Below are 54,856 nucleotides of genomic sequence, written 5' to 3'. Positions count from 1 at the left end.
GAGCGGCTAATTCCAATTTTTTTTACAAGTGCGCTGATGCGCAGAATTTTTACCGATGGGGCAATACAGGTCATTACGTCACCTCATTGTTTTCAATGATTAATATTTTGTTTTCTTACCTAACACCGGTGTTTTTTGTGTACGGAGGGGATTGTAATGAAGTTCTTTAGTGTCTAAAATTTCAAGTTATGAGCTCCTTTTTTTGACACTAAAAATGCCAGCGACGACACCTATCCAAAAAGCAGCTTTTGATGTGATCGATACCCTTCACTTCACTCAGGTTGTGATGAGTGAGGTATGTAAAGATCCCATTGCAGAGTGGTATCCCCGCATTATCCTTAAAATCAACAATATGCTGCGAGAAGTCGGAATGACGGGAAAGCAGGCTGCGATAGCTAAGCACTATCTGCTGGGGGCACTGGAAATTTATCTATCTGTAGATGGCAAACTTTCTTCAGCCATTGCTGAGTATTCTGAACAGTCCGATACAAATACGCTTTTTGAAGAAGGGACTATTTATGACAAGAGTACTCAAACGGCGAGTAATTTTAGTCTTACAATGTTATACGCTGCTGCGGAGAACAATGGTGTGCAGGGTGAGTTCATTGATAGATCTGTTGAAGAGTTGGTAAATGATCAAGATCTAAAATTATCAGCAACACCCTATCTCATTAGATATCGTCTTGTCGAATGCTGCTATGCATTGGAATATACAGAGGCCCCTCTTGCGTTTTATCGGGAGCTGGTAAGTCTTGGTATTATTTCATGTGGGAAATATTCTCTAAATATTGACACATATGCGGAAAAAAATGATTCAGGGGTGTCGTTGTTGTTTCTCAGAGCATGTTTGCTTTTCGAGTTTAAGATGCTTCAACGAGCGGTAGCGGTAATATTATCGCTAAAAAACAACAATACGATTACGTTACCATCTCCTGACCCAAGAATGTCTGCCTTAGAGCAAAAGCATATTTCTGATTACTATAAAAGGTTTGTTGATGATTGGTTTATGGGGGAGGGGAGGCGATCTTTTGTGAGTTTTCAATGCAAAGGCGATATTAATATTAGGGATGTGGAGGTTTTTCTTGAGAATATGAATAAATATTATCTTCATAAACGTATGTTTAGCGGAACCCAAGGAAGTTGGCTGGGAACTCTGGGGGCATTTGATATTGTATGCGAACATGATGAGGAACCTGAGATGGCCATTTATTATGAGGAAGATAATAGTCGGACTATTTCAGAAAAAATAAGATTGAAGTATTTTGGGTATGGTTTTAGTGTATCAGCTCGGAGCATTTATCTCCGATATAAATCTATAAAAAAAGAACGTTACTCTCAAATTAAATATTATTGCTTTCTTTTGTTGAATCAAAAGTTCATTACTCCGTGGTATCTTGATAATAATAACTATTACAATATGGCTCTGAGTTTCGATAGTACGAAAATTAATAAAAATGAACATTAATGAAATAGTTTATATAATGCTGCGGTTTATTCCTCATTCATTCAATGATCATGTGTCTAGTTAGTTCAGTATTTATTCTCTAATTAAACTGTTAATATTGCCATCATACTGAACAATTAGGTAAAGTCAGTTTCTGTTTTAGGACCTTTAGATAGTTTGCTTAGTCCAAAGGCCATAAGTTTGCATTCCATAATTTGTCTATATTTTTTTAAGTGTAATATTAAAAAAATATACTTTGACTATAGCTCATCAAGATATGTTTTTAATTTATCTTCTTTGATATTTAAATTAGTTTCAAGAACTTTAATCTCTCCTTGTCCAGTTCCTCTGGTTTTTTTACCATATCGATGATTAAATCATAAGGAATTGGAAATCTGGGGATTTCTTTTCTGTCTTTTGATTCAATGTCTCTTAATGTTTTCTCAAGTTGAATATCTTTAATATGATGTAAATATTCTTTTGTAGTTGCCATTAATTCATCGGTCAGCTGACGGTTAGATATTCTTTCATGCTTGAGAATAACAGAGCATACATCATCATATCTAGGTGGGAATGTTACAATAATAGCACCGTCATGATACTTTGCGTAATTTAAATTAATTCTATACCGCTGGGCTACTTGTAATTTAAAATATTCATAAGTTATTCGGCTGAGTGTCACTGGTTTAGGATTTTGATTGGTGTGGAAATGTTTAAAGTAGCGTTTTAAATAAAATGTAAAGGAAGTGAAAATATCAGTTGAAAAGTATTTTAATGTGTCTTTTACATAATAAATGTAATGCTCGTTAGGATATGATTCACATAAAAAATTTTTCCTTTCGTCATCATTAAAATGAAGTGAATACGATTCACCTAAATTTTCCGAGAAATAATGAAGGAAGTTAGAATATAAAACTGGTAGGTTTTGATGAGAAAGGCTTATAATTCCAAATAAGTTCCCAATATCTTCTAAATTAGTGGCGCTTCGAAAATTATTTTTCTTTTCATGGCTTTCATAAAAATACTCAGAAAAAAGTTCTCTGCGCGTAGGTGAGGTTGCAAGCATATCTAAGTATTTTGCTGGGAAACTAAGATCATGATAGTCTAAAGTAAGGCTAATTAGAATGTGATGTATTCTTTTTTTTACCCACATATCAATCAATGGAGATGTGAACATATTAGATACTAAAGTAGATGCAGTTTCAGAATAAAAATTTGTACTGTATTTTTGATCGAAAAAAAACAAAATATAAATACTTTCAAAAATATTCTGGTTTAAGCATATTGAATTATAAAAGACAACCGATGATTGAATATTTGGGTAATAGTGCTCATAAGCATGCTGGGTTATCTTATCATGGTACTTACATATTGCTTCATCATTAACATACTTATAAATTTCTTCTATATCGTTGGTAGTACAATTATCAACATAATCTTTTAGTATCTGGATTCTTTTGGATTCCCAACTTCTTGAAGTTAAATTAGAATTGTTTCTATCTAAAAAAACATTGGGAGTGCGTGTTGGCAAGTCTAAAAAACGGGACAGTGAGGAAAATAAACCAATAGTCGCTAAGTTAAGTTGTTCAGTAGTGTCTATTAATGATGACTCGGAAACAACATGACCAATATTATCAAAAAAAGAAAAAGGTTTCCCATTATTACCTGTATTCGGTTGAGACCATGTTGGGTAAAATGAATTGATCTCTCCGTTGCGATATAAAACTGAAATCCTCATACATTCCAGAGGCACTTCTACCTTATAATAGCATATTAGTTCACCATCACGACATTCAAGTTGACTAATATTAGATAATGCTTCATCAAGTATATCTATAATACTATTTTCATCTATGTGTTTAGGGAAGATAGTTTTCCATAAATAACCTGACTTATAATTATTTTCTGGATACAAGGTCATCTTTGCTGCTTTGGAAGTAAAGACCGATTCAGGTAATTTTAAAAGTATTGTTCCATTTTGGAGTTCCCGTTCATAATACCATTCGCTATCTTTATTGAAATCAAAAAATGAGACCTTTTTCAATCCAGGTCTTCGCAATAAGAAATTGCGCCATCCCGTATAAGAATGTAACCCACCTGTTATAACTTTCTCCGCAATTCTTTTACCGTTTATTTGAAAGACCTTGTCTGTAATGTCACCATTAAGTACATGGTCTAAACAATTTTTGGATAAGTTTAAAACTAAATCAGCGTTGATTTGATATTGTCGAAGTATCATATGAGGATCTCTGTAGTATTCACTTAGCAATTATTTTTAAATAAGGCACTTAAAAAGTGCCTCTAATTAATTAGTAAAGATACATTAGCTGTTTAGGTCCAGGATGAGTAGGATTCCACTCTTTATCTGAACTATCTCCTGTATAATGATAACCTGTCGTAGAAAAAATAATCTGGAGTTCATACTTAATAGATAATGACTTTAATTTTAGCATGAAGCTATTAAGATCATGGTTATCTATATCGTGTTGTTTAGGAGTATCTAAGACCAGTAATTTTAATCGACAACTATTTCTTCTCAGCAAAAGCTCAATAAGTGCTGCATGATATGCTAAAACAGCCCTAATCCGAGTGCTCCCGCTTAATTGAGTAATTTTTTCGTTCCCTAGTTCTGGAATAAAATCATCAGAAAATTTTATATCTTTGCTTATGTTCAATGTATTCAAACAGTCTAGCCATTCTATAAACAAATCTTTTAACTCAATTCTTGATCTAAGTATTTCTAAAGGAATATTGTTAGCGCTCTTCAAGCTTGCTATTGTTTCGATAACTACATCCCTATCACTTTGCAATGAAATTATTTTGCTTTCCAGTTGTGATAGTTTGTCTAGATCTTTTATTTTTGATTGAATTTCAAATACTTTATCTTTTATTATAGATATTGACTCTATAAGAGAATTTACATCATTGTTTTCATCATTGTTAGCATTGACCTTTATAAGTTCTTGCAAAGAATTGTCTAATCTAGCTCTATTAATATTTAACTGCGTTAAGCGTGACTCATCAAGAGTTTTATTCCTCTCTAAATCCTTTATTTGATCTTTAAGATAGAGTAAGTTCTTTGCATAATGTTCAGAGCTCGACGAGAATAATCTGCAATTTCCAGATCCACAAATTTCGTCAAAAGATAAAAATATTCTTTTGGCGCTCTCATTTAATGATAATGTTTCAATCTCAACATTAATATCTGAAATTATTTTTTCAAATGCACTGTGTCTTTTTACTATTTCTAAAATTTGTTGATCAATATCAAATATATCATTTTGTATGTTTCTTTTTACGTTTCTATAAACGAAATCAGCTTGGCTAACATTATCCTTGCTTGTTTTAATTCTTTCAAATTCTGTTGTGAGAAATTTGAGCTCATGCTCAAGTTCTTTTCGTGATTTTGTTGTTATTTCTGTAGATTCAGTTTTGATTTCTTTGTAAATGCTAGTTGTGTTATTTATTAACTCATCAAGGATGGAGAGCTTTTGTTTCTCTATCTTTAACGTTTTTTGCTGATAGGGGGAGTTTTTGGGCGGTACACCTAGCGCATACCTGACCATTTCAACATATTGATCTTTAATAAAATTATTTTTAGCACTGTATATCTTATTATATCCATCATCTTGCCCAAGGTAAAATAATGGGAGAAAAGTGGATATATATGGTTGTGTTAATTCCTTATTATTTGTTACTAAATTTAGATGTGGAAGGCCTAATAGCTCAAACATATATTCACTATGAGTACGTTCATCATAGAATGTTTGAGTACTGCCTAGTGGTTCAGTGATTTCTAAATGAAATTGACTATGATCGTAGTAACGTTTGAATTGATATTCAAGGTTATTTATCTCGACTTTTAGAATTGAGTGACTACATCTTTCATAAATATCATTCCTAAATAATTCAGGATAACCAAGACAATAAGTTATGGATTTAATTAGTGGAGTCTTACCACTTCCATTAGGTCCATATAACAAAGTAACATGCTCACCTAACATATAATCATTAGAAGAAAGGCCATTGTTACCTTTAGAATAAATCTTTATGCTCTTAAATTTCACATTAACTCCAGATCTAGTTGTCGTGAAACACGAATATTCCTATAGGATCTCGCAATTAATTTTAAATTATATTCTAGATTATGATCCCACTTAAAAGCTCTATCCACTACTTTTTTACCAAGATCAGTGATAGTAACTTTTTCTTTTCTGTTATTAATTATTATTAGATTCGCTTTCTCTAAGAAACTAATTGCTTTGACTGTTCGTATTCTTAGGTTTGCTGACCAACCAATATGCTGATCAGAAGCTTTGAATCCAATAAAGCATTTTTCAATACACTCACCAACTAACTGACCTAATTCAGAAACATTAGGTTTACTTCTGTCTTTTGCTAGAACTAATATAATGATACTAATTAAAGGTAATTGGAATAATGCTTCGTTGTCCAGTGAGCTATCTCTAGATTCACTATTTTTAAAAGGAATTATCAGGCCTTTTCCATTGCCCTCTTGCAAGAACGTATCGAAGTTCATACACCATCCTTAACTATTTCTGAGAAAATAGCTCCAAATAATATATCATGAGTTAGGTTGTAAATTATTTTCTCTGTTTCTAATTCACTATACAGTTCTTTTATTGGCTGATGAAGTGAACCCAATGTTATTCCGTGTGGGTTTTTCATCTTAGCAGAAATTAGTACTTTTCTAGTTTTTGATACAATAGCTCTTAAATCTAATTCGGATATAGAATGACGATTATTTCTATACCAAAGATCCCAATCAGTTTTACATTTTGAACAGTACGTTACATCATCTAAATTTCCACCTGCATTTATTAATGTTCTTTGTATTATAGATGCGGATTTTACGGCTTTAGGATCTTCACCTCTTACTATTTCTTTATATGCATCTTCAGAAATACTTAGAAGAGGGAGCAGATCATCAATTGATACACTGGCCGATTTTTCTATATTTTCTTCAGTAAATGGTTTAATTACACCTTCTGATTTCGATGAAATAAGATCAAGTAATTTAATTGTAATATCATCTAACTCAATGTGAGTTAAATCAATCTCGCTATATTCATATAGTTTTTCTCGAACTATGGGCAAAAATAATGAAGTATCAGTTTTTAAAAATGGTACGTCATTTTCGAATCTTATTTTTGATAATCGTGATTTTATTTCATCCTCTTTAAAAGTGGAGCAGATATCAGAAATGATCTTAAATTTTTCAACAAGAATTTTTGTGTATTTATTGCTAAATTTTCCTGATTTAATATCAGCTAAAACATCATCGATATTGTCGTCATTATGAATGTTAGTTTGAAATACTACGAACTCACAATTTTTGTCGAAATTTATCGTATGAAGTAGCATTTTGCCAATAAAACTGTCCCGAATAAGGGATTCATCAGGTTTTTTACGGGAAGAGTAAATTCCAAAAACCTCTAATAAGCTCCAGTTTTTATTGAGCTTGGCTCGTGTTTTTACTTGGTAAAAAACGTAGGTGTTACCATTTACGTTTTTTTTCCTTACAACGATATCATCGTGCAAGTCACAATAAACACGATCTATGGCTTTGCCCGAGAGAATTTGGAGACACGCTACTGCGGCTGATCTGACTTGAACACGATAACGCCCAAATGAGTCTCGTCCGTCTTGTTCTCTGGGGACTACTGTATGTAAAACCATGTCTTTTTGCAAGCCTCCAGCTTCAAATTCTAAAAGTTACCTCTAAAAAGCGTAAAGTGGATCTTAACTTGTTGAAAAAAATGATTTAATGAAAAAAATGAATAATTTTCATCTTATCCTTTAACTTTAAACATGAAAAGCATAAAAGGAATAATCTCATTTAATGATTGTATTGTGTTGAATTAAAAGGATTTAATGTGGTGTGGTTATAAGTAAAAATACTGATCAATGAGATTTATAGTTACTAACATTTGAAAAAAATCTATTAAATCATTGCCTTATCTTTAGATGTATACCTGCTCGTCAAGCGGGGTTTCCTTCAGAGTAATCTCTAAGCAGGTTTACGTTAGTTCATATCAACTGACTAGCTGGAGCCTTTTAATTTCACTCTTCCACATTAGACCATTATCAGCTGTCCTTATAAAATCAGCCCACCACTGCATCATTGGACGTCGCTGCTCCAGGTAATCACTGCGGTTATAGGCACGACGGACCTCATTCTTATCCACATGGGCCAAAGCTGCCTCAATAACATCAGGCGGAAAGCCCTGCTCGTTGAGGGCCGTACTGGCAATAGATCGTAGCCCGTGTGAAACTAGCACTCCACCAAAACCTGCACGTTTTAGTGATGCGTTAACGGTTTGGCTATTCATGGGCTGGTTGGGCTTGATACGGCTAGGGAATATAAATTCTCGGTTGCCGCTTAACGGCTTCATCATTTCCAGAACAGCTAATGCCTCATCTGACAATGGAACAGTATGTTCGCGGTTCATTTTCATGCGTGCTGCAGGAATCTTCCACTCTCGTGCTTCTATGTCTATCTCTTCCCAGCGAGCTTCAGCCGCTTCGGCAGGGCGGGTAATAGTAAGAAGTTGCCACATGAACAGGCAGCGTGTGGAAAGGCTAATGCTGGCTGTTCGCATTGTCTGCATCAGTTGAGGTAGCTGATCCGGTCGAATGCTGGGCATGTTCTTTTTCTGAGGCTTCTCAAAGGCCTTGCCAATGTTGACACTGGGTACCGCATCAATCAGCCCTGTGTTTTGGGCATAGATCATGACCTCATTAATGCGTTGGCACAGGCGACGAACGGTTTCCAGTGCTCCTCTGGCCTGAACTGGTTGAACGGCCCGAACCAGTGTGTGAGCTTTAATATCTGTAACGCTAACGTCGCCAATTGCAGGAAAGACATCTCTTTCAAGAGAGCGCCAGATATCGTCGGCATAGTCCGCTGTCACGCTGGCTTTCTTCACATTCCACCATCGTTCAGCCACGAGTTGGAAAGTATTGGTTTTGGCTTCAAGCGAACTGCGAAGTTGTTCTTGCTGATGTTCCTGTGGATCGATTTGTTTCGCCAAGAGAGAGTGTGACTCTGCCCGGTAGTTTCTGGCATCGGCAAGCGTAACTGACGGGTAGGAGCCTATGCTCTTCTTCGCACGTTTCTTGGTGACAGGGCGAATGTAGCGAAACTGCCAGATTTTACTCCCACTGGATTTGATGAGTAGCTCAAGGCCATCGCCATCATAGAGAACGTAGTCCGCTTCTCTGGGTTTAGCAGATTCGATTTCCTTAACGGATAGAGGTTTGGTTTGTCTTGCCATTGCCGGGTTTCCATAGTTTTAGGCACCTCAAAAACAATATAGCTTTATGAGGTGCCTAACAAGGTGCCTAAAAGGTTCGGATTTAATTAGTTGGCATCAGACTTCGCGGGACAAATTCAAGGCACAAAAAAGCCCGCAGGGCTTGCGCCGTGCGGGCTCTTAGGACTTCATCGGATGACTCTGGTAATCACCGATGGAGAATTTTGGTGGAGCTGGCGGGAGTTGAACCCGCGTCCGAAATTCCTACATCCTCGGTACTACATGCTTAGTCCAGTCTTTACATTCGCTTGCCAGCTGCGGACGGACACGCCACTAACAAACTAGCCTGATTAGTTTTAACGCTTCAACCCCAGGCAGGGCATCCGCGCGATCTCTTTTGGGTTTGACCTCTCTTGATCCCCGTCCTAAGAGCGGAGGCTAGGGAGAGAGGGCTTCAAAGCAGGTTATTAAGCTGCTAAAGCGTAGTTTTCGTCGTTTGCGACTATTTTTTGCGGCTTTTTACGAGGCCAACCGCCCCTCGGCATGCACCTTGGGTTTCGCAAATCCCGTCGAATCCAGAATCAGCCCCAAAAGTGTGAAATGAGTATAACACTTTTATGATGCAGCACACCAGTCCATATCGTGGCTGCATTTCATTGGGTGATGTTTACATGGCGTGTGAAGAGGAATAACCAGAACGAGGGTGCGTGGGAAATGATGCCCTCTCCCGGCGTGAGAGGGCGGAACAGGGCGCTATCAGCGTCCTGCGTTTTTCATGATACGTGCTTTATCGAGCTGCCATTCACGCTCCTTCAGATCGGAGCGTTTATCGTGCTGTTTCTTACCTTTCGCTACGCCGATTTTTACTTTGCACCAGGCATTTTTCCAGTACAGCGACAGCGCTACCACGGTGTAACCTTCGCGGTTGATGCGTCCGTAGAGTGAATCGAGCTCGCGTTGGTTAAGCAACAGTTTGCGTGTGCGGGTCGGATCGCAAACATAGTGGCTGGACGCCACGGTCAGCGGTGTAAAGTTGGCGCCAAACAGAAAGGCTTCGCCGTCTTTCAGAATAACGTAGCTATCGCCAATGTTTGCTTTACCGGCGCGCAAGGATTTTACTTCCCAGCCCTGCAATGCCAGCCCGGCTTCAAATTCCTCTTCGATGAAGTATTCATGGCGGGCGCGCTTGTTGAGCGCGATGGTTGCTGAACCTGGTTTATATGCTTTTTTCTTCGTCATAATGTCGTGAAGCCATCCGGTAATCTGATATCTGAAACTGACCTCATTGCGTCCTGTGAGGTTTAACGCGTTATCTTAGCATGAGTTCCGGCGTAGCGTTTTCCTTTCATCCTGGGGAGATGTTATTATTTGTCGATTGTGTGAACGTGGAAGAACCGAATGCCTCAGATTAGCCGGACTGCGCTGGTTCCTTATAGCGCAGAACAAATGTATCAGTTAGTGAATGATGTAAAGTCCTACCCGCAGTTTCTGCCAGGCTGTACAGGCAGCCGGGTGCTGGAGTCCGGGCCGTCGGTGATGACCGCTGCCGTGGATGTTTCCAAAGCCGGGATCAGCAAGACTTTTACCACACGCAATACGCTGGAAACTAACCAGAGCATTTTGATGCACCTGGTGGATGGCCCGTTCAAATCGTTGATCGGTGGCTGGAAATTTACACCGCTTAGTACCGACGCCTGTCGTATTGAGTTCCAGCTCGATTTCGAGTTTACCAACAAGCTGATCGAACTGGCATTTGGCCGCATCTTTAAAGAGCTGGCGGCAAATATGGTGCAGGCCTTTACCCTTCGGGCGAAAGAGGTTTACCGTGTCGGGTAAGATTGCCGTCGAAGTTGCCTATGCTTTACCAGAAAAGCAGTATCTGCAACGGGTGACGTTGGACGATGGCGCAACCGTTGAACAAGCGATTGTGGCTTCGGGTTTGCTGGATCTTCGTGACGATATCGATCTGAACGTTAATAAAGTCGGTATTTACAGCAGACCGGCTAAATTACAGGATGTGCTGCGCGATGGTGATCGCGTGGAGATCTACCGCCCGCTGATTGCTGACCCAAAAGAATTGCGTCGCCAGCGTGCGGAAAAATCCGCCAGTGCGAAAAAGTAATTTTGTTTATTTCGCCGCTGTGCTGGTTTTTAACAATGCGTTAAGGCGTGAGGTGGCGTTGTTCCATGGCGAGACAGTATTAAACTGGATCATTCGACCTCGCGTCCATTTTCCATACCACTGCTGCTGATAGAGCGCTTCGTCGCTGTAGCTTTCAACCAGCATTACCAGAGCGTGATAGCACTGCTCCAGCTTTGCGCGCAGTGTTAACCAGTCGGTGATATCCGCGTAATCGCTGTAGTACTTTTGCGCCAGTTTGCCGAGCTCATTCCATTTGAATCCCGCTGCCGGAAAATCGATTTGCTTTCCTGACGCTTCCTGTTGATGCCAGTAGATCACCTGTTCTCCCCAACCCAGTAAGTAACTAACAAGGTTTGCGGCGCTCATTGTGGTGCCGGATGCATGCCCTTCCAGAAGAGGGGTAAATGCGATATCCACAGGAATGCGATCGAGTTTTTTCTGCAAAGTAAGCCAGGATTTCTCCATTGAAGCCAGCAGTTCATCTTTGCTTTGCGGTACAGCCATTGTTTCCTCCCTGAAAACAAAAAAGGTGCCCTTCGGCACCTTTTTGTGGTTATGGCTTACTGTTTGGTCAGCGCGGGTTTGTTATCCAGGTTGGTTAATACACCATTGCTGTTAAACGTCAGTGTCAGTGTCTGCTGGGTTACATCTTCATGTCCCGGTTGTTGGCGGAACACGTAGAACCAGGTGTTGCTACCAAACGGGTCTGTCATCATCGGCGTACCCAATGCATAAGCAACCTGCTGTTGCGTCATACCCACGTGGATTTTTGCAACGTCGTTAGGTGTCAGGTAGTTCCCCTGATTGATATCAGGGCGGTAAACCACGCGTTCTACAGTAGAGCAACCAGCGGTCAACGTCAGGAGAACCGCTGCGGCAGCAGTCAGCATTTTACAGCGCATAGTGATTTGATTCCTTTTCGGGCCCGAACAATACGTGGCTCATATGTAATATGCCGATGATAATAGACCTTTAGCCAGTTTAAAACCTTTGTGGCGGAGTCTGTTGTCGTTTTTGTCGGGAACTCTGACCCTGAGAATTCAAAAAAGTTTACGCTGCCAGCAGCTCTTTTGCATTCGCCAGCGCATTCCTTGTCACTTCGCTGCCGCCCAGCAGGCGGGCCAGCTCCTGTAAACGGGCACGTTTATCCAGCAGCTGCATATGCGTTTCGGTCATTGCGCCGTCGGTCACTTTACTGACATAGAAGTGATGATGCCCGCAGCCTGCTACCTGTGGCAGGTGAGTCACACACATTACCTGGGTTGATTCCCCTAACTGACGCAACAGTTTGCCGACCACAGCGGCGGTCGGACCGCTAATACCCACATCCACTTCATCGAAAATGAGTGCCGGGGTTTCCATTTTCCGTGCGGTAATCACCTGGATTGCCAGTGCAATGCGCGACAGTTCACCGCCAGAGGCGACTTTGGCGATAGATTGCAACGGTTGCCCAGGGTTAGTGGTGACACGAAACTCAATGCGATCGGCACCTTCAGCAGTCAGTGAACGATCATCAAAGGCGACATCAATATCAAACACACCGTGAGGCATAGAAAGCGCGTGCATGCTATCAGTGATCAACTGACTCAACTCCTGCGCATATTTCACGCGTTGGTCGTGCAGAAGCCGGGCGCTCTCCAGTGCCAGTTGATGATGCTGGCTGACGGCCAGCGTCAATGTTTCTTGTGAATCCGCCTGATCGTCCAGCAACTGCTGTTCATTAATCAGTGATTGGTGGAGCTGCGGCAGCTCTTCCGGGCTGATATGGTGTTTGCGGGCAAGTGTGATCTGCCGGGCGATGCGCTGTTCCAGTTCGTAGAGGCGATTCGGATCGAGATCCAGGCGGTCGCAGTAGTGGCGTAGCTCATCGCTGGCTTCGCTAATCTGGATGGCGGCTTCTTCCAGCATATCCAGCACGCCGGAAAGGCGCGTGTCCATGCCCGCCAGCTCCGTCAGTAACTGGCGAGCGGCATAGAGTTGACTTTGCAGGTTAACGTCTTCGCCATCCGCCAGTACATTCAGTGCGTGCTGGCTGGTAGAGAGCAGTTGTCCACTGTTCGCCAGCCGTTTGTATTCTTCGTCGATTTGCTCAAACTCGCCCGGTTGCGGGTTAAATTCATTCAGTTCTTTTAGTTGATAGTGCAACAGCTCTGCACGGGCTGCACGCTCCTGGCTCTGCTGCTGGTGCTGCGCCAGTTCACGGCAGCTCTGATGCCAGGCGCGATAGTTCTCCGACATTTGCAAAGTGAGCGCATACTCACCCGCGTAGCCATCGAGCAGCGTTTTTTGGTGTTCGGGTTTGATCAGCAACTGATGCGCGTGCTGCCCGTGGATTTGGATGAGGAGCTGGCCCAGTTCGCGTAACTGAGAAAGGGGGACCGCCGTACCGTTGATAAAACCGCGGGAACGCCCGTCACTGCTGATGACGCGGCGAAGTAAACACTCACGCCCGTCTTCGAGTTGGTTCTCTTCCAGCCAGCGTTGAGCCGCCGGGGTATCTTTCAACGCAAAGCGAGCGCACAGATCAGCGCGGGGCGCACCTGCGCGCACCATGTCAGCGTCGGCGCGGCCACCCAGGCACAGGCCGAGTGCGTCAATGGCAATGGATTTACCCGCCCCGGTTTCGCCGGTAATAGCCGTCATCCCGCTGTGAAAATCGATCTCAAGCTCACGAACGATAGCAAAATTACTGATGGTCAGTTGTGCCAACATGGTTGCTTTCCTGTATGAAAAACCATAACTGTGTTTTCGTACAGTATAAACTGGTTTTATATACAGTAAAGTGTTGTGTGATGATTTTCAGAACAATTTTTTCGACCAACCGAGTTTTGAGCTTAGCGTATTGAAATAGCTGTAATCTTTAGGGTGAATTAAGTTTAAATGATAGTCGCAGCGGCGGATTAACACATCTTCGCCTTCCTGAATGGGTAGGGCGATTTGGCTGTCGCAACTGACTTCCAGGTCGCTGCGCCGATGCGAGAAACGCAGGCGAATGGTGCTGCTGCTGTTGATAACCAGCGGGCGTGCCGACAGCGTATGCGGGAACATCGGTACCAGTGTGATGGCGTCCAGCGACGGCGTCAGAATCGGCCCACCTGCAGAAAGCGAATAGGCGGTGGAGCCAGTTGGCGTCGAGATAATCAGCCCGTCGGAACGCTGAGAAAACGCAAAAACTTCGTCAATATAGACTTCGAATTCTATCATATGGGCCACTTTGCCCGGGTGCAGCACCACTTCATTAATGGCGGTGCTGATGCGTTTTTGGCACTCCTGCTGACAGACTTGCACTTCCAGCAAAAAGCGTTTTTCAGCGATATAATGCCCTTCCAGCACATCGGCAAGCTGCTGTTGGGCGTTATCCGGGTCGAGGTCGGTGAGAAAACCGAGATTGCCGCGGTTAATGCCGATAACATTGATATCATAGCGGGCGAGGGTGCGCGCCGCGCCAAGCATATTACCGTCGCCACCGACCACCACCGCCAGATCGCCATACTGACCAATTTCCGCCAGCGTGCCGGTTCGCACATTTTTGAGCTGCAGTTCCTGGGCAATCTGCTGTTCAACAATGACATCGTAGCCTTTTGCGCTGAGCCAGCGATAAAGCATTTCATGTGTGGTCAGTGCGGTAGGGTGCCGTGGGTGCCCGACAATACCAATACACTTGAAATGGTGAGTCATGTTCTGCGGTCCTTGTGGCGAATGAATGATGACAATCTGTCACGTTCCCTTGAATCCCGGAAACTGATCCCCATAATAAGCCAGGTTAGCGAGATGAATGCAAAAAAACGCGGAGAAATTCATGAGTAGTAAAGAACAGAAAACGCCTGACGGGCAAGCCCCGGAAGAAATTATCATGGAACAGCACGATGATGTTGAGGCCGTTGTTGAGTCTGACGATTCTGCTGAGCAGGTGGATCCGCGCGATGAGAAAATTGCGAATCTTGAAACGCAATTAGCTGAAGCGCAAAACCGTGAGCGCGAAGCCGTTTTACGCATCAAAGCGGAAATGGAAAACCTGCGCCGCCGTACCGAACAGGACGTTGAGAAAGCGCATAAGTTCGCGCTGGAAAAATTCATCAACGAACTGCTGCCGGTCGTCGACAGCCTGGATCGCGCGTTGGAAGTGGCGGACAAAAACAACGCTGATATGGCACCGATGGTTGAAGGTATCGAATTGACGCTGAAGTCCATGCTGGATGTGGTGAAAAAATTCGGTGTGGAAGTGATTGCTGATACCAACGTTCCGCTGGATCCGAACGTGCATCAGGCCATTGCGATGGTCGAGTCTGATGAGATTGAAGCCGGTAAAGTGCTGGGCGTGATGCAAAAAGGGTATACCCTGAACGGCCGCACCATCCGTGCTGCGATGGTCACCGTAGCAAAAGCGAAGGCGTAAGCTTCCCTGAGCAGAAACCCTCTCTTTCGGAGAGGGTTTTTTTCATCCGCCTTATTCGGTTACGCTTTCTCGCAGGGCTTTTACCGGGATCACTTTCACCTGTTTGATCATATTGTCCTGTACGTCGAGAATATCGATGTCGTACTGCTCAATACGCACGCGCGTACCGATGGCGGGGATCTCTTCCAGCGCTTCCAGCAGCATGCCATTTATGGTGCGGGCTTCTTCTTCTGGTAGTCGCCAGTTAAAGGCTTTGTTCAGTTCGCGCACGCTGGCACCGCCTTCGATAATCACCGAACCGTCATTCTGCGGCGTGGCTTCGTCTGCGAGCGCCGGTGACATAGAGGTGGTGAAGTCCCCAACAATTTCTTCGAGAATATCTTCTACCGTGATTAGCCCCTGAATATCACCATATTCGTCGACCACCAGGCCGACTTTCTTTTTATTGCGCTGGAATTTCACCAGTTGCACGCTGAGCGGTGTGCCTTCCGGTACGTAGTAGATTTCGTCGGCAGCGCGGAGCATCACCTCTTTGGTGAACTCTTTTTTCTCGGTCATCAGGCGATAGGCTTCGCGCACGCGCAGCATACTGATTGCATCGTCCAGCGAGTCGCGATACAGCACAATACGACCGTGTGGCGAGTGCGTGAGCTGGCGAACAATGGATTTCCAGTCATCGTTAATATCGATGCCGACGATATCGTTGCGTGGCACCATAATGTCGTTAACGCTGACCTTTTCCAGATCGAGCACCGACAGCAGCATATCCTGATTGCGACGGGAGATTTGCGAACGCGATTCGTTGACGATGGTGCGCAGTTCGTCTTTGCTGAGCGCGCCGCTGACCACCACATCGGCTTTGATCCCCACCATGCGCATTAAGATGCGGGTAACGCCGTTGAGCAGCCAGACCAGCGGCAGCATGATCACCTGTAACGGCGCCAGCAGAAAACTGCTGGGGAAGGCGACCTTTTCCGGGTAAAGGGCGGCAATGGTTTTGGGCAGCACCTCGGCAAACACCAGCACCACGAAAGTCAGTACCCCGGTGGCGATAGCAACGCCGGCGTTGCCGTACAAACGCATGCCGACAATGGTGCCAATAGCCGAAGCGAGAATATTGACGAGGTTGTTGCCGATCAGCACCAGGCTTATCAGGCGATCCGGTTTGCGGAGCAGCTTTTCTACGCGACGGGCGGCCCGGTTACCCTGCTTTGCCAGATGGCGCAGGCGATAGCGGTTGAGCGTCATCATCCCGGTTTCAGAACCGGAAAAATACGCCGAAACCACGACCATAATGATCAGCGTGATGATCAATGTCGTGGTGGAGATGTGTTCCAGGGGGAACTCCTTTGTTTTAGCTCAGAAACTCTTGCAGGACGCGGCTGCCGAAATAGGCCAGCGTTAAGATCCCCGCGCCCGCGACATTGAACCAGACGACCCGACGACCGCGCCAGCCTTCATGGTAGTGGCCCCACAGCAAAACGATATAGACAAACCAGGCGATGATAGAGAGCACCGCTTTGTCGATATTGTCCATGCTGAACAGGTTTTTCATAAAGAATAGCCCGGTACACAATGTCAGAGTCAGCAATACCACACCGACCTGAGTGATGTGGAACATCTTGCGCTCGATCACCATCAGCGGTGGCATTTCACTGCTAAACGCCAGCCGTTTGTTCTTAAGCTGATAATCAATCCACGCCAATTGTAGGGCATACATGGCCGCAATAATTAAGGTGGCATAGGCGAAAAGGGATAACCCAATATGCACCATCATGCCAGGCGTCGCTTCCAGATGGGTGATGTATTCGTTAGGGACGAAAATAGCGAAAGCGAGGTTGATCAATGCAAAGGTGTAAACGATGGGCAACAGTAACCAGCCGCGATTTTTAGACGCCACAATGGTCATGACGGTGCAGATCATCAGACTGACCAGCGAGCCTACGTTTAATAAGCTGAGGTTTTGCCCACCGTCATCGGGGAAAATGCGTTCTTTCAGCCCAAAACCGTGGAAAATCAGGGCAATCACTGCTGAAAGAATGGCCATTCTGCGCCAGCCGCTGTTTTTTTGCAGCAGGCCAGGAACGATCAGCGCAATGCTGATGGAATAGGCAACAAGAGCGATCAGAGCGAAAACGGGCATATGGGTGTCGGCAGTTGACTGAAGAAGAAAGAAAAACAGTATAGCGTCACGGGACGTTGGCTCCAACAGTTGCATCACATACAGGAGCGGGACGTTCATGTTATACTGCGGAAAATTTTTGTAATGCGTCGCCCTGGCGGCCAATCGTATCACCTCAGGCGAGAGACCATGTTTGATAATTTAACCGATCGTTTGTCGCGCACGCTGCGCAATATCAGTGGCCGTGGGCGCCTCACTGAAGACAACATCAAAGATACCCTGCGCGAAGTGCGTATGGCGCTGCTGGAAGCGGACGTTGCGCTGCCGGTCGTGCGTGACTTTATCAACCGCGTGAAAGAGAAGGCGGTGGGGCATGAAGTCAATAAGAGTCTGACCCCAGGGCAGGAGTTCGTCAAAATCGTGCGCAATGAGCTGGTTGCGGCGATGGGCGAAGAAAATCAGAGCCTGAACCTTGCCGCGCAACCGCCAGCCGTCGTGCTGATGGCGGGTTTGCAAGGGGCCGGTAAAACCACCAGCGTGGGTAAACTCGGTAAGTTCCTGCGCGAAAAGCACAAGAAAAAGGTGATGGTGGTTTCTGCGGACGTTTATCGCCCGGCGGCAATCAAACAGTTGGAAACGCTGGCTCAGCAGGTGGGGGTGGAGTTCTTCCCCTCTGACGTTGCGCAAAAACCAGTGGATATCGTTAACGCGGCGCTGAAAGAAGCGAAGCTGAAGTTCTTCGACGTACTGCTGGTGGATACCGCCGGTCGTTTACACGTTGATGAAGCGATGATGGATGAGATCAAACAGGTCCACGCGGCGATTAAACCGGTGGAAACGCTGTTTGTGGTCGATGCCATGACTGGCCAGGATGCGGCAAATACGGCGAAAGCCTTTAATGAAGCGCTGCCGCTGACGGGGGTTGTGCTGACCAAAGTCGATGGTGATGCCCGCGGTGGTGCGGCGTTGTCGATTCGTCATATCACCGGCAAACCGATTAAGTTCCTTGGTGTTGGCGAGAAGACCGAGGCGCTGGAGCCGTTCCATCCGGATCGCATTGCTTCCCGTATTCTCGGTATGGGCGATGTGCTGTCGCTGATCGAAGATATTGAGAGCAAAGTTGACCGCGCACAGGCGGAGAAACTGGCAAATAAACTGAAGAAAGGCGACGGTTTTGATTTGACCGATTTCCTTGAGCAGTTGCGCCAGATGAAAAACATGGGCGGTATGGCGAGCCTGATGGGCAAGCTGCCTGGCATGGGGCAAATTCCGGACAACGTTAAAGCGCAAATGGACGATAAAGTGCTGGTGCGCATGGAAGCCATTATTAATTCCATGACGCTAAAAGAGCGCGCTAATCCGGACATTATCAAAGGTTCTCGTAAACGCCGTATTGCTGCCGGTAGCGGTATGCAGGTCCAGGATGTGAACCGTCTGCTTAAACAATTCGACGACATGCAGCGCATGATGAAGAAGATGAAGAAGGGCGGGATGGCGAAAATGATGCGCGGGATGAAAGGGATGATGCCGCCCGGCTTCCCGGGTAGATAATATCGGGCTATCTTCTTTGCCATTTTGCTGCCGGGGTGTGCTCAACATGCTCACGTACTGCGTGTACGCTCCGGTGACTGCGCACACGCCGATGTCAAATTGGCTGCAACGCCGACGGCCTCAGACCTCACAGTTTCATAACTGTCGATTGCTTTTTAGCAAAAAATGAGTAAAATTTTCGGGCTTTTAATATGACACCGGGCTCCGTTCCTCGATGGGGCCTGGTGTTTTATTCACACAAGAGGATGTTATGGTAACTATTCGTTTAGCACGTCACGGCGCTAAAAAGCGTCCGTTCTACCAGGTTGTTGTCACCGACAGCCGTAATGCACGCAACGGTCGCTTCATTGAGCGCGTTGGTTTCTTCAACCCGATCGCTTCCGAGAAAGAAGAAGGCACCCGCCTGGATCTGGATCGTATTCAGCACTGGGTTGGCCAGGGCGCTACCGTTTCCGATCGCGTTTCCGCGCTGATCAAAGAAGTACAGAAAGCAGCTTAATCTGTCACGGTGGTCATGATGAGCAAGCAACAAACCGCACAGACGCCTGTTGAGCCAATTATCGTTGGCAAACTGGGTTCTTCTTACGGAATTCGTGGTTGGCTCAGAGTGTTTTCCTCCACCGAAGACGCCGAAAGCATTTTTGACTATCAGCCCTGGTTTATTCAGAAGGCGGGTCAGTGGCAGAGCATTGAGCTGGAAAGCTGGCGCTACCACAATCAGGATATCGTCATCAAACTGAAAGGTGTTGATGACAGAGATGCGGCGAATCTGCTGACTAATTGCGAAATTGTCGTTGATTCCACGCAGTTGCCGGAACTGGAAGAGGGTGACTATTACTGGAAAGACCTTATGGGTTGCCAGGTAGTGACTACGGAAGGTTACAGCCTCGGTAAAGTCGTCGATATGATGGAAACCGGGTCTAATGACGTTCTCGTCATCAAAGCAAACCTGAAAGATGCATTTGGTATCAAGGAGCGGTTGGTTCCGTTCCTCGATGGGCAGGTTATCAAGAAAGTCGATCTCACTACTCAAACCATTGAAGTAGATTGGGATCCTGGTTTTTAAACCTCCGGATATACGGTAAAAGACGGCGCTATGTGGATTGGCATAATTAGCCTGTTTCCTGAAATGTTCCGCGCGATTACCGACTACGGGGTAACTGGCCGGGCAGTAAAAAATGGCCTGCTGAGCATCCAGAGCTGGAGTCCGCGTGACTTCGCTCACGACCGGCACCGTACCGTGGACGATCGTCCTTACGGCGGCGGACCGGGGATGCTAATGATGGTGAACCCTTTGCGGGACGCTATTCATGCAGCAAAAACCGCGGCGGGTGAAGGCGCCAAAGTGATTTATCTGTCGCCTCAGGGACGCAAGCTTGATCAAGCGGGCGTGAGTGAACTGGCTACCAATCAGAAACTGATTCTGGTGTGCGGTCGCTACGAAGGGATAGATGAGCGCGTAATTCAAACCGAGATCGACGAAGAATGGTCTATCGGCGATTACGTTCTCAGCGGTGGTGAGTTACCAGCGATGACGCTGATTGACTCAGTTTCCCGGTTTATTCCGGGCGTACTGGGACATGAGGCTTCAGCAACGGAAGATTCCTTTGCTGACGGGTTGCTGGACTGCCCACACTATACCCGGCCTGAAGTGTTAGAAGGGATGGAAGTACCGGCGGTGTTACTGTCGGGGAACCATGCTGAGATACGTCGCTGGCGTTTGAAACAGTCGCTGGGCCGCACCTGGCTTAGAAGACCTGAACTTCTGGAAAACCTGGCTCTGACTGAAGAGCAAGCAAGGTTGCTGGCGGAGTTCCAAAGCGAACACGCAAAACAGCAACTGCAACAGAAACATGATGGGACGGCGTAAGCCCCCAATATCAGTTTACCCAGGATAAGAGATTAAATTATGAGCAACATTATTAAGCAACTTGAACAAGAGCAGATGAAGCAGGACGTACCTTCCTTCCGTCCGGGCGATACCGTGGAAGTGAAAGTATGGGTTGTTGAAGGTTCCAAAAAACGTCTGCAGGCATTCGAGGGCGTGGTTATCGCTATTCGTAACCGCGGTCTGCACTCTGCATTCACTGTTCGTAAAATTTCCAACGGCGAAGGCGTTGAGCGTGTCTTCCAGACTCACTCTCCGGTAGTTGACAGCATTGCTGTTAAACGTCGTGGTGCTGTTCGTAAAGCTAAACTGTACTACCTGCGTGAGCGTACCGGTAAGTCTGCTCGTATTAAAGAGCGTCTTAACTAAGGATCGCTTTCGCGACATCCGAAAAGTTAGTGTAAAACAAGGGGTTGGCGTAATGCCAGCCCCTTTTTTATTGGCGATGGCGGCAGAATGGCGGCAGAGGATCGCCACTGGCGGCACTGAATGGCAGGCAAAAAAAAGCCTGCTTGCGCAGGCTTTGGGATGGGATATTGCCGGTATTACCGCGCACTGTGGGGCGGTGCGGCTTGTGTCGCGCCAGGACGGACAATGTAGCGTGCCAACGATTCGTGGGTCACGAAGGTGCAGCCGCAGTTGATGTTCTGGCACTGGTGGTAGCGTTCTTTGGTTTCGGTACTGAGATAGCGGCTTGAACGCGCATGAGCCGCTTCCTGGCATAACGGGCAATGCATCATTTTGTGATTTCTCCAGCGTGTTTATGCCAGTAATAATATACCATTAACTCGCAAATGCAAGTTAACAATTGCATTTGACGTTTTCAGGCGCCGGATTCCTCCATGTCGTACTCCACGTTTCGGATGTCGGCTTCCAGCTCCAGTTTTGTAATAAAACCTTTTTTATCAATGCCATGAGTCACTTTTTTGATCACCCATGGCGTTTTATTGATCACATCCTTAAAACCCGATAACCGGACAGGCGTTTCCGGCGCGATGTCGGCCCGTCCTTGCGCGAGAGTCAGGCTAAATTGCGCTGCATTTCTCTGACGTTGTTGCCATTCCGCTTCTGCCGCACGGATGGCTTCATCTTTGGAGGCGAACATGTTTTGCAGGATGCTGACATTCTCGCGTGAACCGGCGAGGTAATCCTTTGTTGCCTGCTGCGTGCCGGCGCTTTTGCGCGTCAGTTTTACCTGTTTCACCTGTTTCTGCGGCGTTTTCGTATCCTGCCAGCGAGCGATGACACTGCCGTATGCTGTCCGATCGGCCAAATCAAACGTATGAGCATCGCCATCGCTACGGCTGATGGTCACCGTTGGGATGGCCTTACCGCCTCGTACGCATTTACCCGGCACAAGAAAAATCAGTACGCCCGATTTTACGGCGATTTCAGCACCGTTGCGGATAGCCAGCCGGGTGAGAAAGGCGATGTCGCTCTCTTTGGACTGGTCAATATGCGCTATCGTAATACCGGCCAACGCCGGCGAGACGCTGGCGCTCAGCGAATTGCGCCAGGCAATATCTTTCACAATCTCGCCAAGCGTTGTGTCATGCCATGACCACTCTTTTGGGGTATTCATGTCATTGCGAAAATCGACGCTGCGCCCGGTAATCACCAGTTGATCCGGCGTGCCCCGGTGCGTGACCTGGTCGATAATGAAACTTCCCATATCGGTCAGTACCGAGCCCTGTCGGCCAATCGAGACGTTAACCTGCGCGTTGCGCTCTGGCATCTCGATTTTGCCGTCGCTGTCATCCAGCGTCAGTGTCAGCGTGTCAGCTTCAAAACCGCGGTTGTCCGTGACCGTGAGCGCGATTAATCGCGGGGCGAGCCTGGCGGTAATGTCTTTTTTTTCGTCTTTGCTGGTGTTGTTTTTTGCCGCAGAGGCGCTGCTGCTGGCGGGTTTTTGGTTCAGCTCCAGCTTAAACGCGGGGGCATCTCCCCGCGTCAGATCGTTGTCGAGAGCGTCAATCATCCGCGACTCCCCAGCATTTTGGTGGCATCGTCGAGCAGCTTACTGCCTTTCGTGTAAAGCGCTTCTGCCTCGGAGAGCAGCGACTCGTCGACCCGGGTTAAATTCAGGGTGAAGCTGATTTTGCGCGGCGAGCCGTCGCTATAAAACTCGGAGCCGTTCTCTTTGACGCTGCTGATGACATACACACCGTAAATCATGCCCGTGCCGTCGATGAGCGGCCATTGTCCGCCCTGTTCAGCCATCAGACGCACGGCCGCCAGCGACAGCACGCCGCCGGTCAGTTCCGGGTAGAGCGCGCCGGTAATTTCGAGAGTATCTTCGCCCGGACCGATATACTGATACGCCGCGCGTTTACCGACGCGCGCGTTGCTGCTCCAGGTAAACGTCGAGGTGCGGTTCAGGTTCTGAAACGGCAGCGTTTGCCGCATAAAGACAAAAAGTCCCAGCGCCAGCATCATAATTAAAACCCTCCTGATGGATAGAATTGCGAAAGGGTGCTGTTGCGTTTGTTCGCCGCGTCCTGGCGGAACAGATCCTGCAGGTAGCGCTCGTTAGTGCTACCGGGGGTGATATCGCCCTGTAGCGTGACGTTATATTCCGTTTTGCTCTGGTCGACATACGAATTACCGCCTGCGGGTCTGGCTGCCTGGTAGTTGTTGAATCCCGGCATTGTGCTGGTTGGCTGGACGTAACCGAATGTTGTCCCCGCCGCTGTTGCGTCCACCTGCGGTTTGGGGATCGCAATCGCCGGTTGCTTGTTCACGATGCCGAGTTTCTCCAGCAGCCAGCCGACGCCGTCGATCAGCAATTTCAGCGGCCATAAGCAACCGATCAGCCCATCGGCCAGAAACTTGCCAAAGGATTGCCCGGCATTGCCGCACTTCTCTAGTGCTTCCTGACTGAATGTAATCGGGGAGAGCAGCGCGCCAAACAGGTCTTTTATCCACGTCAGGCCGTTGCCAATGGCGTCGAAAACGGGCTGTAAAGGCGCGAACAGTCCGGCAAGTGGGGCTAATCCGGCTTTGATACCTTCGACCACGCCGCCAAAGAAGGCGCTAATCGGTTCCCAGAGGGCGTAAATGCCCAGCGCTATGCCGGCAATGGCGGCGATGATGCCGATGATGGGCAGGGTAAGCGAGCCAAGTACCGCTACAATAGCGCCACACACGGTGGTAAAGACGCTGCCAAGGGTGGTGGCGATGGTGATAAGCGTACTGATGCCCGTAAAGACGGGCGCAATAACGCTGGCCACGGTGCCAATGGCCCCGGCGACGCCAACCACCACGGTGGCGATCATGCCGAAGGTTTGCACCAGTCCCTGGTTGTTCTGTACCCACTGTTGTAGCTGGCCCAGATACTGAGTAGCGGTTTGTACCAGCTGGCGTAAAGAGGATTCCTGAGTGCGGAAAATATCCACGCTCAGCGACTGATACGCCGCTTGCAGCACTTGTAAATCGGTGCCGAGATTGCCGCCGCTCTGCGCGGTTGCCACGTTCGCGCCGGGGTTGGCTGGACTGGCAGGGGTGGCTGCCGGTGCCTCTTTCAGCGACGCTTCGTAACCCGGTTGCAGCAGTTTTTTGCCGAGGTTAACCCCGGTGGTAGCAACCGACATGCCGGTTTTGCCGACGGTGGAGAGGTTCCCGGCAATACCCAGAATGGATTGCTGTCCCGCTTTGATTTTCGCCATGCGGTTTTGCCGGTTCTCCTGCGCCAGCGCATCGCGCTGGGTGGTCAGTTGCCCGGTATGCTCGTTGATGCTGTTTTGCAGACGCTGCCGTGCGCTTGCCGGTGCGCGGGTGCTGATGCCTGCCTGGCTCAGTACCTGGCGCTGGTTTTTCATCGACTGACGCAGGTCATCATGCTGTTGTTGCAGGGTGCTGACGCGGCTGCGGGCTTTCTCCAGTTCGCTTATTTGCGTACGGGAGGGCTCGTCCACTTTTTTCAGTTCAGATGCCAGCGCGCGGGTTTTCTCTTTGGCGACGTTCAGCGCCTGGCTGACGGCAGTCAGGGCGCTTTGCGTTCGGGTAAAACCGTCGATTTGCGCCACCTGACTGTACAGGCCGCGTAAGGTGGTCTGCGTCTCTTTAACCTGATCAGACAGCGACACATTCGCGGTCTGTAAGGTTTTAAACGGGCGCGTCGCCTGATCAACAGCCGTGAGCAAGTCTTCTATTTTTACGCTGTTACTCATGTGTGTTTCCGCTTCGCTGCAGCGCTTTTTCGCGCCATGTGATGAGTTCGCTCAGGCTCAGGGGATAGAGCTCTGACGGCGGCCAGTGAAAAATCACCGCGATATCCGCCATCAGATCGTCAACCGACAGGTTCGCCGGAAAGCTTACCGTGCCGAAGCCGGTGACAAAAAACCAACCACCTTGCCGGCCAGCGCCACCATATCCACCAGGTCCAGCGCGCTCACTTCCTGCTCGGTAAGCGACGGCGAGGTAATGCGCGGCAACACTTTGATCAGCGCATCCACTTCGGCATTCGCCACTGCCGCCAGGCTCACGCCACGCAGCGTGCCGGCGTTCGGTTTCATCAGGGTAATAACAGCAATGCTCTGTTCGCCGCGTGTGATCGGGTTTTCCAGGGTGATGACGTTGTCAGTTTCGTTGCTCATGAGTTCCTCGTGGTTCCATTAGCGGGGGAAGAACCGGCCAGCGAGGCTGACCGGGATGCGCATTACAGGCCGATATTGCGGCGGTGCTGCTCGAGGCGGTCTACGCCGTTGACTTTTTCGATCATGTTAACGGTGTCGATTTCCACCAGTTCCTTGCCATCCATCGTCAGTTTGAAATAAGTGCAAACGACGGAGATTTTGGATTCGGTGTCTTCGCCCACTTTGTTTTCGCCTGTGTCGATCTCTTTCTGGCGACCACGCATGACCACTTCGACTGCCACCGTTTCACCGGTGTCGTCGCGCTGGTAGGAACCGGCGAAACGCACAGGGACGGCGTCTGCGCTGGTTGCGCCATACAGTTCCCAGATAGCCGTATCCGGGAAACCGCCCAGCGTCCACTCCATCGACATGGCGTCGTCATCCAGCCCCATATCGACAGGCGCGACACCACTCATGCCTGCGCCGCGGTAGTTTTCCAGCTTGCGGGTCAGTTTCGGCAGCGTGATGGATTTGGCGATCCCCTGATAGCTGTAGCCATTGAGGAACACGTTCATGTATTTCAGTTTTCTCGGCATTGCCATTTATCAGGTTCCTTAATTGCTGTTGACCGAGGAGACCAGATTCACCAGGTACTTATCGGTGATGCGCTGGCGTAAGGTCAGGTTTTCCAGTGGCGGCACCGGCGTATAGTCGTAATCGATATACAGTTTCCCGGCTTTCAGGGTGACGGCATCGTTGGCGGTTTCGTCGAACCAGCAGGTGGCATCCACGATGTACCCGTTGCTTTTCAGCTCGCGGAACTTCGCATTAATGCCTTCGATGATGTCGCGGATAAGCGTTGCGGTGATCGGTTTGTCCACCGCCCACATATGCGCATCGGCCATGGTGTCGGCGATAACCTGCGCGGTGCGGGTGTAGTTTTCAAACAGGAACAGCGGATCATCGGAGCAGGTGCGGTTGCCCCAGAAGCGGAAACCGTCTTTGCGGATAAGCGTGGTCACGCCAGCCGCGTTGAGCAGATCCGCGTCGGTACCGGATTCCTGCAAATCCCAGAACACCGGAGTACTGATGCCGGTCACACCGTTAACGCCAACGTTGGACAGGGTTTTGTGCCAGCCAACGGACTGGTCGATGTAAGCACGCAGACCCAGCGCGCGGGCAGTGGCGTAGGCGGTGGAAGTCGCGTTCGCGACGGTATCCCAGGCGAGGAAATCTGGCCAGATCACCATCAGCTCACGCTGGCTGAAGTTTTCGCGATACTTCATTGCATCGGAAAGGGTTTTGCAGCCCCAGGCACTGACATAGCCGAAGGCGCGCAGTTTCTGGCAGACAGAGGCCAGTGCGGTGGCGACTTCCTGGGTGTCATAACCCGGAACGCCAAGAATACGCGGTTTCACGCCGGTTACCGCTTCAGCGGTCAGCAGTGCTTTCAGGCCAGTGTATTTACCGTTTGCATCGGTGGTGCCGATGATATTGGAAATGGTCTGCGCCTGCGCGGTGTCGCCCGTGCCTTCCGCAACGCGCACCACAACGATGACCGGTTTCGCCTGGTCAGCAATGGCTTGCAGAGAAGAGGAGAGCGTACCTTTGACGCCCGCTTTCGCAATGGCGCTCTGCACGCTGGTGATCAGCACTGGTTCATTAAGGGGGAACATCTCAGCGTCTGCATCGCTGGCGGTACATACCATGCCGACAATGGCCGTTGAGACAGTGGAAATGACGCGTGTGCCGTCGTTGATTTCGACGACCTGGACGCCATGATGATAGTCACTCATCCGTTTAACTCCGTGGTTTTGGGGTGAGTGCTATTCTCCAGGGCGGCGGGGTCGGGCGCTATTTATCGGCGTTGGGGCTGGGCTGAAACAACAGATGTAGACATCGGTAATTCAGCTTCCTGTTCCTCTCTGATGAAAAAAAGCCGCGTTATGCGGCGGCTTCTTTTTCAGATGGAGCAGGGATGTCCCTCTGGGCCCAGGCAGGCATTCGCGAGTAAAACTCACGATATAACTCGCTGCTGTAATCTACAGGAAACATAGTGGGATCAAGTTGTTCCCCAAGAGATATGTAGTGAATCTTCTCGTTTTCTCCTAATTTCGCATAGAAGGTACTGTTATTAGTCATATTTGATATCCTTGGATCCCAACGTTATATGTGAGGCTTGCGGCTGAAACCTGCCAATAAAATGTACGTGTGTTCGCGATTACGGGCACAGTTGTATTACTGCTCTGGCTAACTGTCCCCCCTGTTAATGATGAACCAACAGAAAACCGACGAGAACCGAGTAAGTTGCTTGAACTTCCGATAACAAAAACCCCCGTCGTATCCACATTAACCAGCCCGATTGAAACCGATAAATCTACAGCAACCGTATTCAATGGAACGGCAGCCATCGTTTGCGAAATAGCTGTGTTAGGCGCTACTGAACCACTTAATGTTGTTGTTGGCGGTATGACCACGGAACGGCCCTGTACACCACATATTGAAAACTGAGACGAAACCACAGGTAGAACGGCAACGAGGGCGGATGCAGTGTACCCGGCAGGCATGTTTGTACCACCATAGACTTCGGGCGCAACAACAGATGTTGCGTTTACAGAAAGTAGCGCCGAAGTGTCTGTGGTTGGGTTGTATATTGCATACAAAGCAACAAAACCACTAACTGGTGCCGCTCCAGCATCCATTCCACCTGCACCATTGCTGGTCAGATCAATCGTTTTTTTGATGTTTGCGAGGCGATAATTTTTTCCTCCCAATACTGTTGCCACAACAAGTTCATCTGCAGTGAAGATTGCTGATGCTGACACTGCGTTGATGTACATTCTTGCATTGCGGGATTGTCCCACTACACTCACGCCATTAGCCGCTTCTTTTAAACCCAGGTTTTTAACCGCCGCAGCGACGGCTGCGGGACCCGAATCGGCTATCTCTTTCAGCGACTGGGAAATTTGCAAATACTGGCTGTGCGGGTTGGGGGCTTTAATATGATCGCTAAGGTGGTCGTCCACGTACTGACGACTGGCGAGCGCCACCGTGGCATCCACTTTTAAGGTGATGGCCGACGTATTCGAAATCGTCAGCACCATGCGGATGGTTTGCGTGCGGCCACTGCCCTCATCCAGTTGCGGTTTATAGGTTTCCGGGCAGTTCGCCACGGCCACCAGTACCCCAGCATCGTCGTAGAGACCCATTTCGCGGATCCAGAAGCCGCCTTCATTTTCCGGAATAATTTGCTCGGCGATAATCTGGTTACTGTTGATGCTATCCACCATCAGCACATTCAGTGCACCGATGCGTTTCTGGTTCACCAGGCTGGTTTGCGTGGCGTTCGGTGAGGGCAGCGTGCCATTACCGTCGCCAACTGCCATGCGGGTAATGTTAAGCCGGGTGCCTTGCGCCGTGGCGGCCGCCAGCTTCGCTGCTCCCTGATTGGTCAGAATGGCATAATATTTCGCAGTCATGCGTTCACTCTCGGTTATCGGATAAGTAAACGACATTGTCCGGTGCAGATGTGGGAGGGGGCTATCGGTCGGGGTTGGCTGCGGTCTGGTACAACCCGGCATAAAAAACGGGCCGAAGCCCGTTGCGTATTATGCCGGTTGCACAGGCCAGCTGATATCCGGTGCCTGCGCGCTATCCATTGCCTGCACGGCATCAATATAATCCATCCAGGCGATCAGCCGCGCTTTATTAGCATCGCTAATGCGACCCAGTTGCAGGGCCGTCTGCCACAGGCTGATGGTGTTTTTCGCTTCATTCAGCAACTGCGTTTTTTTCTGCTCTGCGCTGGCTATTTGCGCGGCATGCTGTGCGGCGCTGTCGGTGACCCAGGTGCTGCCGTTCCACTTATCGTACGGCGTTGCCGGGGCAAGCGTGGTCACGTTCGCCGGGTAATCACCCAGCGTGGTAATAGACGTTTTTTCACCGCTTTCGAGATTATAAACGGTTTCGCCGCGATGATCGGCAACGTATTGCCAACTGCGGCCATCGGTCGCGCAGCACACCGCGAAACCGTTTTTCGCCGCCAGCGGTGGTTCAACGGTCGAATTGCCGGGAATACCCACGCCAATCGCCAGGTACTCTACCGACGTAGAGTAGTATTCGCGTGTCTCACCATCAAAGTTATAGACAGTGATCTCCCCGGCAGCGGTGGCAATCAGGTTCTGGTTCAGCGTTGCTTGCGACATTATTGAGCCCTCACGATGTAATTAAATGCAATGTTGCGCGGTCGGTTTTCTGCCGCGGTAGGGACGGAGAGTGAGGCGTTAACACCAATTCCATATCCGTTAGCCAGGGTTTCTGACGATCCCCCGCCTTGTGGCATTCCCATTCCGTATAAAATCCCGCTGACATGTTGCTCGAATCCGTAGGGGGCAACACAAGGAATCGACCCCACCAGGTTGCGGATAGCGTCTCCTTGTGCAGTTAATAACGCTCTTCCTGCATCTACCCCACGTCCATCATCCCAGCCACGAAGAAATTCCCCACGTAGATCCGGCAGTACGCCAGAAGGGTAGGCTGCAGCCAGCCTTGGGAATTGCACTTTATCGAACGTGGCACCGTTGCACTTGAACCAACCGCCCGGCGGTGTTGCCTGCGGCCAGGCGACAGGCGCGCCGACAGGAAGAATGCCGTCATAATCGGCGATAACATCACGCACATATTTGGTGTTGGCGATTTGCTGCCCGTAGTTGCTGACAGAAGTATTGGGCACGGTCGGCGCGCCGGTGAATACCGGGCTGGCAAGCGGCGCATACTGAGTGTGCGGGGTGCTGGCCTTAATATGATTATTCATCAGGTCGTCAGCGTACTGGCGTGTGGCCAGCACCACCGACGGGTCAATTTTGAGGGTGACCGCCGCCGTTGACGAGACCACCACCACCATGCGAATCGTCTGCGTACGCCCGCTGCCTTCCTGCATCTGCGGCTTATAGGTTTCCGGGCAGTTGGCAATGGCAATCAGCACGCCGTCGTCATCATACAGGCCGATTTCGCGGATCCAGTAACCCCCTTCGGTTTCAGGAATCACCTGCTCGGCAATAATCTGGTTGGCATTGCTGGGGTCAACAGAAAGCCGGTTCAGCGGCGCAATACGTTTCTGGTTAATCAGTTTCGTTTGCGAAGCATCGGGGGTCGGCAACACGCCGTTGGCATCGCCGATCGCCATCTGCGTAAGAGTAAGTTTTGTGCCTAGCGCCGTTGCGTTCGCCAGCTTCGCTGCACCCTGACTGGTCAGAATGGCAAAATATTTTGCGGACATGCGTTAACTCTCTGGTTGTTTGTGGATGAATGAAACATCGCGGTTAAGACAGGCGTTATTTTCCGTTCAGCCACAGACGAACACCATTTAACCGGGTTTATTACGGGCTGACACAACGACGAGGAATAAAAAAAAGCGCCAGATGGCGCTGTGTTTAACAGAATGGCAATACGGGCATTACGCTGCCCGGACGATATAGTTAAAAGCAATGTTGCGTGGGCGGTTTTCAGTTGATGTTGGCACAACGAGCGACGCATCAAATCTGACACCATAGTTAGTGGTTGGAGATACGGACTGGGGCACAGGCGTGATCGTGTTATTGGTGCCAGAGTTAAAAGTGGCCAGTGCGCCGCTGACACCAGTTGGAATTACCACGCCGTTAGAACCTGATTGATAGGCAATTATTGAGCCAGTGATATTGCGAATGGCATCTCCCTGTGCGCTTAACAGCACCCGGTCGGTATCCACCTTGCGCCCATTATCCCAGCCGCGAATAAACTCGCCGCGCAGATCAGGCAACACGCCAGACGGGTACACCGCTGCCAGCCCAGGCCAGGTGGCTTTATCAAATGCCGCGCCATTGCACAACAGCCAGCCGTCAGGCGGCATTGCCGCAGGGTAAGGCACCGGCACGCCAATCGGCGTGTAGTAGGCGATATCCGCCACTTTCACGTATTGCGGATGCGGGTTGGCAGCAGCCAGGTGATTCGCCAGCAGGCTGTCTGCATAGGCTTTCACCTCAATGACTTTATCATCCACATAGTTACGCGTGGCCAGCACCACCGCCGGGTCAATGGTCAGCGTCACCGACGACGGCGACGATACCGCCAATAGCATGCGCACAATTTGCGTGCGCCCGCTGCCTTCCTGCATCTGCGGTTTATAGGTCTCCGGGCAGTTAGCGACGGCAACCAGCGAGCCCTCATCATCATACAGACCGATTTCGCGGATCCAGAAACCGCCCTCGGTTTCCGGAATCACCTGTTCGGCAATGATCTGACTGGCATTGCCGGGATCGAGAGTCAGCGTATTCAGTGGCGCAATACGTTTCTGGTTAATCAATGCGGTTTGCGCGGCATCCGGCGTGGGTAATGCGCCGTTAGCATCGCCGACCGCCATTTGCGTCAGTTTGAGCTGACGGCCAAGCGCGGTAGCGTTCGCCAGTTTCGCCGCCCCCAGGTTGGTCAGAATGGCAAAATATTTGGTGGTCATGGGTTAACTCTCAGGTCATCAATCAAATGAACAGCGGAAGCCGGGAAGCTCTCACCGCCAACAACAATCTCTTCCGGCGCGTAGGGGTAAACCGTCAGCTCTTCACCCAGGTAACAGCCCGCACCGACATAAAACTCACCCTGCGTACTCAGGCTAATATTCAGGCTGGTGAGATGGCGGCTCGCGGGTTTGGCGTCATCAATCAACCGCTCCAGCTCCTCGTACATCGCCTCGGTGATGCCGTGATCCTGCACGCCAATCACCAGCTTAAAAGTGCCAGGCTCGGCGTTGTCCTGCCACCACTCGCGCAGCTCAATCAGAAAACCGAGCGGTTCGACAACACGGTGCAGGGCGCTGAGTGTGCCCTTGTGCTGATGAACATAAAAAGAGGCGGCAATCACGTTGCGTTTGGTGGCTTCCGGCCAGGTGTAATCCCAGCGATCGACCGACATCGCCCACGCCAGGTAAGGCAGCAGCTCCGCCGGGCATTTTTGCGGGTCCCACAAGGTACGCAGCGGCACCGGCACACGTTCGATTTGCGCCGCCGCTGTGGTTGCCGCTACCTCAAGCCCTGAGGAGCCAACCGGTAACAGGCGGTCATCATTCATCGGTACCTCCGGCCTGAATGCTCCACGCGGTGCAATACGACGCCTGATGTTTGTCGAGCACCAGATCGCTTTGCGGGGCGCTCAGCTCGACACGCTGCACGCCTTCAACATGCAGGGCGGCATAAATCGCCGACTGGCGAATGTCGCGGCCAAGTCGGCGCTGGGCATTGATATAGGCTTTCAGTTGCGCTTCGGCGGCCTGGCGAATCGGTTCGGATTCCGGTCCCGGGTAGAAATAGAGCGTGGCGTTAATCTGGTACGGCACAATCTGTGCGCTTTGCACCGTCACGCGATCACCCACCGGGCGCACATCTTCCGCGTTTAGGGCTTTATCGACGATGGCGACCAGTTCGTCGCTGGCGCTGCCATCGCCTTCGCGGGAGAGCACCGACACGGTGATATACGCCGGATTCGGACTGACCACGGAGATATCCGCCACCCGTCCGTCGGCGCTGCGCCCGTGGTATTCATACGCACCCACCGGCCCGGCGACGCTTAATCCTTCAAACGCCTGCTGCGCGCGCAGACGCAGATCCTTATCGGACTCCATCACGGCGGCGGTCGGCGGAAGGGTGCTGTCATCCGCCGGGGTGATGGTCAGACGCGCGGTGTTGCTGTTGGCGGCAACCACATCGAGGTCATTCCCGGCGGCGTAGGCCAGCATCACCGCGCGTGCGGCTTCGTTGACGCGCTGGCGCCACATCACTTCGCGGTAGGCGTTCTCTTCAAGAAACTTGGTCAACGGCTCAGATTCCAGCGCCAGCGTACGGGCGATTGCCTCTTGCTCATCCGTTGGAAACAGGGAAATCAGCGTTGCTTTACGCGCATCGAGGATAGTTTCGTAATTCAGCTCCTCGACCACGTCCGGCGCAGGAAGCTGGCTCAGATCGATAATCGGCATGGTTTTAACTCACAGGAAGGGTTAACGAAAGGGATTCACCGGTGCTGGCAAGCTGGCCGGTCAGGTTGACAATCATTTTGCCGTCGAACTGGCGCTCAACGGTCACCGCGCTGACGCGGATGCGCGGCTCCCATTTCAGCAGCGCCATATAGCACGCCGCCTGAATTTGCAGTACCAGCGCCGGGGTTTGCGGCTGGTCGATCATCTCAAACAATTGCGAGCCGTAGTCGCGGCGCATCACCCGCGAGCCAATCGGCGTACGCAGGATGTCGCTGATGCTCTGGCGGATATGCGCAGTGTCGGTCAGGCTCGCGCCGGTGGTGCGGTTTAACCCGCTGTAACGAACTGTCATAGAGGTGCTCCTGTTGTACCGCCGCTGTCGCCAGGGTGTTGATGGGTATGCAGCACTTTGCCGTTGGACGACAGCGAACCGCCGCTGTGCTCGATATTGCCGCGCATCGTGCCGCCGCTTTTTACCTCCAGCGTGCCGGTGATGAGCTTATTGGTGCAGACCACTTCCGGGGTATCCAGCGTGACGCGGGTGGAAGCCTTCACTAACACTTCCGGCACGCTGGCGGTAATGGATTGTGAGGCGCTGATCTCGGCGGTTTTGATGCCGCTGACTTTCAGGGCGCTGGTTTGGGGTTCGTACTCAACTACTGCGCCATCCGGGAAGGCAACATGCCAGGCATCCGCCGAAGTGGACGGTGCCGGGCGATCGTCGGAATAGATCCCGGGCAGAACAAATGCGGTGTCGAGTTCGCCACCGACCGCCAGCACTAACACCTGCTCGCCGACGGAAGGCGCCCACCACGTACGTGATTGACCGGCGCGGTGGGTTAACCACTGCAGCCACTGAGTAACAAGGCCGCCTGTCTGCACACGACAACGCCCGGTGTTAAGGTCGGTTTCGACGATAATCCCGGTGCGGATCATATTGCGCAGCGCGCGGGCCATTTCCTGGAGCGAGAGTTGTGTATTCATACGCGAAATGATGCTATGCGCCCCCGGCTTTGGAAAACGGACAACGCTGTCCGGGTTTTGGCACAACGCCAGGGAGCAATGGGTTATCAGGAGGACCAGCTGCTGAGCAGCTCGCCGTGAACATACAGCTCTTTCGGGCGGGTCACCAACGCCGGCGGCAACGGCTCCGGCAGCGTTTCGGCATACAGCGCGCCATCCACTTCCTTCACCTGTGTGCGTTCCGTCAGTTGCAGCGTGAGGGCCAGATCCTGCGTACTGTCGCTATTGGTAACCAGCGTCCAGCTAAAACAGGCTTGCTGCCCGGCTTCCACGGTGAGGATATCGGGCTGGTTGTCGCGTAGCCACAGCATCACCGGCACGAAGATCGTGTCGATATCGCCGGAAAAACCACTGACGGCGACATTCAGACTGAACTGTTTTTCAAACGACAGTGAGTGGGAGAGGGTGGCAATATTTCTGCCTTTATCCACCCACAGTCGCAGCATGGCAGGGTTAGTGCGCAGGGCCGGGACGGCGTCCATCAGGGCTTTGCGCAGCGTATCGGGTTTTAGCATTTATCTCATCCTGGCAGTGTTTAACGGTTTCGACCTGTAACGCGCACTGTTCCAGCGCGCGCTCAAGCCGTCGAATATCGGCGCTTAAGTCGCCGTTGGTTTGGGGATTACTTGCTGGCATCGGGCACAGACTGACCTGCGGGCAACGGTTGTAAACAGTGACCGGCAGAGGCGCAGGCGGGGCGCTGGTGCACCCGGCGCACAGCATCAGGCAGCTCAGCGCTGTACCAGCGGCGAAACGCATCGTTTTCATTGATTAACCTCGTAATAGCCTGTTCGCGCTGCACCGCCTGCGCACTGGCGGAATCCAGTTGCTGGCGCAGCGCCACCTGCGCCTGCTCGTTGCTGTCCGCCAGTTCGCGTGAGGCGGTAAGCTGCGCGTTCAGTTGTGCGATAGCGCTGTTTTGCGCCTGGGTTAGCTGGCGGGACTGTGCCAGCGACGTGCGCAGCGTGTGGTTTTGCTGCAACAGCCACAGCAGGCCGCAGACGCCCAACAGCAGGGCAATTAGCCAGGTTTTCATAACGTCCCCTGGAGACATAAGGCGCGTTCACGCTGGCGGCGATTTTCCAGCCCGGTATTGCGCACACCGTCGATAAACACCCAGCGTGGCAGCTGATCGCAGGCCTGTTGCCACTGTTTTTTATTGAGGAAAAACGCCAGCGTTGAGCGGCAGGCGGCACCGGTACCGACGTTAAACGCAAAGCTGATCACCGCGTCGTAGACCTGCGGCGGCATCGCTACCGTTACGCACTCCGACAGTCGACGCTCAACATGCAGGACATCGGCGACCAGGTTGACCGCCGCCTCTTTTTCCGTGATATCGCGTTTCGGCGTGACGCCGGCGGTATGGCCAATACCGGACGTCCAGACGCCAGCGCTGCACTGATAAGGGCGCAGCCGACAACCTTCGAGATCGGCAATCAGCGCCAGCCCTTGCTGCGAGGTATGGAGTAAGCGGAAGTCCGGTATCAGTGCCGCCAGCGCCAGCACGACCGCTGCGCTACAGCGTTTAACGGGTAAGCCCATTGATCACCTCCTGGCTCGTGGCGCAGGATTTGAGAAACAGATAGCTCTTTCGGCGGTAATACCAGTTCACCACCACGGTAACGGCAACGCCGAGCGCGCCAAACCAGGCGGCGAAGTCTTGTGGCGTCATCGCGCCAAAAAACGTCAGCGCGACGCTGATCCAGTACGCCAGCGACGAGGTGACTTTTTCGATGGTCATGCCCATAGGTTCACCGTTTCGTTCACCGTGGCGACCGCCACTTCCGGCAGTTCAACGCGGGTGCCATGGGGCAGGATCACCCCGAGTTCCGCCAGTCCAGGGTTGGCCAGAAGTACGGTTTCGACCACGCCTTCCGTGCGGCCGTAATAGCGCAGACAAAGGATGTCGAGGGTGTCGCCCTGTTGTGTAATTGCATTCATCGTGTTCGGATCTCTTGCGGTCTGGAGGGAGTGTTTCCAGCTTCAAGTGTCGTGGGTGGGGCAGACAGACGCCATCTGTCAGGGCTGGTTAAGCGTTGGCACAACGTGAGAAAGCCGTAATGATGCAGAAAGGGGAGAACAACAAAAGCGCGCGCCAGACCGGTGGCGGCTGGCGCGCAATGCTGTAAATGCCTCTGCCTGAGGAAGGCGGCAGAGCGTTATTCGGCGGGGTAAAAAAGCTCCTTATCTGCTACCCCTGGGGTTTCGCTGTGTGCGATGTTCGACACCATGGTCATGGCGAGTTCCATCTCTTCCCTGGTACAGCGATGAAGTAGCGCCAGATCAGTAATCAGTTTGACGCACGCCCAATTAAACTGCGATTTTTCGAAACGTTCAGACACCATGAATCCCCTCATGTGCTTTTACTGTATGGATGTACAGTATCATAAGCCTAATAGTAATGGGAAGCGAAAAATATTTCATCTTGATACCTATGTTGATGATTAAAAAAAGTATTGTTGTTTTCTGATAACGGTTTCTCTCCTCTGTTTTTTGTGAATTGCGCCGCAATTTTGTCAGGAGACTGGCAACAGCCCGCCTGCCATTCCCGCCGGGGCGTACAGTTATTGACAGAACTCCAAGAGGGCGCAGACGCGCCCTGAAGGTCAAGGTCCGTACGCTTCGGCACAATCTTCCATTTCTTCAGCCGCGTGAGCACCGGCGAACCCGCGCCGACGGTGGTGTCGTACAGGCCGCGAATGGCTACAATCGTTTCGCCATACTGATTAAACATGTTCTCCTCCTCGTACCATGTGCGCACTTGCAGGTCGTCGCGGCGTACAAACGGCCCGCCCTGCGCATTCACATAGCCAGCCCAGTCACCGGCGTCGGCGGCGTCATGCACCTGTGCGAACTCCACACTTAACCCGCGTGCGGTTTCGCTGTCGGCCATGCGCCGCAGTTCGCGGTACACCGTGACCGGTGCGCCGCCGATAAACTGGAACTGGCGGATACGCCAGCGCGAGGCCCATGCCGCCACTGCGCAAGCGGTTTCCTGCAACGGTGAACCGCTCTCGTGATCGGTTTCACCTTCCAGCGCATAACCGTCGATATTCTTAGCGATGTACTTCGCCACATAGCCGGTTGCGCTGCCCTTCCGTGAATCTATCGCCTGCGCATCAAAGCGCGCTTTCTTCGCTTTGTCACTATTAAGTTCATGATTGTCTTCAAGTTTTGCGTACTCGCTCGTAATATCGCGTATGCGAGCAACATCCTGAGGCTGCATAAACAGCAGCAGATGCCAGTGCGGGGTGCCATCGTGATGCGGCTCCGCCACGCGAATGCCGAACACGCGCAAATTATGGCGGTGCAGCTTGGCGCGAATACGCGCCCACAGCGCGGTGAAGTAACGTTGGGTCTGCGCCGGACTGGCACCGTTCCACTTCCGATTGCGGTAGCCGGCGCGGGTGGTGGCGTGCCAGGCGGAAGGGGCGGTCAGGGTGTAAAACTCGCCCACGTAACCCAGGTTCTGGCAGATGGTCTCGAACCCGCGAATGCGCGTCATCAGCTCGCTGCGGCGGATCGCCGGGTTGGCTACCGAACCATCGTGTTTATCGATCAGACTGATGCGGTTACCTTCTTCGTCCTCGAGTTCCATGCCTTTGAGAAACTCACGGTTACGGCGTTTTTGCTCGCGCCAGGCACTGACGCAATCCTGGCTGGCGTAGGGGTGTTTTTTCTTGCTGACGTTGCCCAGTGCGATCTGGAGATGTTCCCGCCACTGTGCAGCGATGCGGCGTAAATGCCCGCGCCACCACTGTTCGCTGAACAGGCGGATCACGGCCGGGGCGAGGTCGCTGGCGTTGGCCAGTTTGCGGGTGACCCGTTGCCAGTGCGGCGGTGTGACGTTGAATTGCAGGGCGATGATCCCCGCGCGCATATACCAACGATGCAGGGTTTTCAGCTCGGCGTCGTCGGCGTTATCGATATCTGCCAGTTCGCCGCGAATAAAATTGGCGATGTCCGCCGACAGCCGGTCGATCGCTTTTTTCGTCATGTCCGGTAGGCGGTTGTAGCGGGCGAGTAAATTCACCAGCCGGCTCGCGAGGTCGCGCTGAACCTGTGTATCGAAGTGGCCATTAAATACCGCTTTCGATACGCGCTGGTGAATGCAGGTGAGTTGGTAACGCTGTGTGACCGCGTTGAGGCGGGGCAGCGTACGCGCCACAACGTGGCGCAGCCAGGCGTTGGCGCGCGCCTCGCCGTGGTGCTTCTCCAGCGTATCCGCCGTGCGCATGATTGGCAGGCGTACACACTCCGGTTGCAGCGCCAGCGCATGACGGGCTTGCAACAACGCCGCAATCAGCTGATTGCGACGGTGGAGTTCGGCATGCGTGAGGTAGGGGCTGGCAATCGCCGGACGCGGCGCGTTCCACGGAAAAGCCCACGAGATCGCCAATTAGCGCCTCCTGTAGTGTTTATCTTGCCGTTCGGCGCGGTGCTGGCAGGTTACGCAGCAGGTCACGCCGGGCAGCGCCATACGGCGGGCTTCAGGGATAGGCGCATCGCAGTTTTCGCAGGTCAGACGCGATGGTAACAGCAGGCGGTTGCGTGCCTGGCGGATGTACCGTTCGCGCTCTTCCAGCTCACGCTGTTGTACGAGATCCATTTCATCGGCCATCGGTAACGCTCCTTAGGGTGTGGTGCATTGGGTTTCTCCTGATTGCGGGCAAAAGGGGGCCTGGCGGGTGGACGCCATGGCTTACGGATTGGGGGTTAGCGCGGCAGGGTCAGGCGTTTCGGAAACAGGCTGACGACCGCGCGGAAATGGTTCATTGCACTGATCACGGCTCTCTTCTCTTCAAGCGTCAGTGCGTGTGGGCCGAGAGCCTGGCGGGCCGCGGGCACGCGGGCGAGAAAGAAGATCGCCGCCAGTGCACGGCTGTTTTCCTCGTACTGCGCGTCGCGCTTATCGCATAAATCCTCGATAAAACGCGCCACTTCGGGCCAGCTATCGCCCCAGTGACTGGTGCGGAGTTCGGCGATATGGTTCAGCCCGTTAAGTCGTTCTCCGGCGCTGAGCGGTACGCTGATGCGGTCTGCTGTGATAGCCATACTCTCTCCTGTTTTCTTCTGAGCTTGCAAAAGCAAACTCAGTTAAAGGATGTGCCGGCGCGGTGATCGATATAGCGGCAGTCGATGGCCTGCTGCGTTAATTTGTCGCGCCAGGCTTTCACATTGATCAACGTACGGCTACGTTTCCCGGCATGTTGCGCCACGGAATAGTCGCGTGTCGGGGCTTTGAGCAATATGCCTTCGTCAAGCCATTGCCAGACCAGACGTTCGCTGATACCGCGCATGGCGGCGAAATCTTTCACCGTCATCGCGTCGGACATCGCCGAGCGGATCAGCGTTTGCAACGCTGGCAACAGGGCGGACATCAGCTCATCCATCTGGCCATGGGTGAAATTTCCGGATTGCATTTGAGAGTCGGATAACGGATGAGACGGCGTTGATTTTGCATCTGACATATCGCATTATCTCCTGTGGTTTGAAATGTACTGCACTGGTGTGCATTCTGGTCTATGTACAGCAATATAAATCGCAAATGCGATTGTGTAAATCACTTTTTCGAAGTTGGTATGCATGAGTGAAAACAAGATGAGTGTTCAGGATGTGATTGAGCGCATTGCCGCGTCCTATTCCGTCTCCAGCCAGAAAGCGCTCGCCGAAGCGCTGGATGTGCCGGCGAACAATATCAGTAGCTGGATCCAGCGCGAGAGCGTGCCCTATAAAGCAGTGGTCAAATGTGCGCTCGATACCGGGGCCGATCTGCACTGGCTGGTGGAAGGTGAGTTTGCAAATGCAAAATTAACCGATAAACCCGCACCGAAAGGCAAAGCGTTGTACAACGAGATTTTATCGACCGGCGGGCGCCCGGTGCTGCGCCGAATCCTCGATGCATACGGGTTTCAGATGCAAAAAGATCTCGGTGATTTGCTGGATATCTCTTCCGGAACCATCAGTACCTGGGTGCGGCGTGAGTTTTTCCCCGGCGATGTGGTGGTGACGTGCGCGCTGGATACCGGCGTGTCGCTCAACTGGTTGGCGACCGGCAAAGGCGAGATGTATCCCGCCGCGTCCACGTCGGCTGTGCAACACGAGGCGGCGCTGAGTATCCCGAAATATCGCCATGAGTCCGGCGAACTGAAAGAGGCGGGCATGTGGTTGCTGGATCGTAGCCTGGCACCGTCGTCCGTCGACAGCCTGAATTTTATTGAAGGGCTGAATGCGGGCTGGCTGGTGGACACTTCCGCGCAAAAAATCGGTAACGGTCGCTGGTTTATCCGCATTGATGATGTGCTGGATGTGTTTGATGTGGTGCGCTTGCCGGGCGGCAAGGTGCGTCTTACCAATCATTCGGCGGATTTTGAGTGCAACGTGACAGAGATTGAGCCGTTTGGCGTGGTGATTTTTACGCTGGAAAAACACGTTTAGGGTAACCATGACGGTCAGCAAACAGAAAAATGGGAAGTGGCTGTGCGAGCTCTATCCGCAGGGACGGGAGGGGCGACGTATTCGTCGGCAGTTTCCTACCAAAGGTGAAGCCGAGGCATTTGAGCGCTGGACAAAGCAGGAGGCGCAGGAGAAGCCCTGGCTTGGCGAAAAAGAGGACCGCCGTCGGTTGAGCGATCTGATTGCGCTGTGGTTTAAGTTGCATGGGCAGTCGCTGGCGGCCGGGAAATCGCGGATGGCTAAGCTGGAGATTGTCTGCCGGGGACTCGGCGACCCGCTGGCGACGGAGCTGACCGCGAAAGTGTGGGCGCACTATCGCGATCGGCGTTTGAGTGGCGAAATCGATAATGGTTACACGCGCGATCCGGCGAACTGGAAGGTGAAGCCGGTGACGGTGAACCGTGAGCAGCAGTATCTCAGTGCGGTGTTTAACGAGCTGAGTCGGTTGGGGGAGTGGCAGTTACCGAACCCGCTCGAGGGGGTACGGACGTTTCGCGAGAAAGAGCGCGAGATGACGTGGCTGACACCGCCGCAAATCGCCACACTGCTGGCGGCCTGTGACGCGTTCGGGAATCGCGATTTAACGCGGGTGGTGAAGGTGTGTCTTGCCACCGGCGCGCGCTGGCGCGAAGCGGAAAACCTTCAGCGCACGCAGCTTTCGGCCAATAAAATCACGTTTGTGAAAACCAAGGGCGGCAAGAACCGTACCGTGCCCATTCCGCAGTGGTTGTATGACGAGCTTGCGCCATTGCAGGGGCAGATGTTCCAGCCGTGCTATCCGGCGTTCAGCAAAATGCTGGCGTCCACCGATATCGCACTGGCCGAGGGGCAGAAAACCCATGTGTTGCGCCATACCTTTGCCGCGCATTTCATGACCAATGGCGGCAATATCTTGGTACTGCAGCGTATTCTGGGTCACGCCAATATCCGTGAAACCCTGCGTTACGCCCACTTCGCGCCCGATCATCTGGAAGACGCGGTAACCCTGAATCCGCTGGCGCATTTTAATGGCGGCAAAATGGCGGCAGAAGTTGCATAACGCTGCAATTTATTGCAGTGAAAGAGGGGGTAAGGCATTGGTGGGTAACGGTTATGAGCGTGTTGTGGAGAGGCGCGGGAAAAGCGTCTTAACTAGTTTTTTCGTGCTCTCTTCGAGGGATGCCAACCGCTTTTCGTTCTTTTTGGTGAAAAAATTAACCTTCTGGTGATGATTAATTTACAATGCCGCTTCGATCGGGAGGAGAAGGGGTGAAGCGTATTTTTCATCAGTATGCAGCAAAACGCGCGGCCGCCTGGCTGGCGTTATTTTCGATCCTGCTGATCCTCATCGCCCCGCTGATTTCCGTCTCGTTGCAACACGATTCGATGAAGGCGATGGCGGGCATGCATCATGAGATGAGCATGCCAATGCCTGACCATCATCAGATGTCGCATGCGCAAATGCGTCATCACGAAATACCCTCACAGAGCATGCCGCTCGACCACGCCCAAGCGTGTGGCTATTGCGTACTGCTGGCGCATGTTCCTGGTCTGATTTTCCTTGTCGCCATGTTGCTACTGGGGCGCGTATTGCGTATGCGCCTGGCCCCCGGAAAGCAAGAGGTTTCGCACTGGCACTTCTTTCCCTGGCTCTGGCCAGATACCCGCGCGCCGCCGCGCGTCTGCTTTTTCTGACACGATAATATTGCCCGTACGCCCTGGCGTAACGGCATCATTTTGCTATTTCTGAGGAAAAGTATGACTTCCTGCACCCCGCGTGCGGCGTGGCTGAACCTGCTACGACGCCTGCATTTTTACATCGGTCTGTTTGTGGGGCCGTTTATCTTTATCGCCGCCCTGACTGGCACTTTATACGTGGCGACGCCGCAGCTCGAAAACGCGCTCTATCAGGATGCGCTTTACGGCGTGGAGAAGGGTGAACGCCAGCCGCTGGCGGAACAGATTGCCATTGCTGAGCAGGTGACCGGCGGGCATCTGCGTCTCCATGCGGTGCGTCCTGGTCTGAGCGGTAACGACACGACACGTGTGATGTTTGCCGATCCGCGGCTTGGCGAGTCGGAAAATCGCGCCATTTTTATTGATCCAATGACTCTGCAAGTGAAGGGCGATATGACGGTTTATGGCACCAGCGGGATTTTGCCGCTGCGCCAGTGGATAGATTACGTCCACCGTTCATTGTTGCTCGGTGATGTCGGGCGTATTTACAGTGAACTGGCGGCGTCCTGGATGTGGGTGGCGGCGCTGGGTGGCATTGCGTTGTGGTTTTTCACCCGACCAAAGCGGCGGCTCAATAACCCGGTGCAACATCATCGGCGCTGGCATGTTTCGCTCGGCTGGATCTTGCTGGCGGGAATGTTGCTGTTCTCAGCAACCGGCTTGACCTGGTCACAATGGGCTGGCGGCAACGTTGATCGTTTGCGCGCCGCGTTTGGCTGGATGACTCCGCAACTCAATACACAACTGCATGGCATGGCAACGATTGGCGATCCACATGCGGAACACCATGCGCACCATGACGGTATGGAAATGCCTGATATGCAGCTCGATTGGGTGCAGTTTGATGAGGTGCTGCAGAGTGCGCAGCAGGCTGGCATTTCCGCCACTAAGCTGGAAATCCGCCCGCCGCGTAGCGCCGATAAAGCCTGGACGGTAAGTGAAATCGATCGTCGCTGGCCCACGCAGGTTGATGCGGTAGCCATTGACGGCAGCAGCATGGCGGTTATCGATCGCACCCGATTTGCTGATTTCCCGTTAATGGCGAAACTCACGCGCTGGGGCGTCGATTTCCATATGGGCGTACTGTTTGGTCTGCCGAATCAGTTACTGCTTATCGCCTTTGGCTGCGCACTCTGTGTCACGATCGTACTGGGCTACCGGCTATGGTGGATACGTCGTCCGGCTCGGGCAAGTACGAACCCGGCGGGAACATTGCTGTACTGCTGGCTGCATCTGAGCATAGTGGGGCGTACGATCACTGCGTCGCTGGCATTATTGCTGGGACTGGCTTTGCCGGTACTGGGGGGCAGCCTGTTGGTGTTTATACTGATGGATATCATACGCTGGAGGCGTCATCGTCAGGAGGCGCAGATCACGGTCGGCTAATGGCTAATGACAAATGGTGCGGCTAACCCCGCGCCATTTGTTTGTGTAACGCTACCGTTACAGTAATTGCACTGTAAAATGGCTTTTAATTTGATTGTGTAAAGTAAACGGTACGAATTGTGGATTGAAATCTTTACCGCTTGTGGTATGGTTACGTCATCCTCGCAAGAGGAACAACTATCGCAAACGAGTCACACAGGATCGCAATCATGCAAAAAGACGCGCTGAACAACGTACACATCACCGACGAACAGGTTCTGATCACACCGGATCAATTAAAAGCGACATTTCCGCTGACCACGGAGCAAGAAGCGCAAATCGCGCAATCTCGCCAGACCATCTCCGATATCATTGCCGGGCGCGATCCGCGCTTGCTGGTGGTTTGTGGTCCTTGCTCTATTCACGATCCGGAAGCGGCGATTGAGTACGCTCGTCGATTTAAAGCCCTTGCCGCAGAGGTCAGCGATAGCCTCTACCTGGTGATGCGCGTCTATTTTGAAAAACCCCGTACTACCGTTGGCTGGAAGGGGCTGATTAACGATCCGCATATGGATGGCTCGTTTGATGTGGAAGGCGGACTGAAGATTGCGCGCCGTCTGCTGGTTGAGCTGGTCAGCATGGGGCTGCCGCTGGCGACGGAAGCGCTGGATCCGAATAGCCCGCAGTTCCTGGGTGATCTGTTCAGCTGGTCGGCGATTGGCGCACGTACCACAGAATCCCAGACGCACCGCGAAATGGCCTCCGGTCTGTCGATGCCTGTGGGGTTCAAAAACGGCACCGACGGCAGCCTGGCCACGGCGATCAACGCCATGCGTGCTGCTGCGATGCCGCACCGCTTTGTCGGTATCAACCAGGCCGGTCAGGTCTGCCTGTTGCAAACGCAGGGTAACCCGGACGGGCATGTGATTTTGCGCGGTGGTAAAGCGCCGAACTACAGCCCGGCGGACGTTGCGCAGTGCGAAAAAGAGATGGCTCAGGCGGGACTCAGGCCGTCGCTGATGGTAGATTGCAGTCATGGTAACTCCAATAAAGATTATCGTCGCCAGCCTGCCGTTGCGGAATCCGTCGTTGCTCAAATCAAAGATGGCAACCGGTCGATTACCGGTTTGATGATTGAAAGCAACATTCACGAAGGCAATCAATCTTCTGAACAACCGCGCAGTGCAATGAAGTACGGCGTTTCCGTGACGGATGCCTGCATCAGTTGGGAAACCACGGAAGCGTTGTTGCGTGAGATTGATAAAGACCTGCGCAATAGTCTGGCGACGCGTCTTGCTTAAGAGGTTGTTATGGTTGCTGAATTGACCGCGTTGCGCGATCAGATTGATGACGTTGACAAGGCGCTGCTGGGATTACTGGCGCGCCGTCTGGAACTGGTGGCACAAGTTGGCGAAGTGAAAAGCCATTATGGCTTGCCCATTTATGTCCCTGAACGTGAGGCGGCAATGCTGGCGTCGCGCCGGAAAGAAGCTGAATCGCTGGGGGTACCACCCGATCTGATTGAGGATGTGCTGCGCCGTGTGATGCGTGAGTCCTACTCAAGCGAAAACGATAAAGGTTTTAAAACGCTCTACCCTGAATTGCGGCCAGTGGTCATTGTCGGCGGCGGTGGGCAAATGGGGCAACTGTTTGCCAAAATGCTGACGCTTTCCGGTTATCAGGTTCGCATTCTGGAAAAAGATGACTGGGCGCAGGCCGAGGCACTGGTGGCGGATGCTGGCATGGTGATTGTCAGCGTGCCGATCCATGTTACTGAGCAGGTGATCGCGAAGCTACCCGCGCTGCCGGATGATTGCATTCTTGTCGACCTTGCGTCGGTAAAAAGTGGCCCACTACAGGCCATGCTGGCGGCGCATCAAGGGCCCGTACTGGGATTACACCCGATGTTTGGCCCGGACAGCGGCAGTCTTGCTAAACAGGTGGTAGTCTGGTGCGATGGGCGGCAGCCGGAAGCGTATCAGTGGTTCCTGGAGCAGATTCAGGTGTGGGGCGCGCGTTTGCATCGTATCAGCGCCGTTGAACACGATCAGAACATGGCGTTTATCCAGGCGCTGCGGCACTTTGCCACCTTCGCTTATGGGCTGCATCTGGCGGAAGAGAATGTTCAGTTGGAGCAATTGCTGACGCTGTCTTCGCCAATTTATCGCCTCGAACTGGCGATGGTCGGCCGGCTGTTTGCTCAGGATCCGCAGCTTTATGCTGACATTATTATGTCGTCGTCCAGCAACCTGGCGTTGATCAAACGGTACTATAAACGCTTTGGCGAGGCGATTGGTTTGTTGGAGCAGGGAGACAAGCAGGCATTTATCGACAGCTTTCGAAAAGTGGAGCATTGGTTTGGTGATTATGCCCAGCGTTTCCAAAGTGAAAGCCGCGTGTTATTGCGTCAGGCGAACGATAGCCGCCAGTAATCTGAAAGCCGTTTATACTGAAAAGCCAGTGGTTACCCGCTGGCTTTTTTCATTTAAGGGACGCGCAATGGCTGAGCTGAAAACGCTGTTTGATTACACCGGGCATTTACCGGAATGCCCGACCTGGAGCGAACCGGAGCAGGCGCTCTACTGGGCCGATATCCTTGAAGGGGAGATCCATCGCTATCATCTGGCGACGGGTGAACATACGGTGTTGTCGTTTCCGGAGGAGGTTGGCTGTTTTGCATTGCGGGAAAAGGGCGGTTTTATCGTGGCGATGCGCTACGCCATCTGGTTAACCGATCCGCGCGGTCTGCTGCGGAAAAAAGTGTGTGATAACCCGTCGAATCCGCAACTGGCGCGCTTTAATGATGGTGGCACCGATCATCTGGGCCGTTTTTATGCCGGCACGTTTTGGGGGCCGGGTGACTACAATGGCGCACTGCTATTGCGTATTGATAATGATTTAACACCAAAAGTGGTGCAGTGCGACATTCATGGTGCTAACGGGCTGGCATTTAGTCCGGATGGTCAGTGGATGTTTACCTCTGATACGCCCAACGGTGTGATCTATCGGACGCCCTTGGATCAACAGGGGGAGCCGGGTAAACGTGAACTCTTCCACCGGTTTAAGGCGGGTGAAGGTATACCGGATGGTGCTGCCGTCGACGTGGAAGGTTGTTACTGGAGCGCGATTTTTGATGGTTGGCGTATTGCGCGTTTTTCGCCGCAGGGAGAACGACTGGAAGAGTATTCGCTGCCCGTTCGTTGCCCGACGATGGTCTGTTTTGGTGGTAAAGATATGAAAACGCTTTTTATTACTACTACGCGGGAAAATATGGATGCTGACGAAGTGGCGCAATACCCGCTTTCGGGGGCGATCTTCACCCTGCCGGTTAGCGTGGCAGGAATGAAGAAATCGCTGTTCAAAGAGCGTTAAACGGGCTCAACCGGCACTACGTTTTCGCTCGGGTAGCAACCCAGCACTTTCAGCGAGCGGGTAATATCATTCAGTTCGCGCAACGCTTTTTGCATCCCATCGGAGTGCAGGTTAGCCTGAACATCGAGATAAAACATCTCTTCCCACGGGTTGCCATTAATCGGGCGCGATTCCAGTTTCGTCATGATGACGTTGTGCTTGCGCAGCACCAGCAGGGCTTCAACCAGTGCGCCAGCCTGCTGGCCGGTGGCCATCAGTAGTGTGGTCTTCGCGGGCACCTGATCGGAAACATCGATCGCTTTACGCGCCAGCACCACAAAACGTGTAATGTTTTGCGTCTGGTTAGCCAGGTTGCGTTCCAGCACCTGGAGTCCATACAGCGCTCCACCCGCTTCGCTGCCCAGCGCTGCAACATGGGGTGAATTCGCCTGCGCCACTTTCTCCATGGCGGCTGAGGTGCTTTCGCAATATTCAATCTTCCACTGCGGGTAGCGGTTCAGGAACTGGCTGCACTGCTGGAACGGCTGCGGGTGACTGTAAACAGTTTTAATCTGCTCCAGATCGGTCGAGCCGGAAACCAGCACACAATGATCAATTGGCACCGTCAGCTCGCCCACAATCGACAAACTGGTGTGTTGCAGTAAATCGTATACGTCGTTGATTGCGCCTGAGCTGGTATTTTCCAGCGGTACGACGGCGTAATCCGCCTGGCCGGTTTCCACCTGATTGAAGATATCGTGGAACTTCAGGCAGCCGCTTTCGATAAACTCTTCAAAGTGGCGTGCAGCGTACTGGCGGGCCGCCAGATGGGAGTAAGAACCTTTGGGGCCGAGAAACGCGATGCGCGCGGAATGGGGGTTGATCTTATTCAGATGCTGCTGGAGCAACGCTTGCTGAGTCAGGACTGAGTCTTCGATGATTAATTGAAACAGGCGGGTAATGTAATGGGCGTCCAGATGATGCGCTTTACCCAGTTGAATCAGACGTTCCAACAGATCGCGCTCGCGATCGATGTCGCGCACCGGGCGGTGCGAATGCAGTTTTGCTTTGCCGACTTCGACAGAAAGCTGGCGTCGTTCGGCGAGCAGCGTCAGTAACTGTTCATCCAGCGCGCTGATTTTTACACGTAAATCCAGTAAGGGGTTTTCAGCCGTCATGTTGTTGCCTTTAATTGTTATCAAAAAAAAAGCCTCCCGAAGTGGGAGGCCTTATTGTTCGTCTTCGCATTCTTTATCACAAAACGAATCGCCTCCCGGTTCAGGGGAAGGTAAAAAAGAATGCGAAGAAGAACGGTACAAGTTTCATGCAATTTTCCTTTGAGTGACTGAAGTACAGTACCCGTACTGTTTTCTTTCTGTCAATAAAAAACGCGCCCGAAGGCGCGTTGGATAGGGACTCAATGTAGAGACTACTCTTCTTCTTCAACGAAGCTTGGGTCTTTCACCGACGTTGCGGCGCGACGTGCTTCACCTTTGTGTTGCACTTTATTGAGCTGCCGTTCCAGCTTGTTAATCAAATCATTGATAGCGGTATACATATCTTCGTGTTTTGCGCTGGCGACCAGATGCCCGTTCGGCGTGTTGATCGTCGCATCCGCAATAAAGCCCTGTGGCTCTTTAGACAGAATGATATGTGGATTAATCAGATGGGTTTGCCATTTATCCAGTTTGGCGAGACGGTCTGCGACATGCTGGCGGATTGCCGGAGTAATTTCCATTTGTTTACTGGTAATGTTCATTGTCATAAATTTTACCTCTTGTCTTTCCGTCTTGGTGATTTCAGCATACCGTGGTGAATGTCAAAATGTGTGATTTAAATCACATTATTTTGTCACTTTTTGTCAAAGGAAAGGTTTTGTGAGGCAGGACAGGAAGAGCGCAAATATACCTTGTCGAACGCGTAAATAGCGGTCATAGTTGATAGGATGGATTGGGGCTAAACCGCTTCAGCAATAAGTGAAACCGAATAAAAAAACGGCAGCCTGCGGGCTGCCGTTTTGTCTTTCAGGCGATAGGTCTTAGCTGGCGCTACTGTTCGCCGCAATGATTTTCGCGACTTTGTCAGCCTGTGCGTTCATTTGCATTTCGCGGTAGGCTTTTTCCATCAGCGGCAGCGCATCGCGCGTGGCTTTCGCATCCGGGAAGTCACGAAGCATCCCTTCCACGCGGTTGACAACAGCAACCCAGGCACCGCGGTCGGTGTAATATTCCGCTACGGAGTAGTCATATTTTGCCAGGCGATCTTTCAGGAAGACCAGGCGTTTGGTGGCATCCGTAACGTACTGGCTTTGCGGATAGCCGCGTACCAATTTAGAGAAGTCATTAAATGCGTCACGGGCATGTTGTGGGTCGCGATCGCTACGATCAACACCAAAGAACCCTTGCAGCGCGCTGTCATCCAGCGCCATATTGGTTAGCCCGCGCATGTACATCACATAATCGATGTTGGGATGCGTTGGGTTCAGACGAATGAAGCGGTCAATTGCGGCCTGAGCAAGCGGCAGATCGGCGTTTTTGTAGTAAGCGTAGATCAGATCCAGTTGCACTTGCTGAGAGTAAGGACCAAACGGATAACGATTATCCAGGGCTTCCAGTTGCGTTATTGCCGCCTTCCAGTTACCGTCTTGCAGTTTTTGCTGGGCAGTCGCGTAGATTTCATTTGGTGGATTATCAGGCACCACTTCCTTTGAACCGGAGCAACCCGCCAAAGCCAGACTCAACGTGGCGGCTGCCACCAGATATTTCATGCGCGTCATGACGTTTAGACTTTCCTCAGAATGTTAATGCGGGAGATTCTTTATTCCTGCTCCCGACTAAGACCAGCTACAATAGCACACTATATTAAACGGCAAAGCCGTAAAACCCAACGTTAACGAAGAAGCTGTATATGGCACAACGAGTACAACTCACCGCAACGGTATCCGAGAACCAGCTCGGTCAACGCTTAGATCAGGCTTTGGCCGAATTGTTCCCTGATTATTCACGTTCGCGTATAAAAGAATGGATTCTCGACCAGCGCGTGCTGGTCAACGGCAGCGTCAGCGACAAGCCGAAAGAGAAAGTGTTGGGCGGCGAAAGCATTGCCATCAATGCTGAAATTGAAGAAGAAGCCCGTTTTGAACCGCAAGATATTCCGTTAAATATCGTTTATGAAGATGACGACATTATCGTTATCAACAAGCCACGTGATTTGGTGGTGCATCCCGGAGCCGGTAACCCTGACGGTACGGTGCTGAACGCATTGCTGCATTACTATCCGCCTATCGCCGATGTTCCGCGTGCAGGGATTGTGCACCGTCTGGACAAAGACACCACCGGTTTGATGGTGGTCGCAAAAACGGTGCCGGCGCAAACGCGGCTGGTGGAATCCTTACAACTGCGTGAAATCACACGTGAGTATGAAGCGGTTGCTATTGGTCACATGACTTCGGGTGGCACTGTTGAAGAACCGATCAGCCGTCACCCAACGAAGCGTACGCATATGTCCGTGCATCCGATGGGGAAACCGGCGGTCACGCATTACCGCATCATGGAGCATTTCCGCATACATACACGCTTGCGTTTGCGTCTGGAAACCGGCCGTACGCACCAGATCCGTGTGCATATGTCGCATATCACGCATCCGCTGGTGGGTGATCAACTGTACGGTGGTCGTCCGCGTCCGCCAAAAGGGGCCTCGGAAGCGTTTATTGAGGCGCTGCGTAAGTTCGATCGCCAGGCTTTGCACGCCACCATGTTGCGTCTTTATCATCCGATCAGCGGTATTGAGATGGAGTGGCATGCGCCGATCCCGCAGGATATGGTCGATCTTATCGACGCGATGCGCGCTGATTTTGAATTGCATAAGGATGAAGTGGCCTGGTTATGACCAAACTGATCCGCCCGGACTGGCCGCAACCCAAGAATGTTGCAGCCTGTAGCTCGACACGTATTGGTGGCGTTAGCCTGCCGCCTTATGACTCCCTGAATCTCGGTGCACATTGCGGTGACGATCTCCTTCTGGTGGAGGAAAACCGTAAGCGCATGTTTGCGGAAGGTGGTTTACCGTCTAAACCTGTGTGGCTTGAACAGGTGCACGGCACCGATGTGCTGAAACTCAACGGTGAGCCTTATACCTCGAAGCGGGCGGATGCCTCCTACAGTAACACCCCGGGTACCGTTTGTGCGGTGATGACTGCTGACTGTCTGCCGGTTCTCTTTTGTAATCGCGAAGGAACGGAAGTTGCCGCTGCGCATGCGGGGTGGCGTGGTTTATGCGCAGGTATACTGGAAGAGACGGTCGCGTGTTTTGCTGATAAGCCGGAAAATGTGCTGGCGTGGTTTGGTCCGGCGATTGGCCCGCAAGCCTTTGAAGTTGGCCCGGAAGTCAGGGAGGCGTTTATGGCCCATGATCCCCGTGCTGATGACGCCTTTCGCCCGGTTGGGGAAAAGTTTTTTGCGGATATCTATCAGCTTGCGCGCCAGCGGTTGGCAAGCGCAGGCGTGGAGCATGTGTTTGGCGGCGATCGCTGTACTTTTAGCCAACCGGAGGATTTTTTCTCCTATCGCCGGGACAAGGTCACCGGGCGTATGGCAAGTTTCATTTGGCTGATATAACCTAACGAATCAAGACGATCCAGTACGCGTAAGTTTTCTTTCGCATAATTCAGGTCATTCACCTTGAATAATTGAGGGATGACCTCATTTAATCTCCAGTAGCAATTTTGACCTGTTATGGGAGGAGTTATGCGTCTGGATCGTCTTACTAATAAATTCCAGCTTGCTCTTGCCGATGCCCAGTCGCTCGCACTGGGGCAAGACAACCAATTCATCGAACCTCTTCATTTAATGAGCGCCTTGCTGAATCAGGAAGGGGGTTCGATTCATCCTTTATTGACCTCTGCCGGCGTGAACGCTGGCCAGTTACGTACCGCCATTGAACAGGCGTTAAGCCGCTTACCGCAGGTGGAAGGCACCGGCGGCGATGTGCAGCCTTCTCAGGATCTGGTTCGTATGCTTAATCTTTGCGACAAACTGGCGCAAAAGCGGGGTGACAACTTTATTTCGTCAGAACTTTTTGTTCTGGCTGCGCTTGATTCACGTGGCACGCTAACTGATTTGCTGAAATCCGCTGGTGCAACAACCGCCAATGTGACTCAGGCGATAGATCAAATGCGTGGGGGAGAAAACGTGAACGATCAGGGGGCCGAAGACCAACGTCAGGCCTTGAAAAAATTCACTGTCGATCTGACCGAGCGCGCCGAACAAGGCAAGCTCGATCCGGTTATCGGTCGTGATGAAGAGATCCGCCGTACTATTCAGGTACTGCAGCGCCGGACGAAAAACAACCCGGTATTGATTGGTGAGCCAGGCGTTGGTAAGACTGCCATCGTTGAAGGTTTGGCGCAGCGTATCGTCAATGGCGAAGTACCGGAAGGGCTGAAAGGGCGTCGCGTGCTGTCGCTGGACATGGGGGCGCTCGTTGCCGGGGCAAAATACCGCGGTGAGTTCGAAGAGCGTTTAAAAGGCGTGCTTAACGATCTGGCGAAACAAGAAGGCAACGTCATCCTGTTTATTGACGAACTTCACACGATGGTGGGCGCAGGGAAAGCCGACGGGGCGATGGACGCCGGTAACATGCTGAAACCTGCGCTGGCGCGTGGTGAACTTCATTGTGTGGGGGCAACCACACTGGATGAATATCGTCAGTTTATTGAAAAAGATGCTGCGCTGGAACGTCGTTTCCAGAAAGTGTTGGTCGCAGAACCTTCGGTGGAAGATACCATTGCCATCTTGCGTGGTCTGAAAGAGCGTTATGAATTGCACCATCACGTGCAGATCACTGACCCGGCGATTGTGGCGGCGGCAACGCTGTCACACCGTTATATTGCCGATCGCCAGTTGCCGGACAAAGCCATTGACTTGATTGATGAAGCTGCATCAAGCATCCGTATGCAGATTGACTCGAAACCGGAAGAGCTGGATCGTCTTGATCGCCGTATTATTCAGCTCAAGCTGGAACAGCGGGCGCTGATGAAAGAGTCAGATGAAGCCAGTAAAAAGCGTCTCGACATGCTTAATGAAGAGCTGGAGGATAAAGAACGCCAGTACTCAACTTTAGAAGAAGAGTGGAAGGCCGAAAAAGCGTCGCTTTCCGGAACGCAGACCATCAAATCGGAGCTGGAGCAGGCGAAAATTGCGATGGAACAGGCGCGCCGTAATGGTGACCTGGGGCGTATGTCGGAATTGCAGTACGGTAAAATTCCGGCGCTCGAAAAACAGCTGGCTGCGGCTACACAGGCGGAAGGCAAAACCATGCGTTTGTTACGTAACCGCGTAACCGATGCGGAAATCGCTGAAGTACTGGCGCGTTGGACCGGTATTCCGGTGGCGCGGATGATGGAAGGCGAACGCGAAAAATTGCTGCGCATGGAGCATGATCTGCATCATCGGGTGATTGGTCAGGATGAAGCCGTTGAAGCGGTATCGAATGCGATCCGCCGCAGCCGTGCGGGGTTGTCAGATCCTAATCGTCCGATTGGCTCGTTCCTGTTCCTTGGGCCAACCGGGGTGGGGAAAACCGAGTTGTGCAAAACACTGGCGAATTTTATGTTCGACAGTGACGATGCGATGGTGCGTATCGATATGTCCGAATTTATGGAAAAACACTCCGTCTCACGTCTGGTGGGGGCGCCTCCGGGATATGTCGGCTACGAAGAGGGCGGTTACCTGACCGAAGCGGTGCGTCGTCGCCCTTACTCCGTCATCCTGCTGGATGAAGTGGAAAAAGCGCACCCGGATGTGTTCAACATCTTATTGCAAGTACTGGATGACGGGCGATTGACGGATGGGCAAGGCAGAACCGTGGATTTCCGTAATACGGTGGTCATTATGACATCTAACCTGGGTTCTGACCTGATTCAGGAGCGTTTTGGCGATCTTGATTATGGCCATATGAAAGAACTGGTATTGGGTGTCGTTAGCCAGAATTTCCGCCCGGAATTCATTAACCGTATTGATGAGGTGGTTGTGTTTCATCCTCTGGGTGAAAAACATATTGCTTCTATTGCGCAGATCCAACTGCAACGTTTGTACAAACGCCTGGAAGAACGTGGCTATACGGTGACGATTTCTGAAGAAGCGCTGAAACTGCTGAGTGCGAATGGTTACGATCCAGTGTATGGGGCTCGTCCGCTGAAACGCGCCATCCAGCAGCAAATCGAGAACCCGCTTGCGCAGCAAATTCTCTCCGGTGAGCTGATTCCGGGGAAAACGGTTGAGCTGGTAGTGAAAAACAATCGTATTGTGGCAGTGCAGTAAGTCACAAATATAAGAAAACGGGCCCTGCGGGGCTCGTTTTTGTTTAAAAACCAGGCAAAAATTCACTTTCTCCAGTGGTTTTGCCTGGAAAGTGAGCGAACGGTAACTTTTTTTAAATTAAGGGTTGTCAGCCGGAATTAACTCCCTATAATGCGCCACCACTGACACGGCACAACGGCAAACACACCGGCCTGTCAGGTGAAGAATTCTGAAAATATTCAGTTGACTTCGC

The 54,856-nt window shown here is 51.4% G+C and carries 63 protein-coding genes, 1 other RNA gene, 1 pseudogene and 1 other annotated feature (1 of these 66 cut by a window edge); of the genes and pseudogenes, 19 read left to right on the top strand and 46 right to left on the bottom strand.

Annotation, left to right across the window (positions count from 1 at the left end; translation table 11 throughout):
• Positions 1-74: the start of an AlpA family phage regulatory protein gene (locus tag ABGA49_RS15585; RefSeq protein ID WP_112900093.1), read on the bottom strand. It extends 142 nt beyond the left edge of the window; 74 of the gene's 216 nt are visible here — the first part of the coding sequence; it begins with the start codon at positions 72-74; its stop codon lies beyond the left edge, outside the window.
• Positions 75-169: 95 nt separating this feature from the next.
• Between ABGA49_RS15585 and ABGA49_RS15580 the strand changes: the two genes are divergently transcribed.
• Positions 170-1,465, top strand: coding sequence for a hypothetical protein (locus ABGA49_RS15580; RefSeq protein ID WP_347665783.1), 1,296 nt, complete (start codon positions 170-172; stop codon positions 1,463-1,465).
• 283 nt (positions 1,466-1,748) lie between these two features.
• On the opposite strand, the gene ABGA49_RS15575 is transcribed toward ABGA49_RS15580, so the two are convergent.
• The 7 genes from ABGA49_RS15575 to smpB form a co-directional block, all read right to left on the bottom strand.
• Entirely contained in the window at positions 1,749-3,683 is a 1,935-nt protein-coding gene (locus ABGA49_RS15575) for a hypothetical protein (RefSeq protein WP_193138269.1), read from the bottom strand.
• Positions 3,684-3,753: 70 nt separating this feature from the next.
• Complete coding sequence (locus ABGA49_RS15570) at positions 3,754-5,511, bottom strand: AAA family ATPase (RefSeq protein ID WP_347665782.1); 1,758 nt, start codon at positions 5,509-5,511, stop codon at positions 3,754-3,756.
• The gene (locus ABGA49_RS15565) at positions 5,508-5,984 is read right to left on the bottom strand and encodes a hypothetical protein (protein WP_112900096.1); all 477 of its coding nucleotides are present in this window, start codon (positions 5,982-5,984) and stop codon (positions 5,508-5,510) included. Before ABGA49_RS15565 ends, ABGA49_RS15570 begins: the two co-directional genes overlap by 4 nt.
• Positions 5,981-7,144, bottom strand: coding sequence for a dsDNA nuclease domain-containing protein (locus ABGA49_RS15560; protein ID WP_112900097.1), 1,164 nt, complete (start codon positions 7,142-7,144; stop codon positions 5,981-5,983). Before ABGA49_RS15560 ends, ABGA49_RS15565 begins: the two co-directional genes overlap by 4 nt.
• A 356-nt stretch (positions 7,145-7,500) precedes the next feature.
• Positions 7,501-8,742, bottom strand: coding sequence for an integrase domain-containing protein (locus ABGA49_RS15555; RefSeq protein ID WP_347665781.1), 1,242 nt, complete (start codon positions 8,740-8,742; stop codon positions 7,501-7,503).
• Positions 8,743-8,946: 204 nt separating this feature from the next.
• Positions 8,947-9,310: a transfer-messenger RNA gene (ssrA, locus tag ABGA49_RS15550) on the bottom strand.
• A gap of 167 nt (positions 9,311-9,477) precedes the next feature.
• Entirely contained in the window at positions 9,478-9,960 is a 483-nt protein-coding gene (gene smpB / locus ABGA49_RS15545) for an SsrA-binding protein SmpB (protein ID WP_061493575.1), read from the bottom strand.
• A gap of 159 nt (positions 9,961-10,119) precedes the next feature.
• Between smpB and ABGA49_RS15540 the strand changes: the two genes are divergently transcribed.
• Together ABGA49_RS15540 and ABGA49_RS15535 are read left to right on the top strand one after the other, a co-directional pair.
• A complete protein-coding gene (locus tag ABGA49_RS15540) occupies positions 10,120-10,557 on the top strand; it encodes a type II toxin-antitoxin system RatA family toxin (RefSeq protein WP_061493576.1) in 438 nt (145 codons plus the stop codon).
• Entirely contained in the window at positions 10,547-10,843 is a 297-nt protein-coding gene (locus tag ABGA49_RS15535; protein WP_347665780.1) for an RnfH family protein, read from the top strand. Before ABGA49_RS15540 ends, ABGA49_RS15535 begins: the two co-directional genes overlap by 11 nt.
• Before the next feature lie 6 nt (positions 10,844-10,849).
• Here the strand turns inward: ABGA49_RS15535 and ABGA49_RS15530 are convergent, their stop codons facing one another.
• The 4 genes from ABGA49_RS15530 to nadK all read right to left on the bottom strand — a co-directional run bounded on the left by ABGA49_RS15530 (position 10,850) and on the right by nadK (position 14,542).
• Positions 10,850-11,368, bottom strand: a complete 519-nt coding sequence (locus ABGA49_RS15530; RefSeq protein ID WP_088236669.1) for a ClbS/DfsB family four-helix bundle protein — start codon at positions 11,366-11,368, stop codon at positions 10,850-10,852.
• Positions 11,369-11,424: 56 nt separating this feature from the next.
• Positions 11,425-11,766, bottom strand: coding sequence for an outer membrane protein assembly factor BamE (gene bamE / locus ABGA49_RS15525; RefSeq protein WP_347665779.1), 342 nt, complete (start codon positions 11,764-11,766; stop codon positions 11,425-11,427).
• Positions 11,767-11,914: 148 nt separating this feature from the next.
• Entirely contained in the window at positions 11,915-13,576 is a 1,662-nt protein-coding gene (gene recN, locus ABGA49_RS15520; RefSeq protein WP_347665778.1) for a DNA repair protein RecN, read from the bottom strand.
• An 87-nt stretch (positions 13,577-13,663) separates the two neighbouring features.
• Positions 13,664-14,542, bottom strand: a complete 879-nt coding sequence (gene nadK / locus ABGA49_RS15515) for an NAD(+) kinase (RefSeq protein ID WP_061493581.1) — start codon at positions 14,540-14,542, stop codon at positions 13,664-13,666.
• 121 nt (positions 14,543-14,663) lie between these two features.
• Between nadK and grpE the strand changes: the two genes are divergently transcribed.
• Positions 14,664-15,260 carry a nucleotide exchange factor GrpE gene (gene grpE / locus ABGA49_RS15510; RefSeq protein ID WP_347665777.1) on the top strand — a complete coding sequence of 199 codons (597 nt, stop codon included), beginning with the start codon at positions 14,664-14,666 and terminating at the stop codon, positions 15,258-15,260.
• A 51-nt stretch (positions 15,261-15,311) separates the two neighbouring features.
• On the opposite strand, the gene ABGA49_RS15505 is transcribed toward grpE, so the two are convergent.
• Both ABGA49_RS15505 and ABGA49_RS15500 read right to left on the bottom strand, forming a co-directional pair.
• Positions 15,312-16,598: an HlyC/CorC family transporter gene (locus tag ABGA49_RS15505; RefSeq protein ID WP_347665787.1), complete on the bottom strand. Its 1,287-nt coding sequence runs from the start codon at positions 16,596-16,598 to the stop codon at positions 15,312-15,314.
• Positions 16,599-16,614: 16 nt separating this feature from the next.
• Entirely contained in the window at positions 16,615-17,403 is a 789-nt protein-coding gene (locus ABGA49_RS15500; protein ID WP_061499811.1) for an inner membrane protein YpjD, read from the bottom strand.
• A 168-nt stretch (positions 17,404-17,571) separates the two neighbouring features.
• Here ABGA49_RS15500 and ffh point away from each other — a divergent pair, with 168 nt between their 5' ends.
• The 5 genes from ffh to rplS all read left to right on the top strand — a co-directional run bounded on the left by ffh (position 17,572) and on the right by rplS (position 21,190).
• On the top strand, positions 17,572-18,933 hold the full coding sequence (ffh, locus tag ABGA49_RS15495; RefSeq protein WP_312692643.1) for a signal recognition particle protein: 1,362 nt from the start codon (positions 17,572-17,574) through the stop codon (positions 18,931-18,933).
• A gap of 250 nt (positions 18,934-19,183) precedes the next feature.
• A complete protein-coding gene (gene rpsP / locus ABGA49_RS15490) occupies positions 19,184-19,432 on the top strand; it encodes a 30S ribosomal protein S16 (protein ID WP_061493585.1) in 249 nt (82 codons plus the stop codon).
• A gap of 18 nt (positions 19,433-19,450) precedes the next feature.
• On the top strand, positions 19,451-19,999 hold the full coding sequence (gene rimM, locus ABGA49_RS15485) for a ribosome maturation factor RimM (protein ID WP_061493586.1): 549 nt from the start codon (positions 19,451-19,453) through the stop codon (positions 19,997-19,999).
• 30 nt (positions 20,000-20,029) lie between these two features.
• On the top strand, positions 20,030-20,803 hold the full coding sequence (trmD, locus tag ABGA49_RS15480) for a tRNA (guanosine(37)-N1)-methyltransferase TrmD (protein ID WP_061493587.1): 774 nt from the start codon (positions 20,030-20,032) through the stop codon (positions 20,801-20,803).
• A gap of 39 nt (positions 20,804-20,842) precedes the next feature.
• A complete protein-coding gene (gene rplS, locus ABGA49_RS15475) occupies positions 20,843-21,190 on the top strand; it encodes a 50S ribosomal protein L19 (RefSeq protein ID WP_002914145.1) in 348 nt (115 codons plus the stop codon).
• 176 nt (positions 21,191-21,366) lie between these two features.
• On the opposite strand, the gene ABGA49_RS15470 is transcribed toward rplS, so the two are convergent.
• The 28 genes and pseudogenes from ABGA49_RS15470 to ABGA49_RS15335 form a co-directional block, all read right to left on the bottom strand.
• The gene (locus ABGA49_RS15470; RefSeq protein ID WP_347665776.1) at positions 21,367-21,561 is read right to left on the bottom strand and encodes a DNA-binding transcriptional regulator; all 195 of its coding nucleotides are present in this window, start codon (positions 21,559-21,561) and stop codon (positions 21,367-21,369) included.
• An 83-nt stretch (positions 21,562-21,644) separates the two neighbouring features.
• Positions 21,645-22,799 (bottom strand): contractile injection system protein, VgrG/Pvc8 family, encoded by a 1,155-nt coding sequence (locus ABGA49_RS15465; protein WP_347665775.1) that lies wholly within the window; start codon positions 22,797-22,799, stop codon positions 21,645-21,647.
• A complete protein-coding gene (locus tag ABGA49_RS15460) occupies positions 22,796-23,257 on the bottom strand; it encodes a phage tail protein (protein WP_061493590.1) in 462 nt (153 codons plus the stop codon). The genes ABGA49_RS15465 and ABGA49_RS15460 overlap by 4 nt, the downstream gene beginning before the upstream one ends.
• Positions 23,258-23,259: 2 nt before the next feature.
• Positions 23,260-24,990, bottom strand: a complete 1,731-nt coding sequence (locus ABGA49_RS15455; protein ID WP_347665774.1) for a phage tail tape measure protein — start codon at positions 24,988-24,990, stop codon at positions 23,260-23,262.
• Positions 24,983-25,102 carry a GpE family phage tail protein gene (locus ABGA49_RS15450; protein WP_061493592.1) on the bottom strand — a complete coding sequence of 40 codons (120 nt, stop codon included), beginning with the start codon at positions 25,100-25,102 and terminating at the stop codon, positions 24,983-24,985. The genes ABGA49_RS15455 and ABGA49_RS15450 overlap by 8 nt, the downstream gene beginning before the upstream one ends.
• Positions 25,103-25,134: 32 nt before the next feature.
• Positions 25,135-25,416, bottom strand: a complete 282-nt coding sequence (locus ABGA49_RS15445; protein WP_347665773.1) for a phage tail assembly protein — start codon at positions 25,414-25,416, stop codon at positions 25,135-25,137.
• 62 nt (positions 25,417-25,478) lie between these two features.
• The gene (locus ABGA49_RS15440) at positions 25,479-25,997 is read right to left on the bottom strand and encodes a phage major tail tube protein (protein WP_061493594.1); all 519 of its coding nucleotides are present in this window, start codon (positions 25,995-25,997) and stop codon (positions 25,479-25,481) included.
• Positions 25,998-26,009: 12 nt separating this feature from the next.
• A complete protein-coding gene (locus tag ABGA49_RS15435; RefSeq protein ID WP_061493595.1) occupies positions 26,010-27,191 on the bottom strand; it encodes a phage tail sheath protein in 1,182 nt (393 codons plus the stop codon).
• 148 nt (positions 27,192-27,339) lie between these two features.
• On the bottom strand, positions 27,340-27,537 hold the full coding sequence (locus ABGA49_RS15430) for a hypothetical protein (RefSeq protein WP_134318821.1): 198 nt from the start codon (positions 27,535-27,537) through the stop codon (positions 27,340-27,342).
• 737 nt (positions 27,538-28,274) lie between these two features.
• Positions 28,275-28,874: pseudogene (locus tag ABGA49_RS15425) on the bottom strand (phage tail protein); the annotation flags it as partial.
• Positions 28,875-29,003: 129 nt separating this feature from the next.
• On the bottom strand, positions 29,004-29,600 hold the full coding sequence (locus ABGA49_RS15420) for a tail fiber assembly protein (protein WP_061493597.1): 597 nt from the start codon (positions 29,598-29,600) through the stop codon (positions 29,004-29,006).
• Complete coding sequence (locus ABGA49_RS15415) at positions 29,600-30,673, bottom strand: phage tail protein (protein WP_347665772.1); 1,074 nt, start codon at positions 30,671-30,673, stop codon at positions 29,600-29,602. Before ABGA49_RS15415 ends, ABGA49_RS15420 begins: the two co-directional genes overlap by 1 nt.
• 177 nt (positions 30,674-30,850) lie before the next feature.
• On the bottom strand, positions 30,851-31,885 hold the full coding sequence (locus tag ABGA49_RS15410; protein ID WP_347665771.1) for a phage tail protein: 1,035 nt from the start codon (positions 31,883-31,885) through the stop codon (positions 30,851-30,853).
• Complete coding sequence (locus tag ABGA49_RS15405; RefSeq protein WP_347665770.1) at positions 31,882-32,493, bottom strand: phage tail protein I; 612 nt, start codon at positions 32,491-32,493, stop codon at positions 31,882-31,884. The genes ABGA49_RS15410 and ABGA49_RS15405 overlap by 4 nt, the downstream gene beginning before the upstream one ends.
• On the bottom strand, positions 32,486-33,394 hold the full coding sequence (locus ABGA49_RS15400; protein WP_061493601.1) for a baseplate assembly protein: 909 nt from the start codon (positions 33,392-33,394) through the stop codon (positions 32,486-32,488). Before ABGA49_RS15400 ends, ABGA49_RS15405 begins: the two co-directional genes overlap by 8 nt.
• Positions 33,395-33,398: 4 nt before the next feature.
• Positions 33,399-33,746 (bottom strand): GPW/gp25 family protein, encoded by a 348-nt coding sequence (locus ABGA49_RS15395; protein WP_347665769.1) that lies wholly within the window; start codon positions 33,744-33,746, stop codon positions 33,399-33,401.
• Positions 33,743-34,378, bottom strand: coding sequence for a phage baseplate assembly protein V (locus ABGA49_RS15390; RefSeq protein ID WP_061493603.1), 636 nt, complete (start codon positions 34,376-34,378; stop codon positions 33,743-33,745). The genes ABGA49_RS15395 and ABGA49_RS15390 overlap by 4 nt, the downstream gene beginning before the upstream one ends.
• Before the next feature lie 86 nt (positions 34,379-34,464).
• Positions 34,465-34,932: a phage tail protein gene (locus ABGA49_RS15385; RefSeq protein ID WP_088236681.1), complete on the bottom strand. Its 468-nt coding sequence runs from the start codon at positions 34,930-34,932 to the stop codon at positions 34,465-34,467.
• Positions 34,871-35,140 carry an Rz1-like lysis system protein LysC gene (gene lysC / locus ABGA49_RS15380; RefSeq protein WP_082794139.1) on the bottom strand — a complete coding sequence of 90 codons (270 nt, stop codon included), beginning with the start codon at positions 35,138-35,140 and terminating at the stop codon, positions 34,871-34,873. Before lysC ends, ABGA49_RS15385 begins: the two co-directional genes overlap by 62 nt.
• Positions 35,040-35,453, bottom strand: coding sequence for an Rz-like lysis system protein LysB (gene lysB, locus ABGA49_RS15375; protein WP_134318826.1), 414 nt, complete (start codon positions 35,451-35,453; stop codon positions 35,040-35,042). The genes lysC and lysB overlap by 101 nt, the downstream gene beginning before the upstream one ends.
• On the bottom strand, positions 35,450-35,959 hold the full coding sequence (locus tag ABGA49_RS15370) for a lysozyme (RefSeq protein WP_061493606.1): 510 nt from the start codon (positions 35,957-35,959) through the stop codon (positions 35,450-35,452). The genes lysB and ABGA49_RS15370 overlap by 4 nt, the downstream gene beginning before the upstream one ends.
• Positions 35,943-36,164, bottom strand: coding sequence for an HP1 family phage holin (locus ABGA49_RS15365; protein ID WP_347665768.1), 222 nt, complete (start codon positions 36,162-36,164; stop codon positions 35,943-35,945). Before ABGA49_RS15365 ends, ABGA49_RS15370 begins: the two co-directional genes overlap by 17 nt.
• Positions 36,155-36,358 (bottom strand): tail protein X, encoded by a 204-nt coding sequence (locus ABGA49_RS15360; RefSeq protein ID WP_347665767.1) that lies wholly within the window; start codon positions 36,356-36,358, stop codon positions 36,155-36,157. Before ABGA49_RS15360 ends, ABGA49_RS15365 begins: the two co-directional genes overlap by 10 nt.
• A gap of 218 nt (positions 36,359-36,576) precedes the next feature.
• On the bottom strand, positions 36,577-36,762 hold the full coding sequence (locus tag ABGA49_RS15355) for a hypothetical protein (RefSeq protein WP_061493609.1): 186 nt from the start codon (positions 36,760-36,762) through the stop codon (positions 36,577-36,579).
• Between the two features lie 47 nt (positions 36,763-36,809).
• Complete coding sequence (locus ABGA49_RS15350; protein WP_347665766.1) at positions 36,810-38,816, bottom strand: replication endonuclease; 2,007 nt, start codon at positions 38,814-38,816, stop codon at positions 36,810-36,812.
• On the bottom strand, positions 38,817-39,038 hold the full coding sequence (locus tag ABGA49_RS15345) for a TraR/DksA C4-type zinc finger protein (protein WP_061493610.1): 222 nt from the start codon (positions 39,036-39,038) through the stop codon (positions 38,817-38,819).
• Positions 39,039-39,133: 95 nt separating this feature from the next.
• The gene (locus ABGA49_RS15340) at positions 39,134-39,472 is read right to left on the bottom strand and encodes a DUF5347 domain-containing protein (RefSeq protein ID WP_347665765.1); all 339 of its coding nucleotides are present in this window, start codon (positions 39,470-39,472) and stop codon (positions 39,134-39,136) included.
• Between the two features lie 38 nt (positions 39,473-39,510).
• Positions 39,511-39,888, bottom strand: a complete 378-nt coding sequence (locus ABGA49_RS15335; RefSeq protein WP_061493612.1) for a hypothetical protein — start codon at positions 39,886-39,888, stop codon at positions 39,511-39,513.
• Positions 39,889-40,003: 115 nt separating this feature from the next.
• On the opposite strand from ABGA49_RS15335, the gene ABGA49_RS15330 reads away from it, so the two are divergent.
• The 7 genes from ABGA49_RS15330 (at position 40,004) to ABGA49_RS15300 (ending at position 47,326) form a co-directional block, all read left to right on the top strand.
• The gene (locus ABGA49_RS15330; RefSeq protein ID WP_061493613.1) at positions 40,004-40,855 is read left to right on the top strand and encodes a phage repressor protein CI; all 852 of its coding nucleotides are present in this window, start codon (positions 40,004-40,006) and stop codon (positions 40,853-40,855) included.
• 7 nt (positions 40,856-40,862) lie between these two features.
• Positions 40,863-41,912 carry a site-specific integrase gene (locus ABGA49_RS15325; protein ID WP_061493614.1) on the top strand — a complete coding sequence of 350 codons (1,050 nt, stop codon included), beginning with the start codon at positions 40,863-40,865 and terminating at the stop codon, positions 41,910-41,912.
• A 182-nt stretch (positions 41,913-42,094) separates the two neighbouring features.
• On the top strand, positions 42,095-42,547 hold the full coding sequence (locus ABGA49_RS15320; RefSeq protein WP_061493615.1) for a DUF2946 domain-containing protein: 453 nt from the start codon (positions 42,095-42,097) through the stop codon (positions 42,545-42,547).
• Between the two features lie 63 nt (positions 42,548-42,610).
• The gene (locus tag ABGA49_RS15315; RefSeq protein ID WP_347665764.1) at positions 42,611-43,975 is read left to right on the top strand and encodes a PepSY-associated TM helix domain-containing protein; all 1,365 of its coding nucleotides are present in this window, start codon (positions 42,611-42,613) and stop codon (positions 43,973-43,975) included.
• Positions 43,976-44,184: 209 nt separating this feature from the next.
• Positions 44,185-45,255 (top strand): 3-deoxy-7-phosphoheptulonate synthase AroF, encoded by a 1,071-nt coding sequence (gene aroF, locus ABGA49_RS15310; protein WP_061493617.1) that lies wholly within the window; start codon positions 44,185-44,187, stop codon positions 45,253-45,255.
• A 9-nt stretch (positions 45,256-45,264) separates the two neighbouring features.
• On the top strand, positions 45,265-46,386 hold the full coding sequence (gene tyrA / locus ABGA49_RS15305) for a bifunctional chorismate mutase/prephenate dehydrogenase (RefSeq protein WP_134318832.1): 1,122 nt from the start codon (positions 45,265-45,267) through the stop codon (positions 46,384-46,386).
• 67 nt (positions 46,387-46,453) lie between these two features.
• A complete protein-coding gene (locus ABGA49_RS15300; RefSeq protein WP_347665763.1) occupies positions 46,454-47,326 on the top strand; it encodes an SMP-30/gluconolactonase/LRE family protein in 873 nt (290 codons plus the stop codon).
• Here ABGA49_RS15300 and pheA read toward each other — a convergent pair.
• From pheA to bamD, 4 genes are all read right to left on the bottom strand, one after another.
• Positions 47,323-48,483, bottom strand: coding sequence for a bifunctional chorismate mutase/prephenate dehydratase (gene pheA, locus ABGA49_RS15295; RefSeq protein WP_061493620.1), 1,161 nt, complete (start codon positions 48,481-48,483; stop codon positions 47,323-47,325). The genes ABGA49_RS15300 and pheA overlap by 4 nt on opposite strands.
• A gap of 22 nt (positions 48,484-48,505) precedes the next feature.
• Positions 48,506-48,632: a sequence feature (Phe leader region), on the bottom strand.
• Positions 48,584-48,631, bottom strand: a complete 48-nt coding sequence (gene pheL, locus ABGA49_RS15290) for a pheA operon leader peptide PheL (RefSeq protein ID WP_100250063.1) — start codon at positions 48,629-48,631, stop codon at positions 48,584-48,586. (Overlaps the previous feature by 48 nt.)
• A 102-nt stretch (positions 48,633-48,734) precedes the next feature.
• Positions 48,735-49,070 carry a ribosome-associated translation inhibitor RaiA gene (raiA, locus tag ABGA49_RS15285; RefSeq protein ID WP_061493621.1) on the bottom strand — a complete coding sequence of 112 codons (336 nt, stop codon included), beginning with the start codon at positions 49,068-49,070 and terminating at the stop codon, positions 48,735-48,737.
• Between the two features lie 273 nt (positions 49,071-49,343).
• Positions 49,344-50,081: an outer membrane protein assembly factor BamD gene (bamD, locus tag ABGA49_RS15280; protein ID WP_061493622.1), complete on the bottom strand. Its 738-nt coding sequence runs from the start codon at positions 50,079-50,081 to the stop codon at positions 49,344-49,346.
• Between the two features lie 131 nt (positions 50,082-50,212).
• Between bamD and rluD the strand changes: the two genes are divergently transcribed.
• From rluD to clpB, 3 genes are all read left to right on the top strand, one after another.
• A complete protein-coding gene (gene rluD, locus ABGA49_RS15275; RefSeq protein WP_061493623.1) occupies positions 50,213-51,193 on the top strand; it encodes a 23S rRNA pseudouridine(1911/1915/1917) synthase RluD in 981 nt (326 codons plus the stop codon).
• Positions 51,190-51,921 carry a purine nucleoside phosphorylase YfiH gene (gene yfiH, locus ABGA49_RS15270; RefSeq protein ID WP_061493624.1) on the top strand — a complete coding sequence of 244 codons (732 nt, stop codon included), beginning with the start codon at positions 51,190-51,192 and terminating at the stop codon, positions 51,919-51,921. The genes rluD and yfiH overlap by 4 nt, the downstream gene beginning before the upstream one ends.
• Positions 51,922-52,050: 129 nt before the next feature.
• On the top strand, positions 52,051-54,624 hold the full coding sequence (gene clpB / locus ABGA49_RS15265; protein ID WP_061493625.1) for an ATP-dependent chaperone ClpB: 2,574 nt from the start codon (positions 52,051-52,053) through the stop codon (positions 54,622-54,624).
• The last annotated feature ends 232 nt before the right edge of the window (positions 54,625-54,856 follow it).

It is taken from the genome of Kosakonia sp. WA-90 (assembly GCF_039871955.1).
Taxonomy (GTDB): domain Bacteria; phylum Pseudomonadota; class Gammaproteobacteria; order Enterobacterales; family Enterobacteriaceae; genus Kosakonia; species Kosakonia oryzendophytica.
The sequence above is the reverse complement of the archived record's forward strand: the minus strand, read 5'-3'. Positions and strand labels throughout refer to the sequence as shown.

Excerpts from the sequence above, each read along its gene's own strand:
- ABGA49_RS15575 (WP_193138269.1), bottom strand. The coding sequence starts at position 3,683 with ATGATACTTCGACAATATCAAATCAACGCTGATTTAGTTTTAAACTTA.
- ABGA49_RS15565 (WP_112900096.1), bottom strand. The coding sequence starts at position 5,984 with ATGAACTTCGATACGTTCTTGCAAGAGGGCAATGGAAAAGGCCTGATA.
- ABGA49_RS15560 (WP_112900097.1), bottom strand. The coding sequence starts at position 7,144 with ATGGTTTTACATACAGTAGTCCCCAGAGAACAAGACGGACGAGACTCA.
- ABGA49_RS15555 (WP_347665781.1), bottom strand. The coding sequence starts at position 8,742 with ATGGCAAGACAAACCAAACCTCTATCCGTTAAGGAAATCGAATCTGCT.
- smpB (WP_061493575.1), bottom strand. The coding sequence starts at position 9,960 with ATGACGAAGAAAAAAGCATATAAACCAGGTTCAGCAACCATCGCGCTC.
- ABGA49_RS15540 (WP_061493576.1), top strand. The coding sequence starts at position 10,120 with ATGCCTCAGATTAGCCGGACTGCGCTGGTTCCTTATAGCGCAGAACAA.
- ABGA49_RS15530 (WP_088236669.1), bottom strand. The coding sequence starts at position 11,368 with ATGGCTGTACCGCAAAGCAAAGATGAACTGCTGGCTTCAATGGAGAAA.
- bamE (WP_347665779.1), bottom strand. The coding sequence starts at position 11,766 with ATGCGCTGTAAAATGCTGACTGCTGCCGCAGCGGTTCTCCTGACGTTG.
- recN (WP_347665778.1), bottom strand. The coding sequence starts at position 13,576 with ATGTTGGCACAACTGACCATCAGTAATTTTGCTATCGTTCGTGAGCTT.
- nadK (WP_061493581.1), bottom strand. The coding sequence starts at position 14,542 with ATGACTCACCATTTCAAGTGTATTGGTATTGTCGGGCACCCACGGCAC.
- grpE (WP_347665777.1), top strand. The coding sequence starts at position 14,664 with ATGAGTAGTAAAGAACAGAAAACGCCTGACGGGCAAGCCCCGGAAGAA.
- ABGA49_RS15500 (WP_061499811.1), bottom strand. The coding sequence starts at position 17,403 with ATGCCCGTTTTCGCTCTGATCGCTCTTGTTGCCTATTCCATCAGCATT.
- ffh (WP_312692643.1), top strand. The coding sequence starts at position 17,572 with ATGTTTGATAATTTAACCGATCGTTTGTCGCGCACGCTGCGCAATATC.
- rpsP (WP_061493585.1), top strand. The coding sequence starts at position 19,184 with ATGGTAACTATTCGTTTAGCACGTCACGGCGCTAAAAAGCGTCCGTTC.
- rimM (WP_061493586.1), top strand. The coding sequence starts at position 19,451 with ATGAGCAAGCAACAAACCGCACAGACGCCTGTTGAGCCAATTATCGTT.
- trmD (WP_061493587.1), top strand. The coding sequence starts at position 20,030 with ATGTGGATTGGCATAATTAGCCTGTTTCCTGAAATGTTCCGCGCGATT.
- rplS (WP_002914145.1), top strand. The coding sequence starts at position 20,843 with ATGAGCAACATTATTAAGCAACTTGAACAAGAGCAGATGAAGCAGGAC.
- ABGA49_RS15470 (WP_347665776.1), bottom strand. The coding sequence starts at position 21,561 with ATGATGCATTGCCCGTTATGCCAGGAAGCGGCTCATGCGCGTTCAAGC.
- ABGA49_RS15465 (WP_347665775.1), bottom strand. The coding sequence starts at position 22,799 with ATGATTGACGCTCTCGACAACGATCTGACGCGGGGAGATGCCCCCGCG.
- ABGA49_RS15460 (WP_061493590.1), bottom strand. The coding sequence starts at position 23,257 with ATGATGCTGGCGCTGGGACTTTTTGTCTTTATGCGGCAAACGCTGCCG.
- ABGA49_RS15455 (WP_347665774.1), bottom strand. The coding sequence starts at position 24,990 with ATGAGTAACAGCGTAAAAATAGAAGACTTGCTCACGGCTGTTGATCAG.
- ABGA49_RS15450 (WP_061493592.1), bottom strand. The coding sequence starts at position 25,102 with ATGGCGGATATCGCGGTGATTTTTCACTGGCCGCCGTCAGAGCTCTAT.
- ABGA49_RS15445 (WP_347665773.1), bottom strand. The coding sequence starts at position 25,416 with ATGAGCAACGAAACTGACAACGTCATCACCCTGGAAAACCCGATCACA.
- ABGA49_RS15440 (WP_061493594.1), bottom strand. The coding sequence starts at position 25,997 with ATGGCAATGCCGAGAAAACTGAAATACATGAACGTGTTCCTCAATGGC.
- ABGA49_RS15435 (WP_061493595.1), bottom strand. The coding sequence starts at position 27,191 with ATGAGTGACTATCATCATGGCGTCCAGGTCGTCGAAATCAACGACGGC.
- ABGA49_RS15430 (WP_134318821.1), bottom strand. The coding sequence starts at position 27,537 with ATGACTAATAACAGTACCTTCTATGCGAAATTAGGAGAAAACGAGAAG.
- ABGA49_RS15420 (WP_061493597.1), bottom strand. The coding sequence starts at position 29,600 with ATGTCGCAAGCAACGCTGAACCAGAACCTGATTGCCACCGCTGCCGGG.
- ABGA49_RS15415 (WP_347665772.1), bottom strand. The coding sequence starts at position 30,673 with ATGTCCGCAAAATATTTTGCCATTCTGACCAGTCAGGGTGCAGCGAAG.
- ABGA49_RS15410 (WP_347665771.1), bottom strand. The coding sequence starts at position 31,885 with ATGACCACCAAATATTTTGCCATTCTGACCAACCTGGGGGCGGCGAAA.
- ABGA49_RS15405 (WP_347665770.1), bottom strand. The coding sequence starts at position 32,493 with ATGAATGATGACCGCCTGTTACCGGTTGGCTCCTCAGGGCTTGAGGTA.
- ABGA49_RS15400 (WP_061493601.1), bottom strand. The coding sequence starts at position 33,394 with ATGCCGATTATCGATCTGAGCCAGCTTCCTGCGCCGGACGTGGTCGAG.
- ABGA49_RS15395 (WP_347665769.1), bottom strand. The coding sequence starts at position 33,746 with ATGACAGTTCGTTACAGCGGGTTAAACCGCACCACCGGCGCGAGCCTG.
- ABGA49_RS15390 (WP_061493603.1), bottom strand. The coding sequence starts at position 34,378 with ATGAATACACAACTCTCGCTCCAGGAAATGGCCCGCGCGCTGCGCAAT.
- ABGA49_RS15385 (WP_088236681.1), bottom strand. The coding sequence starts at position 34,932 with ATGCTAAAACCCGATACGCTGCGCAAAGCCCTGATGGACGCCGTCCCG.
- lysC (WP_082794139.1), bottom strand. The coding sequence starts at position 35,140 with ATGCTGTGCGCCGGGTGCACCAGCGCCCCGCCTGCGCCTCTGCCGGTC.
- lysB (WP_134318826.1), bottom strand. The coding sequence starts at position 35,453 with ATGAAAACCTGGCTAATTGCCCTGCTGTTGGGCGTCTGCGGCCTGCTG.
- ABGA49_RS15370 (WP_061493606.1), bottom strand. The coding sequence starts at position 35,959 with ATGGGCTTACCCGTTAAACGCTGTAGCGCAGCGGTCGTGCTGGCGCTG.
- ABGA49_RS15365 (WP_347665768.1), bottom strand. The coding sequence starts at position 36,164 with ATGGGCATGACCATCGAAAAAGTCACCTCGTCGCTGGCGTACTGGATC.
- ABGA49_RS15360 (WP_347665767.1), bottom strand. The coding sequence starts at position 36,358 with ATGAATGCAATTACACAACAGGGCGACACCCTCGACATCCTTTGTCTG.
- ABGA49_RS15355 (WP_061493609.1), bottom strand. The coding sequence starts at position 36,762 with ATGGTGTCTGAACGTTTCGAAAAATCGCAGTTTAATTGGGCGTGCGTC.
- ABGA49_RS15345 (WP_061493610.1), bottom strand. The coding sequence starts at position 39,038 with ATGGCCGATGAAATGGATCTCGTACAACAGCGTGAGCTGGAAGAGCGC.
- ABGA49_RS15340 (WP_347665765.1), bottom strand. The coding sequence starts at position 39,472 with ATGGCTATCACAGCAGACCGCATCAGCGTACCGCTCAGCGCCGGAGAA.
- ABGA49_RS15335 (WP_061493612.1), bottom strand. The coding sequence starts at position 39,888 with ATGTCAGATGCAAAATCAACGCCGTCTCATCCGTTATCCGACTCTCAA.
- ABGA49_RS15330 (WP_061493613.1), top strand. The coding sequence starts at position 40,004 with ATGAGTGAAAACAAGATGAGTGTTCAGGATGTGATTGAGCGCATTGCC.
- ABGA49_RS15325 (WP_061493614.1), top strand. The coding sequence starts at position 40,863 with ATGACGGTCAGCAAACAGAAAAATGGGAAGTGGCTGTGCGAGCTCTAT.
- ABGA49_RS15320 (WP_061493615.1), top strand. The coding sequence starts at position 42,095 with ATGCCGCTTCGATCGGGAGGAGAAGGGGTGAAGCGTATTTTTCATCAG.
- ABGA49_RS15315 (WP_347665764.1), top strand. The coding sequence starts at position 42,611 with ATGACTTCCTGCACCCCGCGTGCGGCGTGGCTGAACCTGCTACGACGC.
- aroF (WP_061493617.1), top strand. The coding sequence starts at position 44,185 with ATGCAAAAAGACGCGCTGAACAACGTACACATCACCGACGAACAGGTT.
- tyrA (WP_134318832.1), top strand. The coding sequence starts at position 45,265 with ATGGTTGCTGAATTGACCGCGTTGCGCGATCAGATTGATGACGTTGAC.
- ABGA49_RS15300 (WP_347665763.1), top strand. The coding sequence starts at position 46,454 with ATGGCTGAGCTGAAAACGCTGTTTGATTACACCGGGCATTTACCGGAA.
- pheA (WP_061493620.1), bottom strand. The coding sequence starts at position 48,483 with ATGACGGCTGAAAACCCCTTACTGGATTTACGTGTAAAAATCAGCGCG.
- raiA (WP_061493621.1), bottom strand. The coding sequence starts at position 49,070 with ATGACAATGAACATTACCAGTAAACAAATGGAAATTACTCCGGCAATC.
- bamD (WP_061493622.1), bottom strand. The coding sequence starts at position 50,081 with ATGACGCGCATGAAATATCTGGTGGCAGCCGCCACGTTGAGTCTGGCT.
- rluD (WP_061493623.1), top strand. The coding sequence starts at position 50,213 with ATGGCACAACGAGTACAACTCACCGCAACGGTATCCGAGAACCAGCTC.
- yfiH (WP_061493624.1), top strand. The coding sequence starts at position 51,190 with ATGACCAAACTGATCCGCCCGGACTGGCCGCAACCCAAGAATGTTGCA.
- clpB (WP_061493625.1), top strand. The coding sequence starts at position 52,051 with ATGCGTCTGGATCGTCTTACTAATAAATTCCAGCTTGCTCTTGCCGAT.